Below are 56,025 nucleotides of genomic sequence, written 5' to 3' on the forward strand. Positions count from 1 at the left end.
ATTGCGATAGTTTCAGACGGGGCAATATCTTTGATTAAATTAAAAATATCATGTTGAGTTAAAGGGGTAAAAGGTAGTAGTGTGACGACAAAAAAAAGTAATGGAAATAAAGAAAGCAAAAAGAAGTAGGCCAGTTGAGCGGCCATTCCAGCGACATCATTATCCATTATTTTCCGAATCAAAACTTTCGTAAATTTTATTAGATGATTTTTTTCTTTTCTAATTTTCAATCTTGTCTTTCCCATCATAACACCTCAATATTTAGTCAGGCTTGATATATGTTTTACCTTTCTAATTAACAATAAAACATAATAAGTAAATAAAGCTTGACATACTAGTACACTTTTCAGAATAATTTAAGTTGAGAAAAGAGTTTAAGGGAGGGTAAGACTGTAATGGCAGATCATGGATCAATATCAGAAAAGATTTTGAAAGTGTTAGAAACAATTAGTGGCTATGTATGGGGAATACCGTTACTCGGCCTTATTGTCGGTACTGGAATCTATCTAACTGTTAGACTCGGATTTTTGCAATTAAGACTTCTCCCCTATTCATTGAAACTTGCATTCAGTTTTAAACAGGATAAAAAATCCGAAGGTGATATTTCTCATTTCCAAGCATTAATGACAGCACTTGCAGCAACAGTTGGTACTGGAAATATTGTAGGTGTAGCTACTGCAGTAGTGTTTGGTGGTCCTGGAGCAGTACTTTGGATGTGGCTGTCCGCCTTCTTTGGAATGGCAACCAAATATGCCGAAGCTATTTTAGCAGTAAAATATCGAGTTGTGGATGAAAAAGGTGAAATGTCGGGTGGACCGATGTATTATTTAGAACGCGGGTTGAAACAAAAATGGTTAGGAGTGTTATTTGCCGTTTTTGGGGCAATAGCTGCATTTGGTATCGGAAACCTTGTTCAATCTAATGCAGTATCAAATGTTGTTAACACAACTTTCCATGTACCGCCGGCCGTAACTGGTCTTGTATTAATGATTTTTGCTGGACTTGCCATTATTGGGGGAATAAAAAGTATTGGTAGGGTAACCTCCTTCTTTGTTCCGTTTATGGCAGTTTTTTATGTAATCGGTGGACTTATTGTTTTAGTGATGAATGTCCAATTAATTCCAGCTGCAGTCGGAATCATCTTTTCAGATGCATTTACTGGAAAAGCTGTTGCTGGTGGTGCGATTGGTGCGGTTATCCGCTACGGGGTTGCACGCGGAGTTTTTTCCAACGAGGCAGGTCTTGGTTCTGCTCCAATTGCTGCTGCAGCTGCCAAAACAGACATGCCTGGCCGCCAAGCCCTCGTTTCCATGACTCAAGTATTTATCGATACGATCATTATTTGTTCGATTACTGGAATTACCATTGTAATGGCGGGCTTATACAATGATCCAGCAATAAAACCAGGCGATTTGACTTCTGTTTCATTTGCACACTTCCTCGGAAACACCGGCTCTATCATTGTTGCTCTTGGACTATTGTTTTTTGCTTCTTCAACGATTATAGGCTGGTCATATTATGGTGAAAAATGTTTTTCCTATTTATTTAAAGCCAAAGTAGTCATCTATTATCGAATTGCTTTTGTACTTGTTGTTTTTATCGGAGCTGTTATCGAATTAAAAATTGTTTGGACGTTCTCTGATATTATGAACGGTTTAATGGCAATTCCAAACTTAATTGGTCTTCTCGGTCTCTCTGGTGTAGTCATTCATGAAACTAGAAGAGTAGTAAAAAAAATTAAAGAGGAAAAGGCGGAAATAAATAAAACTGCTTAGCCTTACATACCTTTCTTAAAATTATGAGGAAAGGTATTTTTTTTATTGACAATACACTAGCATCATGAAAGGATAAATGATATGGATGATAGAGAGGATGAGCTGCTAGTGGATTTGTCTAAGAACACACCTGAAAATATTGAATACATGGTTAATGAGATCGTAACTAAAATGAAGATGGTTAATATCGGAGCAATTAGATCAGAAAGCATGGATTCAGAAATGTATGAGGAACTTCATGAAATTTATGAAATGGTCATGAAAAAGGATCATTTTAGTCCTAGTGAAATGCAAGCATTGGCCGAGGAACTTGGTCGACTTCGAAAAGCTCAATAGACGAATGAACTGCACCCCATAATAGAGGTGCAGTTCGCATTTCTATCAAGTTATGGAAGGTTCTCTCTCCACAAGACAGAGCCCTTTAAGAATAGAAAGCATTTTTTTTATGTCTCTTTCCCCAACATCATTTATACAAGAAATTTGCATCCAGTTTCTTTCGTTTAAGTAAGAACTTTCATAGTGGAGATTAAATCCATTCAAATATAAATTATCCCCAAGTTGTTTAACAGAGATTTCTTTCGGAAGCAAAATGGTCATAATAGTATTGGCTGAATGATCTTTTTCCGATAACACCGTTAACCCTGCTTCCTCAACACCATTCCTTATTAGATGATAGCGCTGTTCTATTAATTCATATTCTACTTCAGGGAAATCATATCTTTTTAACGACTCGGCTAATGCTGTCATCAGATTGGAAGATTGAGAATAAGGTATGCCTCCAGTTGCAGAGTAAGCTCCAAGATCAAGATATCTTGGCAGATTTTTATTTGGTTTTACCTCTTCACTATGAAAAACAAACGAAAGGCCTGAATAACTCGCCAAAGCTTTTCCACTTACACCAGATGCGAAGAATACGCCTTCTAGATTTAGCGGAACTGCTCCCAATGAACTAATACAATCTAAAGAAAGCAGTACGTTATAGGACTGACAAATACTTTTCAGCATGTCGATATCATTCAATACACCTGTTGATGTTTCACAGTGAACTGCCCATAACCAGTTATATCCCCCATTCGATACAGCTTCTACGATACACTCTTTTTTAAAAGAGGTACCCCATGCAGTTTCGACAACATCGAAATCAAGATCCATCCGTTCAGCATGATTTACAAGCCTTTCTCCAAATTCTCCATTGACAAGAATTAACCCTTTTCCCGGCAATAATGATAATTGTCCCGCTACTACATCATTGGCCAAAGTCCCTGTTCCATGTAGAATTTGGACATATTTTGCATGAACAAGTGCTGTTAATTTCTTTTGGACAGCCTGAAGAAGTGTTTCAAAGCCTTTTGATCGATGTGAATATGGAGATGTCGACAGTGCATTTTTTACCGACTCGGAAATTGTCGCAGGCCCGGGCAAAAAGTTCACCTGTTCTTTTAAGATTCTACCAGCAATCCCTTCATCAAAAGTTGATTTTGTAAGATACATAGGCTGAAAGGCTGCTTTGTCGTCCCCCGTTAAATACGCAAATGGCTGGAACCCCATTTGTCCATACAGTTTTTGTTCACGAGTGGTTCCGGATATAAGTGCCGCATCATACCCCAACTTTAAGCAATAGCGGATTAACGCCTGCGCCAAACCCAAGAAAGCTCGCCCATTACGGTATACTGGGTCCACTGCCAAAAGTCTTATTTCACACGGATTTTCAACTGCAACAGGTAAATGTTGTTCTACTTCTCCAATTTTTCCGTCTAAAGAAAACGGTCGTTTACTGCGAACACAAATCATCCCTATGAGTTGATCATCTTTCATGCAAATAACATAAGTATTTTCCTCATGAAATTTATCTATTAATGTTCGTGTTTCATTTTCTTCATGTTGAGGAATTTCTTCCACAAATGTTTGATAATTTAACTTTAAAATTTGTTCAAATTCCGATCGTTTAGTAGCGATTTTATAAATAAAGCTCATCAGCTGATTTTCCTTTCACTGAAAATTTTATCTCTAATGTTTTGCCGATGTGCAAATATAACCATGGCAGAAAGTAAAATAGCAGAAAGAATAGGATATAGATCAAAATGAAAAAAATACATAATAGCTGGCAATAAAGCTACAGCAGCCATACCTGCTAATGTTAAACTTTTAATAATAAAATAAAATAATATAAAGACGCCTGCAAATGCAGAAAATAATAACGGATTAAATGCCAATAATCCACCTATAAAAGTCGACATACCTTTCCCACCTTTAAAGTGAAATAATATTGGAAAAATATGACCAAGAGTAACAGCTAATAAAATTAGTAACTGGGCCACAACACTAAATTCAAGCCACTTAGAAATCAATACTACTATAGCTCCTTTACCGGCGTCTCCAAAAAACGTCATGACAAAAGCTTTTTTGCCAAGTATACGTCCGGCATTCCGAGCCCCTACATTACCACTCCCTTCGCTTTGAATGTTTTTGTGATAAAAAAACTTTGCTAATACATAACCCGTTAACATATTTCCAATAACATAGGCAGCTATAAATAACAGAATCTCTCTCATCTTACTTCCTTTTCCCAATTGACCATTTTTTAATAATATTAACATAATTTGAAAGTTTTTGTGTCAAATTATATTAAGCTCCTTATATATCTTCTGTTCTTCACAGCATTGTGATAACTTTTACCGTACATTTTTGATAAAATAAAGTTGTTAGCATAATGAAAGAGTGAAATATGATGAAAAAAGTGATTTTAATATATACTAGCATGACTGGGAACACAGAAATATTGGTTGAAGAAGTTGTGAAAGGGATTAAACAAATAAATGTTGATGTAACTGTGAAGGAAGCCTTCGACTCACTTCCCACTGATCTACTGGACTATGATGGGTTTTTAATCGGAACTTATACATGGGAAGGTGGAGAGATCCCTGATGAATTTATGGATTTCTTCGAAGAATTAGATCATGTTAAGCTATTAGGAAAAAAAGCTGCCGTATTTGGTTCAGGCGATTCATACTATGGTTCTACCTTTGGTGCGGCAATAGGACTATTTTCTGAAAAAATAGAGGAATTAGGTGTAGAACTTCTTCTTCCTAACTTAGTGATTGATATGTTTCCAGAACAATCGGAACTAAATCAATGTCAGGAATATGGTCGGAAATTTGCAGATTTAATTCTCAGGGAGCAGTAAAACATACAAGAAGCGACGATTTTTTACAGAAAAAGGATATTTCCCAAGAAATAATGGTAAAATGATCATTCCGGTGCATCATAAATAGACGATGATAAAATTCAATAGATTTTATCATCGTCTATTTTTTTCCTAATCGTTCACGTTTTTCACTCGAGGTAAGATTAGAACCTCGACCCGTCGATTTTTTGCTCTTCCAGCTTCCGTTTTATTATCTCCGATTGGCTGGAATTCACCGTAACCTTTTGCACTAAACCACTTCGGATCAAGTTTTTCATCCTCTAGTAAAACCTTCATAAAATTAACGGCCCTCATGACACTTAGCTCCCAGTTAGATTGGAAGTGAGCATTCCCAATAGGTACATTATCTGTATGACCACTTATGATGATATTTCTCGGTGGTTCCATTTCAAGTAAAACGGCTAATTCTTTTGCTGTTTTTTTATCTGCTTCCCGAACTTCCGCTTTTCCAGATTGAAAAAGAACATTATCACGGATTGTCAGTAAAAGTCCTTCAGTCGTCAATGACGTATCAAATTTATTACTATAGTCATTTTTTTGAATATACGCATTGATTTTTGACTGTATCGCTTCAAGTTCCTTCTGCTCTTCTAAATCTAAAATCATTTCTTCTTCTTGAACAGGCTTATCCTGTTCTATTTCTTTTTCCATTTCTTCTTGTTTTTCCTCATCCAAAGGTTTTGGATTATCTTTACTATGATCGTCATTTTCAATAGGTTGCTGATAGTCAAGCGGCCCCGTTCCTCCAAGAAAAATCCCATTAAATACTTGTGATAGCGCCTGGAACCTTTGAGCGTCAACGGAACTAGTAGAAAATAGAACAATAAATAGAGCCAGAAGCAATGTCAGTAAATCAGCATAAGGAAGGAGCCAAGATTCATCAGTATGAGCTTCGTCTTTTTTCTCTCTCTTACGCCTGGACATTTTGTCTTTCACCACTTTCCTCAAATATTTCTTTTCGTTCTGAGGCAGGTAAGTAAGAAGCTAATTTTTGTTCAATCACTCGTGGTGCCTCTCCCTCTAAAATAGACAAAATTCCTTCGACCATCATTTCTTTTATGCGAACTTCCTCTTTTGACTTTTGCTTTAATTTATTTGCGAACGGGTGCCACCAAACGTAGCCAGTGAATATACCGAGCATCGTGGCAACAAATGCTGCCGAAATCGCCCTTCCTAATTCGTCGGTGTTATCCATATTACCAAGGGCAGCAATTAAACCGATAACGGCGCCAAGTACACCAAGCGTTGGCGCGTATGTTCCCGCTTGTGAAAATATGGATGCTCCAACAGCATGGCGATCTTCCATTGCATCGATTTCTTCATTCAATACTTCACGTATATAGTCTGCACTTTGGCCATCTACAGCAAGATTCAAGCCATTTTTCATAAATGGATCTTCAATATCATCAATAGTTGCTTCTAATGCAAGTAGTCCTTCTTTTCTAGCTAATTGAGCCAAGTCAGAGAACTCCACAATTAAATCTTTAGCCTTTAGATTTTTCTTTTCTTTAAAAATAATCCCGAATAACTTCGGTACTTTTTTTATTTCTGATGTCGGAAAAGCGGTAATCACACTTGCCATCGTCCCGACAATGATAATTAATATAGCTGCAGGATTAATAAGCGCAAAAAGACTTACACCTTTTAAAACCATTCCTACCCCTATAGCTACTATTCCAAGAATTAATCCAATAAGTGATGTTTTATCCATCTGCTTCACCCTAAACTAAATATGTCTTATTCTATATATCGACAGATAGGAACAATTTTCAATCACTTTTCGATTAGAAAAACTTTTTTTCAATTTTGCTTTCATACTGCTTGAAGACAGAAGAGTTTGTTTTGATTCTTTTTTTCGAAAGCAAACTATTATATTGTAAGATCTTTGCATTGAGTTCTTTTTTTAGCCCGTTTTTCTCAATTTCATCTTCTGACTTTCGAATCAAATCCTCTATCGTCATAATTTCCTTTTTTACATCCATTTCATCAGGTGAGTAGCCAGCGTTCTTCATGATCCTATAGGCCATTTTCAATTCATCGGGAATCCCCTCCAATGTATCTTTTGGAAGTGGTTTTCCCGCCCCTGGAAGATTATCAAACTCACCTTCTTCGTAAGCCTTGCGGATTCGTTCTTCTGAAAGTCCACCAAATTTATCCATCATGACGCCTCCTTTATCAATATCTTCATTATACCTTTTTGAGAAATTGCAATTACCAGCTAAAAATGACAAAGAAGTTACGATAAGACGTTACGATGTTGCTGCAATTTGCTGTGGAAATGATGTTACTGGTGATGGCCATTGCTTACTGGCCTTGATCTTGATTTTACTGGCAGTTATCTGGGATTATTAGCTGTCATCTCGGCTTTACTGGCCGTCATCACTTTTCAGCTTGAAATTTCGCAAAAAAAAAGAGAAGCATCCCCAGCTTCTCTTCACTCACTATATCGATAACGCTTTTCAAGATATGATTGTCCAAGTTCGACAATCGAACAAATTCCCCAATATATTAAGGCTACAAGTATATACATCGTCATATAATCAAATTCCCGACCGCCTACAATTTTTGCACGATTGAAAAGATCGGGAACCGTAATCATTGCTGCTAATGAAGATGCTTTAATCAAATCCAATAATACATTAGACAATGGCGGCACGGCTATTTTTGTGGCCTGTGGTAAAATGATTAGTTTCATTGTTTGCCAATAAGACAAGCCTAAAGCAGTGGAAGCTTCCCATTGACCTTTATTCACCGAAGTTAGTGCAGAGCGGTTTATCTCAGCCATATATGCGGCAGAGTGCAAACTAAACCCAATCAACGCACATGTGATGGCGCTAAATTCAATTCCTACCATTGGCAGCCCGAAATACAATAAAAATAAAAATACGAGCATCGGTGTTCCTCTCATGAAGGAAATATAAACTTGTGCTGGCCATTTTAATACCACATGCTTCGACATTCTGCCTAGGGCTAAAAAGAAACCAATCAGTAACCCGACAGCCATTCCAACAAACGAAATAAGTATCGTGTACCAAATACCTTGTAATACGTAAGGAAAGGATTTTATGGCAAGCTGAAGGTCAAAAATATATTGCCATTGAATATTGCTCATTCTTCAACCTCCCACTTACTGGAAATCAAGATCCTGTTTTACGGAAACGTCCGCTCCATTGAAAAATGTTTTTGATAGTTCGGTAATTGTTCCATCTTCATTCATTTCTTTTAATACTTCATTAATTTTTCCTAAAAGTTCATTATTATCTTTTTTCACAACTATCGCCATTTCACTAGGGCTATAGCGAATATCGGGATGAATCGTAATATTTAAATCCGGAAATGCCGCAAGAGCTAAAGTTTGTAAATAATAATCATTTAAAATGACATCTGTTCTTCCAACTGCAACATCACGTAAATATACTTCGTTCGTTGCATTCTCATAAATTACTTCTTCGGCACCATATTCACGCGAAATATCCATATAGATAGAAGTAGCTGCTCCAGCAGATTTTTTCCCTTTTAAATCTTCCAACGATTTGATTCCGGAAAGATCATCTTTACGGACGATCGCTGTCCCATACGAATATTTATATGGATCCGAAAAAGTCACTTTCTTTTTTCTTTCGTCCGTTATTTCAATATCATTCGCGGCAAGATCAATTACGCCGCTATTAATAGATGTTAGAAGTCCATCAAATCCCATTTCTTTAAATTCAATTTCTACATCCAATCTTTTTGCAAGTTCCTTTAAAATCTCTACTTCAAAACCAGTAAGTTCATCGGAGTCTTGTTCATGATAAGATGTAGGATAAAGTGTCCCGGAGGTACCTACAACGATTTTTCCTCTTTCCTTAATGGCCTTCCAAGAATTTTTATTTGAATTTTCTCCTGAGGAGCAAGCTGTTACGAAGAATATTGATGTAATTACTGTGAGTAAAAATAAGAAGCTTTTATTTTTTAACATTTCCATCCCCCTAATTCCTAGTATTCCTACCAATATTATTCAATCTTATAAAATATACACGGGTGACTTATATTTTGCAAATTTTTATTTCTTGAGTCAAGTTTCACTCATTTCCAATTAATATCTTGCAATCTATTTATTTTTATTATATGATACAAATCGTAATCATTCCGATTTAATACCTTATACAATCCAACATTCTAAGAGTTTTCTTTACAGAAAGGAATTTATTATATGAAAAAAAATTCAATAATCCTCGCAATCTTGTTACTTACTGCCACATTTATAAGTGGATGTAACACGATATCACCACAAAAACAAAAGCAATCAGCCAACAAAACATTAACAATATTTACAACTATTTATCCAATTGAGGATTTTACAAAGAAAATTGGTGGAAACCATGTTGAAGTGAAAAGCGTATATCCTGCTGGCGCTGATGCACATACATTTGAACCGACTATGAGAGCGATGATGGATATAGCGGATGCAGATTTATTTATTTATAATGGTGCCGGACTTGAACCTTTCATCGATAAAACAAAAAAGTCCATAACGAAAGAAAACGTAACAATCGTTGAGGCCTCAAAAGGCATTGAATTATTAAGCAGACATGATGATGACGATCACGATAGCGATCATCACCATCACGATAAGGATCCACATATTTGGTTAGATCCTATCAATTCAATAGAAATGGCCGAAAATATTAAGGATGCTCTCACTGAAGAAATGCCCTCAGCAAAAGATGACTTTGAAAAGAATTTCCAAGATGTAAAAGAGAAACTAGAACAATTAGATCAAGAATTGCAAAAAACAGTTGAATCGGCTGATCATAAAGAAATCCTTGTTTCACATGCTTCATATGGATATTGGGAACACCGTTATGGGTTGGAACAAATTAGCATATCCGGTTTAAGTCCAGAAAACGAGCCGTCTCAAAAACAGCTCCAAGCTATTATTGAAACAGCTAAGGAACATCAAATATCTTATATTATTTATGATCAAAACCCAGTAACTAAAGTGGCTGATGTCGTTAAAAAAGAAACCGGAACAACACCTGTCACCTTGCACAACTTGGAATATATTACAGAAAACGACTTAAAGAATAATGATGATTATTTTAGTATAATGAATAAAAATATTGAAACGTTAAAAACTGTTCTAGGTAAATAATCCAAAGCCAACTAAGGCTTTGGTTTTTTTGTGCATGAATGAATTGGCTTTCCTTCCATTGCTTGGTAAAATGAAAAAGAAGGTTTTGACCATAACCAAAAGGAGAATTGCCATGACCAATTTTCAGGAAACACTTGAAAAGTACGCAGAACTAGCTGTAAAAGTGGGAGTAAATGTGCAAAAAGGACAAACTCTTGCAGTTAATGCAGCGATCGATAATGCAGAATTTATTCGCTTAGTTGTAAAAAAAGCGTATGAAGCAGGGGCCAAAAACGTCGTTGTGAATTGGAATGATGATGTCGTTTCTAGACTCAAATATGACCTTGCACCAGATGAAGCGTTCACAGAATATCCGATTTGGCGTGCCCGTGAGGTGGAAGAACTAGCTGAAGCTGGCGCTGCCTTTATGTCAGTTGTTTCTTCCGGTCCGGATCTTATGAAAGGAGTCGATCCTTCGCGAATCGCTAATTTCCAAAAGGCGGCTGGCAAGGCAATGGAAAAATATCGTCAGTACATACAATCAGATAAAGTAAGCTGGACCGTCATTGCTGCACCATCTAAAGATTGGGCTGCAAAGGTTTTCCCTGATGCAGCTCCTGAAGATCAAGTTGCGAAACTATGGGATGCTATTTTTACAGCTACCCGCGCCAATTTAGATAACCCTGTTGAAGTATGGAAACAGCATGATGAAACACTTCATGAAAAGGTTGACTACTTAAATAATAAGCGTTATAAAAAGCTCCATTATACAGCGCCAGGTACAGATTTAACCATTGAATTACCTGAAGGTCATCTATGGGCTGGAGCTGGTAGTATAAATGAAAAAGGTCATGAATTTATGGCGAATATGCCAACTGAAGAAGTATTTACGGTTCCCCATAAAGATGGCGTAAATGGTTATGTTTCAAGTACAAAACCATTAAGCTATGCAGGTAACATCATTGATGAATTTACCATTACATTTGAAAATGGTCGGATTGTCGATGTAAAAGCTAAAGAAGGCGAAGAAATTTTAAAGCAGCTCGTTGAGACAGACGAAGGCTCCCACTATCTTGGAGAAGTAGCACTCGTCCCATTTAACTCACCAATTTCCCAATCAAATGTGTTATTTTATAATACATTATTCGACGAAAATGCTTCGAACCACCTTGCGATCGGAAGCGCCTATGCATTTTGCCTAGAAGGCGGCAAGAAAATGTCCCAAGAAGAACTTGCGGAAAAAGGCTTAAACTCAAGTATCACACATGTCGATTTTATGATTGGATCGGCAGAAATGGACATCGATGGAATTACGGATGAAGGCGCAGCTGAACCAATTTTCCGAAATGGTGATTGGGCATTTTAAGCACTAAAAAACAAAAAGAGTCCAGCAGGACTCTTTTTAATTTAATATTGAATATCTGTTTCCCATCCATTATTTATAAATTCCTTATAAGCAATTCGATTCGCTTCAATACCCGCAGCGGTTAAATCATTGAATGTGTCCGATTCCCCTGCCATCTCTTCAAGTAGTTCAGCGTAATATTCTTTTCTTTCCCCATCAGTTTGTTCATAACCACTCGCCGTTTCAATAATGGCATCGAATTTTCCTTTTACGACAAGAGTGTTATTCCAGCGTTTAAAAAGAATGGATCCATCAGGATTACATCTAATCCTTCTCATTCCTTTATCCATAATGTAATCACTCCTCCTCAAGAATGGTTATTTGTTGCAGTACAAACTAGGGTAGTTATAATATTGAGGAACAAAATATACTTTTTAACGTTTTTTAATATACCCTAATTTTTTCCTAATAAACCTTTCTCCAACAATATGCTATTGAAATTCTGATCAGTGGTATACTAATGGTAATCTATCGTCAAGAGGTGAATTAGATGGAGCAAGCAGATAAGAAATTGATGAAAGATACAGTAACGATTAAGACAAGTCATGTTTTTCCTCCAGATGCTAATCATCTTGGGACATTGTTTGGGGGGAAATTAATGGCTTATATCGATGATGTTGCTTCGATTTCCGCCATAAAATTCGCTCGCAATTTAGTCGTTACAGCGTCAACGGATTCCGTTGATTTTATAAAACCAATTCGAATTGGTGATGCAGTTACCTTAAAAGCGATGGTTACATGGACAGGAAGAAGTTCAATGGAAGTCTTTGTAAAAGTCACCTCTGAACACTTATTAACTGGAGAAAAATCAATTGCGGCTTTATCTTTTTTAACGTTTGTTGCTTTGGATGATAATGGTAAACCAACTTCAGTTCCACAAGTTATCCCGGAAACAGAGGAAGAACGATGGCTGAATGAAACAGCAGAATTAAGGGCTGCTCATCGAAAAGTACGTAAACAAGAGAGTAAGGATTTGGCAGCATTCTTCTCAAATAAATTAAATAATGAATAAACAGCCTAGGGTTTGGGCTGTTTTTTGTTGCGATGATTACCTTCTTTACAGGAACGTTAAGTTTCTATAACAGCGACTAACCCTCTCTTTTTCTCTTTCTATATATATCAATAGTTTTTGAGCTTTCTTTTGTAACATTTCCGCCTTTTCCATTTTCTGTTACAAGCAATCTATAAAAAAATTGTCTATACTTATGGAAAACTGTACATATTTGTATGCTTTTAAAAAAGTAAAGGTATGGTGATAACCATGTTTTCTAATTCAGAAATTGGAATCGACTTAGGTACTGCAAACGTACTTGTTTATACGAAAAACAAAGGCATTATTTTAAACGAACCATCCGTTGTAGCGGTGAATACTGATACAAAACAAGTTCTAGCTGTTGGTTCAGAGGCAAAAAGCATGATAGGAAAAACCCCCGGAAATATTGTAGCAGTAAGGCCATTACGCGATGGTGTTATTGCTGATTTTGATATTACAAGCCGGCTCTTAAAAGAAGTAATGAAAAAAGCAGGAAAAAATATTGGGTTTGCGCTAAGGAAGCCGGATGTAGTAGTTTGTACACCTTCAGGAGCGACTTCTGTTGAAAGAAGGGCCATTCACGATGCAGTAAAAACATGTGGAGCGAAACATGTTCATCTTATTGAAGAACCCGTTGCAGCTGCAATTGGTGCAGACCTTCCTGTAGAAGAGCCTGTTGCAAACGTGATTGTGGATATTGGGGGCGGGACTACGGAAGTTGCCATTATTTCTTACGGTGGTGTTGTCACGTGCAATACCGTTCGAATCGGTGGAGATTTGTTTGATGAAAATATTATCCAACATGTTCGAAAAAATTATAATTTATTAATTGGAGAATCTACAGCTGAACAAATAAAAATAGAAATAGGCTATGCATTAATCAACCATCCCGAGCGGACTATGGATGTAAGAGGTAGGGATCTTGTCACTGGTTTGCCGAAAACCGTCACCCTCAGTTCTTTCGAAATCCAGAATGCTTTAAGAGAATCATTGCTTCATATTTTAGAAGCAATTCGTGCTACTTTAGAAAATTCACCTGCCGAACTTAGTGGTGATATTGTTGATCGCGGCGTCGTTCTGACGGGTGGAGGCTCTCTCTTGAATGGCCTACAAGATTGGTTAAGCGACGAAATTATCGTCCCCGTCCATATTGCACCAAACCCTTTGGAATCGGTCGCGATTGGAACAGGACGTTCTCTAAGATTTATTAATAAATTACAGAAAGCTACTAAATAATATGATATGGTAAAAAACCCCTGGGTCGATACTTCGATCCAGAGGCTATATTTTGGCACTATGGATTCATCTTGATTTAAGAGCAGTGGGGACGGAAACCTGGATATCATTGCTTTACCGGTGCGATTCAAGTCCGATCAACTCGGTAACTTGCTATTCAATGCTTTACCGGTGCGATCCAAGCGCAATCAACACGGTAACTTGCTATTCATTGCTTTTTCGGTGCGATTCAGGTCCAATCAACACGGTAACTTGCTGTTCATTGCTTTACCGGTGCGATCCAAGCGCAATCAACACGGTAACTTGCTATTCATTGATTTATCGGTGCGATTCAGGCGCAATCAACACGGTAACGTACAGTTCATTGCTTTATCGGTGCGATTCAAGCGCTATCAACACGGTAACGTACAGTTCATTGCTTTACCGGTGCGATTCAACCGCAATCAACACGGTAACGTACAGTTCATTGCTTTACCGGTGCGATCCAAGCGCAATCAACACGGTAACTTGCTATTCATTGCTTTATCGGTGCGATTTTTAGGCGCAATCATCACGGTAACTTGCTATTCATTGCTTTTTCGGTGCGATTCAGGTCCAATCAACACGGTAACGTACAGTTCATTGCTTTACCGGTGCGATTCAAGCGCTATCAACACGGTAACGTACAGTTCATTGCTTTACCGGTGCGATCCAAGCGCAATCAACACGGTAACTTGCTATTCATTGCTTTACTGTGCGATTCAGGCGCAATCAACACGGTAACGTACAGTTCATTGCTTTATCGGTGCGATTCAAGCGCTATCAACACGGTAACGTACAGTTCATTGCTTTACCGGTGCGATTTAGGCGCAATCAACACGGTAACTTGCTATTCATTGCTTTATCGGTGCGATTCAGGTCCAATCAACACGGTAACGTACAGTTCATTGCTTTACCGGTGCGATTCAAGCGTAATTAGGATTAAAATCAATATCCAATCCTACAAATAACAAAAAAATTGTCCCGATTAAAATTAATCGGGACAGTATTTTTATATTGTTATAGCTACTCCTTAAACAGGTTCGCTTTCCTTCTCTACTTCCTTTTTACCTTCACGCATTTCGTATGCTAATGCATCAATGCTTCCACGAACATTATGTTTGCCGGATAAGTTTTCAAGCAATTCTCTTACATCAATTCCGGAAGATGCTTTCAGTGATTCTTGCATCGTCGCCATTAAATTCGTGGCATACCCAGTCACTTTATTTGCGCCGCCTTCACCATTGCTGCCAGTATCCACAACCGTGATACTATCAATATTGCCAAGTGGAGCCGCAACTTGCTTCGCGTATTCAGGAAGCATTTTTAAAACCATATCGAGAACAGCTGCTTGACCGAACTTTTCGAAGGCTTCCGCTACCTTTTGCTTCGCTTCTGCTTCCGCAAGACCTTTTAAGCGAATAACTTCTGCTTCAGATACCCCTTGTGCGCGCTGTGCTTCTGCTTTTGCGACCCCATCAAGACGTACTCGCTCTGCATCTGCTTTAGCCGTTGCTTCCACGCGATACTGGTGGGCATCTGCCTCAGCCATTTGTTTCATTTTTTCAGCATTAGCTGCCTGTTCAACAGAGTAACGATCCGCATCTGCTTTTTTCTTTACTTCTGCATCGTATTGTAACTCACGGCGCTTTATTTCTCTTTCTTCAAGCTCAATTTGCTTTTGACGTTCAATGATTTTAATCTGCATTTCGTGTTCCGTAACTTCCTGTTTAGCACGTGCAGTTTCAAGATCATACGCTTGGTCAGCGCTCGCACGGGCAATATCTTGCTCTCGGCGATATTCTGCCATTTTCAATTGATTTACTTTTTCAGCTTCTGCGATTTCTGTTGCACGCTCTAGCTCAGCTTTTTTAGCATCCTTTGCAGCTTCCGCACGCTTGATACGAGTCTCCTTATCTGCTTCAGCTGTGGCAATATCCGCATCACGTTTTACTTGCGCTATACGCGGTTTACCTAGAGAGTCCAGATAACCGTTTTTGTCTCGAACTTCTTTAATTGTAAACGACACAATCACCAAGCCCATTTTTGCAAGATCCTGTGACGCAACTCTTTGAACCTCTTGAGAAAACTTATCACGGTTTTTATAAATTTCTTCGACCGTCATAGAACCTAGGATAGAACGCAAATGTCCTTCCAATACTTCCTTCGCCTCATTTTCGCGATCTTCCTTCGTTTTACCAAGGAATTGCTCTGCAGCAGTTGCAATCTCGCCGATTGATCCGCCAATTTTAATGATTGCCGTTCCGTCAGCCATGACTGGAACGCCTTGTTCAGTATAAACTTCGGGTGTTGTGACTTCTAGCTTGCTAGATAATAAGCTAAGTGGCTGTGCTTGTTGGAAAACAGGCAATACAAACGTACCACCGCCACGGATGATTTTTATTTTATTTCCTGCTTCATCAACGTGAACATTTTTCCCACCCAAATAACTACCAGTAACAATCAATGCTTCGTCTGGCCCTGCAGTTCTATATTTTGTTACAAATACCCCAAGTAAAGCGATAAGAATAAAAACAGCAATACCTATTACAATCATTATTTCAGTTTGCATACATTTTCCCCCTTATTTAAAATTTTGTTTATATGGTACTACATATAAAACTCCATTTTTCACTTCAATGACAAGTACCTCAGATCCTTCCGAAATAGGGGTATCTTCAAAACTTGCCGCGGGTTTTGATATCATCCCGCTATAACTTTCGATTACGACTTCACCAAACCCCTGCTGAGGTATGGAGATAATCGCCTTTCCCACTCGCCCTTCAAGTGATTTCTCTGTATAGCTTAGCGATTGTTCCGCGGATTTCATCGGAACGAGCACAAATACGTTCAAAAGAATATCAAGTAGAACAGACACAATAGCTGCGATAGCGATAATGAGAATGCTATTAAGTTCAGTTGCTTTTTCTAAAATAAATCCCCCTGCAGAAAAAAAAGTTATAAAGGCCAATATAAGTACAGGGTTTAAAAAGTCAGTTGCTTCCCCCAGTCCTTCCAGAACATCTCCAAAGAATAAATACAAAATGGTCAAACTCCCGGAAACAATGAGTAAAATAAGATAAATTGTCTCAATCGGCATACCAAACAATGTCATCGCCATCATCCTTTACATTGTTTTATTTATTCCAACAATGCGAGTAAGCTGTCACCTGCCTCCCTACATCATCTAATACGATTTTCATGAACGTAAAGTTTCATGATTTCTGAAACTTTTCAGAAGTTATTACTTTTTTGTTTTAATATATTTAGGTAAAATATAAAAAAGGAGCTGAGAAAATGACATTATTATCAGAAATTCTTGATTATAATAAAACATTTATCGACGAAAAACTATACGAGGCGTATACGACTACTAAATTCCCCGATAAAAAACTCGTAATTTTAACGTGTATGGACACACGTCTTATTGAGCTTTTACATAAAGCAATGAATATGAAAAATGGCGATGTAAAAGTAGTTAAAAACGCAGGAGCGATTCTAACACATCCATTCGGAAGTATTATGAGGAGCTTGCTTATAGCGGTTTATGAATTGCAGGCTGATGAAGTGTATGTGATTGGCCATCATGACTGTGGAATGAGTTTGCTAGATGGTGAACAAATGTTGGATAAAATGACGAAACGCGGAATACCAAACGAAACATTGGACATTATTAAGAATTCGGGAATCGACCTAAATCAATGGCTACAAGGCTTTGACAGTGTCGAGGAAAGTGTTGCTCATAGTGTAGAAATGATCCGCAATCACCCGCTCATGGCTGACGAGGTACCCGTGCATGGGCTAGTTATAAATCCTGAGACTGGTAAGCTAGATCTTGTCATTGATGGATATAAGCGTTAAATTATTAAAGGTGGAGCCCTCATTCGGCTTCACCTTTTTGGTTTTCATGTTCCTTTTTCTTATGCTTATTATCTTTGCTTCCCGCTTGAAGTTCATAAAATTTAACTGCATTTATATCCCCTAACTCCATACCAAATTCTTCATTATTATTTTTTTGTTGTTTTTTATTCATTTCCTTTTCCTTTTCTGCCAATTTTCGAGTTGCGATTGGCGCCTTTCATCGGATCTTCACCAGCAGCGAATTCAGCAGAATAATCCGATTCCTCAATGTTTTTCTTTGGAGTTTTAGCATATTTTTCAACAGCATTTCTTGCCGCTTTGCGCTTCACCATCATTCATCACTCCCCATTATTGTTAAATCAGCAATAGTTTCTTCTCAATTTACGATTTTATCCATATTAAAATTGAACATTTAACCACTTTTTCATTTCAAAAAAGGAAAATCAATTTATAATAGAACAAGCGAAAAGTTTAGGGAGGAAAAACATTGAAACGTAGAATTGGGATATTAGGAGTAGTAGCGGCATTATTTATTTCTTTGTTTTTTGTTCAAAATATGGCAGTTGCTGCTTCAAAGGATTTAGTCGTTCATTTCATTGATGTTGGACAGGGTGATTCAATATTTATTAAAACACCCCAAGGAGAAAACATTCTCATTGATGCTGGAAACCGCGCAAAAGGCCACGATGTTGTTGCCTATTTAAAAAAGCAAAAAGTTAAGACCATTAATGTCTTGATCGCTACTCATCCTGATGCAGATCATATTGGCGGCTTGGATGAAGTCATAAATGCCTTTAAAGTCAATCATATATACGCTCCAAAAGTTTCTCATACAACACAAGCGTATAAAGATTTCTTATATGCCGTTAAGAAAAAGAAGTACAAAATAAAAACGGCAGCTTCTGGTGTAAAATTACCTTTAAAAGATAAAGCTGTGACAGCATCCTTTCTCGCTCCAGTGAAAAGTTACGCGAAAAGTGATTTAAATAATTGGAGTGCTGTTCTACACCTGAAATACAATAAAAATACATTCTTATTTACAGGAGATATCGAATCAAAAGGCGAAAAAGATTTGATTTCCAAGAAACGATTATCTAAAGTAGATGTATTGAAAGTAAGTCATCACGGTGCAAAGCAAGCTACGACAAGTGAATTTTTAAAAATCGTAAAACCTAAATATGCTGTGATTAGTGTTGGAAAGGGAAATAGATATAAACACCCTACTTCTGAAACTTTAAAAAGGCTTGCGGCTGTAAAAGCAAAAATTTATCGTACGGATTTATCAGGTACCATTACAGCCACATCGAATGGAAATACTATAAAAATCAATGCTAAACCAAGCCAAGTAAAAGCGCCTGAAACAAATCCAAGCTACAAATTATCGGCAAATCTAGATAATAAAACACCGAAACAATATTCTACAATCAATTTAACTGTTAACGGACTTCCGAAAGGTACAAAGTATAAAGCTATATTTAATTATAAAAGTACACAAACTCCTTATTACGGAAAAGTGGGCGAAAAGCTTCCTGTATATATAAGCGGGGCTTCAATAGGTTACACTGTTAAGGTGGATATTTCCGTATCATATAAAGGAAAAACGTATAAAACGCAAACTTCATTTACTCCAATAAGGAAGTGAAAACATGCGCGGAATCATTGATCGATTTGAAGGAGATTGGGTTGTAGTGGAAATAGATGGTGACACAGTCGATTTTGAAAAATCACTTTTCCCAAAGGAAGCTCTTGCAGGTGATGTAGTGGAAATCAATGGTGATAAAGTTAAAATTCTTAAAGCTGAGACAGATAAACTCCGAAAAGAAATTGAGGAGCTCATGGATGACGTTTGGGAAGATTAACAGAATGGGTTAAAAGGAGATAGTAAAATGCCTCAGATTATAAGCGTCAACACAGAAAATAATGATTTTCAAAGATTCGAGGTTTTAAAGAAAAACCGGAATAAACGACATAAATATAAAGAGTTTTTTGTTGAAGGTGTAAGGAATATTAACGAAGCGATTAGCAATGAATGGGATATAAAGGCCTATATATATTCTCCTCAAAAACCATTATCCCATTGGGGAAAAGGGATATTAGCTAAATCCACTGCAAATATACATTATGAGTTGCAAGCACATTTAATGGAGAAAATCAGTGATAAAGAAGACACTTCAGAATTGATTGCAATTGTCACAATGCCTGAAGATGATTTTTCCCGGATTCCTGTGAATGAAAAAATGTTGATCGTTGTTTTTGATCGTCCTTCAAATAGAGGTAATCTTGGTTCCATTATTCGTTCCTGTGATGCACTTGGATGCCAAGGCTTGATTATGACGGGACATGCCGTCGATTTATATGACCCGGAGACGATACGTGCCACAATGGGATCATTTTTTAATCTGCCAACTATTCGAATTTCATCACCTAGCGAAGTGAAAAATTGGGCCGAAACATTAAGGCAAACATATCCCGATTTACAAATTGTTGGAACGAGTGCAACCGGCAGTGAAGAAATATATTATTGCGATTTTTCAAAGCCCACCATTCTTCTAGTTGGAAATGAGACACAAGGACTTAGCCATTTTTACAAAGAAATGTGCGATCATATGATTAACATTCCTATGTACGGTTCGGCTTCGTCGTTTAATGTTGCTTGTGCTGCTTCGATTATGCTTTATGAGGTCAGCAGGCAGAGACATCTGGGGTATTAGTTCAAAAAAGGCAAGGGCATGAAGAAGCAGCCCTTGCCTTTTAACTTTGTAAAAAAAGCGGTTCCTGCAAGATTGGAAACCGTCAAAGGGCTTTAGTCACCTTAATAAAGAAGGCGGGCCATCAGGTATTGTATTTGCTAGAATTATATAAATTAATAGATTGGCAGGTAAACATAAAAAGATGAGTCTCACTCCAAGAGAAGATATACCAAAGTATTCTGCAATACCTCCACAAACTCCAGATATTGCTTTATCCGTTGAGGATTTTCTTAATTTGTTGTTCATTCCAACCCCTCCTCTTATTTCTAATTATATGTAGTTAGTTGACTACTAATTTACATTTAGGGTGTATTATCATTTCTATCCTGAAGCAATAACGGCGATAACAGCCAAGGTGATACTAATAATTATGTACAAGATGGAGCCAATCAAATTCGGTCGAACATTAAGCTAATACAATTTTTTTCCTGTATTCTTATATTTCATTTTATCACGATATTCATCCTATTTTATTTATTCACTCTACTAATTCACCGTGACTCCACAACTAGTTCAAAAAAAAAGCAGAACATTTTATAATTTGAATTTTTCCACTATCGGAATAGTCAATTATAGACTATTATATAAAAGAACGATACATATTATTTCTGTTGGGAGGTATACATAATGAAAATGGAACATGTAGGAATTATGGTCAATGACATGGACAAGTCTTTAGCGTTTTATCAAAACATCCTAGGTCTAAAATTAAGAAATAGAGAGTGGTTAAATGACACTGTTGAGCTTGCCTTTTTATATTTTCCAGAGCAGCCAAGTGTAGAGATTGAACTTGTTTTTGGCGTTCAGGTTGAAAACGAAGGAATCGTGAATCACTTGGCATTTACTGTTGAAGACATTGAAGCTGAACTCGTACGCTTAAGGGAAGCAGGCATCAAATTAGTGGATGAAGAACCTCGAAGTATTTTAAAGGATAATGTTAAAATTGCCTTTTTTGATGGTCCGAATGGTGAGAAGCTAGAATTGGTAGAAAGATAAGTTTGCTTTGTCATTTTTACTTATTCCAAATAGAAATGGGGCCCATCCTCAGGATTTGGCCCCATTTTGCCGCCATTCATTAGGCAAATCGATAGTAAATTAAAACAAATGTGGACAGGACAAAGATAAAATTCAGAAAAACAAAGATGAATTGGTCGATCCTAGTTTTATGCATTTTGATAGGCGGGTTGTAAAATGATACACCTTCGACTATAAAAATGATTAACACAATATGAATCATAAAATGCCCGATAATTTCTGTCATTCCAAAAACAAGAGTAGTCAAAATAAAAATTACAGTCACGACAACCCCTAATACCCTGTTCAAAATCCCAACAACTAATAAATAGCCGACAATAAATTCAATAAAGGCAGCCATCACAATAAATGTTGTGGGAGCAAAACCGAATGTAGGTACATGATGGTTAATGACAATATCTAATGACATTGTTGGATATACCCATTTTTCAATCGCAACCCAGCATAGAGATAAACCTGTTCCTAAATATAAAAATGGAAAGCCAATTTTCTCAAACTTAGTATTTCCTACTAATAAGACACCAATGATTGCAACATAAAAGCCGTAATCTAACATATGGAAAATTCCATTATCCAAAGTAACATGAATAAATAATCCTAATAACAAAACGGAACCTATTTTTGTAAACAAATGATGTGGAACAAGTAAAAGCCCTATTGTGATCCAAACGAGAACTATTACAAAAGTCGACCCTATATGGAACTCCGGTGCAAACAATGTGCCACTAAATACCTGAATTATTAACGAAACAGCAGTACCATACTTTAAAATATCCCTGCTGTATTTTCTGAAGCTTGAAAGCCAATGATCTGCTTTTTTAATTGGAGCCCATTCTGTTGTTTTTGGGATAATAAGCGTTAAAATTGCTAAAACGATAGCAGCAATGATAGATAAAGAAATGAATAATGGCGATAAAATATTTTCAATTGTTTCTTTTTGAGGCGCCACTTCTGTGAACCATTTTACATGAGCCTGTACAAAAAATGGAGAAACAATCAAACCAAGTACTATTATAAATTGAAAAATCCTTTTCATATTATGCCCTTCTCTCATTAACATTATGGAATACGATAAGTATACTCCATTCTCTTCGTTTGCTACCTAATCAAAATTGACATTTATGCGAAATGATTCACATACAGTAAAAGAAACCACACTATATGACATGTGCAGTTTCTAATTTATAAGGTCTTATATGTTTAGTGAATTTGTTTTTCAAATAACACATACCTATCATTATTTTTTGAAATTATGCTCCATAACACCAGATTCACAATTAATAGTCCTATTGAAATCAGGATGATTAACTGAACTCCCAGTAAAAACAGTCCACTAACCTGGCCAATCATCATTGCTATTACAGGTAGAACGATAATGCCGCCAAGGTTCTGGGCTTCCTGATACGTCTTCACCCTTGCTGATATTAAGATATTCAGCAGCACTGAAAGCAAGATAACCATTGGTGAAAGACAGGTTATTAACGCCACCCAGTTACCTGATGGGAAGATCAGCTCGCCAAACAAAGGATACCCTAAAGAATTGATAATGACTCCACAAGCTACAAAACTAATGACAGAAACTAATAATGGCGGTATTAAAGATGCTATTATCTTGCTCAGAAATAACGTTTTGATGGAAATTGGTGAAAACAATAAACTTTCCAACGTTCGGTTTTCCTTCTCTCCAACAAAGCTATTACCGGCCACTGTCATGGCTGTAATAATCGGAACGAGCAAAAATAAGGTTGGTAGTATAAAATTAATGAACATATATATAATTTGCTGCTGAAGTGTATAAGAAGAAATCTCATCACCCGCTGCACTAGTAAGCAAAGTATCAAGTAGTTTCTGTACATCATCTCCCGCAACCTTTTCGGCATCAAAAATTAAGGCGCCTCCCAACACAACCAAAGGGAAAATAACAGAAAATACAATTGGGATGATAATCATGGTTACGAGCAATGTTTTACTTCTAAAAATATCTTTAAGGTCTTTTTTAATCAAAGCTTTACTAATATATGTATCCATTATTTATAACCCCTTACTTTGAAATAAATCGATTGTAAATCATTGTTCATGATCGTAACCGAATAAACAGGATCCGTCTTCAGCAAGCCATTTAGCAAATGAGGGATGTCATTTTTAGTAGGCAGATCAAAAACCACCATGGATTCTTCTAGCACTCTGCAAGGAAACCCTAAATAATGCTTTTCTTTTGGCTTAAATGTTGTATTCACTTTCACGGCGACTTGTTTAACATACTTATCCTCTAACTCTATTAAAGTTCCTTGTTCAGCTATCGTCCCATTTTCGATGAAAGCAAAGGAATGGCAGATTGTCTCCAATTGATGCAGGACATGTGAACAAATAATAACTGTAGTCCCTGTTTCCCGATTATAGTTTTTCAAATAGGATAAGACCATCTGAATTCCATCAGGGTCCAAACCATTTGTCGGTTCATCCAAAAACAGAATATCCGGTTTATGCAACAGAGCTTTAGCCAATGCCAACCGCTTCTTCATTCCGGTACTATACTTTCCTACCGGTTTATCTTGATGCTCCTTCAAATCAAACAAATCAAGAAGCTCTGCCACTCTTTTCTCATCTGTTACTCCATATAATACAGCGAATAATTCCAAGTTCTCTTTTCCACTCATCTGGTGGTACAACCCCGCACTCTCCGTCACAATTCCAGATATTTTTCTAATTGCATCTCCCCCTGATGCAGGATCCATTCCGTTTAATAAGATTGACCCTTTTTCCGGTTTAATAACGCCATTTAATATACGGATAAAGGTGGTTTTCCCTGCCCCATTTGGGCCCAATAACCCAACTATTTCACCTTTTTTCACCTTGAAGTTTACATTTTCTAGTACCTTTTGCTGACCAAATGATTTATACAAACCTTCTACTTCAATAAAACTAGTCATTTTTCACGATCCCTCTTAAATTTTTTAAAACCAAACTTGTGCAAAAATGGATGTTGCAAATTGTTGCTGGTATGTACATCTGGCCCTTTTTCCGAAAAAAACAACACCTACTCCCGATACTACTAAAAACTTATATTGGATTTGATTTATCAATTAAAAAGCTATTCTCCTTAATTCTCTTTCCATATTAAAATTACCTTCTTTTTTTGACTCAACTAAAATATTTTTAAAAAATAAAAAAGCCACCATATATTTGGCAGCTATAGCCTCAGATTTGGATATAACAAAACAATTATTCTAAGACTTTCCATTCTTCATATATCTCAGCATCCCCTTTTCTGTTTATTCTTTAATCTTCAAGAACATACCATCTTTGGAATTATTTTAGAGATAAAAAGAACAAAAGTGATGGGTTAAGATGTTTAGAATGTAATTTCTTTTGTTTTCATTACACAAGCAAACCATTGGTCATGTATTTGGTTATGGTGATTAATAATTTGATCGGCTTTTAAAATATCCATATCATATGTACTATTGGCATCTTTTGCAAGAATCACTTCATATCCCAAGCTGAAGGCGCGCCTGCAGGTAGCATCTACACATACATCTAATTGAATCCCTGTAATAACGATTCGTTAATATCCCTTGCCATTAATAGTTGATGAAGGTTTGTTCGTTGAAAGGAATCAGAATGATCTTTTTCAATGATAATATCTTCTTTGGATGGTGTCACTGATGGATGGATTTCCCACCCCAGGTCCCCCTTTTGGTAAAAGGTTCCATATTTTCCGTTATGCTTCGTGAAAAAAACAGGTTCCCCCGACCTATGTGCTTTTGCAATCAGGAATTGAGTATTGTTTAATAACTCGTCACCCTTGTACACAGATTTTTTCTGCCAAAATTCACTTTTTAACTATAAGTAATGCGGTATTCTTTCTCTTCATTAGTATCCCCTTTTCATTGCGATGTTTTCTTTGCAACTATATGCATGAGAAAGAGTTTAAAAATTAATAACAATGCCTGCCTTATCATCGGATTTTTTAAATCTAGGATATTTTATACATTCTGGATCTGTTTCTTCTAATTGAATTAAATTTCTTGAATACTTTTCAATACCTTTTTCTAAAATACATTTAGCCACATAACTCCAATAATTTTCCTTTGGAGGGACCATTTCATCTGGTAAAACATACCATCTGATATTAGGATAAGATGTTTTAATCCAGTCTGTTAATCCTTCCATATTCAATATAATCTAATGCTTGATATTCGCCATTCAAAACTCCATATCCATTAAATGTGTTACTTTTCGTTCGATTAGATAGTAAAATCTCTCTTACATTTTCCATTAAATCGTCCCTAGTTTCTATACCTTGCCGTATCAACTCTTTCCATTTAACTATTGCTGTATTTTCCAAATGGGCAACCTGTAATCTTGTTAATGGCCTGACCTCGTTATCTTGATATACTGCGAGTATCATACAATCTCCTGTTTGTACAAAATCCACCCCAGTATCGGAAACCTTAATTACCGCTAAAGCAGTTCCCCAAAATTGTTCTTTTTTCAAAAAATCGATATTATACGCTTTCATTTTATTACGGATACCTTCGTTGATTTTTAATAAATCATCCATTAGACCGTTAGACGCCTCAAGAGATTCGAAATATCTTCTCGCTTCATTTGAAGCAATATAGCCACCTGTATGGCCTTCTTTATTCTTAAAAGGGATTAGTGAAGAGACCCCATCTGCAACACCATAAACTGAAATGTCATTATTTATTATTATTGAATCCTCATTTAATTCGCCTACGCCTTTTAAGGTTATCTGATCTACATTCAAGCTAATCCCACTTCCTTTGGAAAATTCGTCTTAATCGGAATACTAAAATTTTTGCATTTATAATTCATATTGATTTAGCCGCATATAATTTACTGGAATAAATTGATTAGCCATATTCTTCATACATCTTTTTTATTATAGTATCCTCTTTGATATTTCCATTATATGACTAGCCTTATTAATCCCTTCCACTTTAGAAAAGCCACATTTGATATACAAATTTTCGGCAACAGTATTATCAGTTGATGATAACCTTAGTACCCGAAAATGCTTCCTTGCTTCATCGATTATTGTGTTTAGAAGTTTTTCCCCCACACCACTCCCCCTATTTTTTCGTAAAACATATAGATGCCTCACTCGTCCTACATCTGGTAGGTTAAGATATGGGTCAACATTAAGTCCACCAACTCCAATAACCTCTCCGTCTATTTTGGCAACAAAGAGTGATTCACCACTTTTATCAAATTTGTTACTCCATTTTGCATATTCATCTACTAATTTCCTGATAAATTTATATCCCTCAGATACGCTATCGGCTATGAGTAAATCAAGATCATACTGTTCTAGCGATGTAACTCTTTCAATTTTCAATGTATTTCCTCCCTGTCAATATAGGGTTGCCAATCTTTTACTTTTAATTTTCCTTCTGTTCCTATTACTTTCTTCATTCATCCATTAATAATATATTAGAAATTCAAGCTCCTCTTCAGTTCATTTAAAATCAATTTCAACACATCATTCTGTGACATATCATTAGTCAATATTGTTTCTCCATCCACGCTTAGATAATCGTTCGGGCTCCACCCGGCGCGTAAAGAATCTATCCCGAATTCCATCTTTTTCGGACTAGAGTTATGACTAATGACTGTTTGCTCAAAGGATAAATCAAAATAATAAGTATATGCCTTTTGCTTGAAGAACTGGATTAAGTTATTTAGCATTTCCCCATAGCGATGTTTATACAATATTCCTTCAACAATAACAAATTCACATTTATCTTTACCGTATTCTGCAATTTGGCGTATCAAATCAATTGAAAGGTTCCCATCTCTATCATGAACCTTCAATATATCACGGCGAACAACATCCTGAGAAACCAAAAGCGTACCACGCCCCAAGTGATTTTAAAGATTTTTAGCAGTCGTTATTTTTGTTTCCCCGTAGAATAATTAGCTTAGAATCCATACTATCTTCCCATGTATCCTAATCTCTTTCTCTTTTTATAATCTTTTTTACGATAACCAAAAACCTTAGATTTGGACATATAACAAACCAATTATTCCAAGATCCTCCATTCTTTATATATCTCAGCATCTATACCTAAATCCCTTGTTTTTAACCAGTCAAAAGCTTTTAAAACTAATGGTGAAGCATTATCCAAGGAAACATCTTTTTCGGACACCCACACGGCTCCAAGTGAGTCTTGTCCCTCAAATTGTTCAGGTATGTTTATTTCCCCTCCAATTTTTCTAACAGAATAATAGACCGCAATGTGATGAACATCGGTAAACTCTTTCCATAACCAGGGCAGTTTAAAATCCATAACTCCTATGTTTTCATCTATTTCAATTTCAAGGCCTGTTTCTTCAGTGAATTCTCGTTTCATTGCTTTTGATAAAGTTTCACCTTCTTCTAAACTACCTCCAGGCAAATCAAAGCGATTCTTATATGGTCCACCATTTTTATTGATGACCAAGAGTTTTCCATCTTCTACATAAATGCCATAAACACCAAAAGCTCTATGATATTTGTTATTAGACATTGTTGTGTTATATCTCCCTTAAGATTATTCTTTTTTCAACTATTTTACTCTAGACTATATTTGATTTCCGTGAAATGCCTTTAGAATAAATTCGCGATCCGGTACTTTTAATTTATGGTACGATTCCAAGAAAGTAATATTTTCATAGTTTGCTTCCTCAAGTTCGATTTCAATCATTCCATCTAATAAGGTAACAACTGCATAAGGAGCTGTAGCCTTGTTGTTGCAACCAAGGGAGCCAGGATTCAGGAAAGTTCTGTTTTTCCCCTTAAAACATTGAATGGGATGATGATGTCCATAAAAGATTACATCTTCATTTCTATCATTAAATAAAGAATTGAGATTGGCAAGAGATGGCTCAACGATTGAACTAAACGGGTCCTTACTAATGGGCTGGCTCAATTTCCCCTTACCAATATGATAATGCATAAAAAGAATTGAAGTGCCTTCTATGTTTTTCTCGATCAAGCGTGGTAATTGAGCTAACTTTGTCAAAAAATCCTTATCCATTCTGTCCAAAATCCATTGATGATGCTCTCTGACGTGTGAATGACTTTTTGGATATTTTTGACCAGTGGCTAATGCTAATATTGCTTCATCGTGGTTGCCAGTAATCATTGAAATATCATTTCGTGAAAACAACATATCCAAAACTTCATTTGAATTGGGGCCGATACCAATCATATCTCCTAGGCTGTATATATGATCAACCCGGTTCCTATTATCAAGTTCGTCAAGTACGGCTTTGAGTGCAGCTGCATTACCGTGAATATCCGTTATTATACCAATTCGCATTTTAATCTCCCCTAAAAATGAAAGCCTCTTTACCTAATAACAAAATAGCTGGATAAGGTTAGGGCGATTATCCTTGTTAAGGATAAGTGACAGAATGTTTTGAATATACTTAATGTAAAAAATCACTTATTTTTCGGACGTTGCTTTAGTGTAAATAAGTTAAAGTAAAATTGATATTTTTAATTCTGTTATTCAAGTAAGGGCTTTATTTTTAATAATCCCACGTCAACAGAAGTCTCTATATAGCCAATTATCTGATTAAACGTAAAAACATTAAGTTCTTCGTTTAAAAAGTCTTTATTGTAATCCATATCCCCCAATACATAAGGAACGTAATTTTCAACATCTTTGGACTTAACCTCTTCCAAGTCTAAAGTTGCGGGCAAATGATTAAAGATTTTTCTCAATTCATTTGTAAAACCATAGTGTTCCAGTAATTTTCCATTTAATAATCGGAAATCGTTATGGGATAGCTTATATAATCCTTGGTCTGCATCCATTCTGTTCCTTAACCAAGAAAGATTGAAACCTCTTAACCATATATCATCTGCAAGTAAATGGGCCCAATAGCCAAAAATATAATCATTTTTACTTTCTATTTCCGACCTATATTTATGTAAAAAACCTTTAAAATCAACTCTCCTTGAATAATCTTTTACTTCACCAATAAAGAAATGTGATACGTTTTTTTCTTCATGTGAAAAAACAGCGTCTGGAGCAATGCTTCCGAGTAAAAATGATGACTTCTCTTTAATCAATAACGACTCTGCAATTTTATTACCAATAATCGAATGCATTATTCTCGAACCCATATATCCCCCGCCCTTGAATTATTTTTAACCAATCCTACCTTCTTTACTTCAATAACTAAGGCGCGATTTCCTTCCCAGGGAAACGCACCCTGTGTATCTCAATTCAGATTAAAACTACAAATAAACCTTGAATTGCACACTATTTCTTAAAGTTCCCTTATCTAGAAACAAGTTTAATATTTATTGTTTCAATACAGAATAACCAATCCATCCAATTAATAAAATATTTGGCGAAATTAACACTACAGATAGCCACTTTATATTTTTCCTTAAGGATAAAGCGGCTCCAAGATAAAAGAATGGAAAAACTAAACCCCACCATTTAAAACGCGGGGTTGCAGATAAATAGAGTGAAATTGGAATAATAAGTAAACAGGAAATCACAAGAAATATAGGCTTTTTCATATATATAGCAATAGCCGAAGATATAACAGAAGCAATCATTAGTGGCCAAAAGAAAATTCCCATAAATGCCCTCCTTAACATTTTTGGTGAAAATAAACGGTTGGGACAATTAAGTAGCTTTTACATTGGAAATTGGATACCTTTTTTCTACAATTCAATTCAATTACCAGCTAAATCTTTTACAGTTTCCCAAGAGGATTCCGATTCATCTGGTTTTTTAAAGACTTGTCCATTCGTCTTATCGTAGAGATAAAGCCACCCATCATTAACAATTAGTTCATACTGACCAATGCTTGACTGATAAACATCGATTGTACTTGGAATATTAGTACTTGAATTGGTAATGGCATTTGATAATAGCCATACTGAAATAAGTAAACAGACTCCTAGAAAAGCTATTGAAGCTGATAGCGCCTTCACAAAGTTCCCCCCTTATTCCCTTTCTTTTTTGGATGTATCTTTAATAGTTCTGCATCGTTACTTCACTAACTATCTTAATAAATTCACTTTCAATGAGTTTAAAGAGGTTTTACGGCATCAACAATCAGTGAAACAAAGCCAAGTTCTTCATTTTTATTTCTATGGTCAAATCGTTTTGAACGATAAATAAACCCTTGTTTCTCATCCCAATCATTATAATGAAATTTCCCAGCTTCATCGCAATATTCTAAAAGGGCAACATTAAAACCAGCTTCTTCAAACATTGAAGTAACCGTCTTATAATTGTGAACAATTTTATGGCTTGCCGCAGGATGGTCTTCAGGACCCGGACCTCCAACTTGTACTCCTAATTGATAATCTTCATCGGGAAAAAAGCCATCGGGTACAGCACAGCGAACATAGCCACCATTCTTTAAAAATTCAAAACATATTCCAGCAGCTTTAACCCCTTCTTCATAAGTTAAATGTTCCCATACGTGTTCGGCTAAAATAGCTTCTAAAGAATTTTTTGTGAATTTATCCTCCCAATCTCCCTTTTTTAATAAATTCAATTCTGTTTCTTGGGTTTGAAGCCAAGTAGAATTGTTATTATATTCTCCTGCACCAATCACAATTTTTAATTTTTCTTGTGTAATCATTCAAAACTCTCTCCATTCATTAATAATAAAATTACCTTCTATTCCCACTAGTGGCGCGCTCGTTTGCTAGAATCATTTTTTGCATTCTTAAGTTATGAAGAAAGCAGCACTAGACTGTTAATTAAACGGTAAAGTTTCTAATCTTTCAAAATTGCATCTCCAATCTGAAACCCATCCTGGGAAATACCCCGATCGTTGAGCCACCCTTTGTGAAGCCAAGTTACTTGCGATTACGTCATAACTTGGTATATCACCCAGTTCCACTATTTTAAATGTTAACTTGTTTACAAGATAACTCGCTAATCCCAAATTACGATCTTTCTCGATGAGTTCAAATGAAAAATTTTCTGGTGGAAAAATGGGCTTTATCCTTTCCAGGTCGGGTAGATAATGCACGTACAGACCTCTGATAAATGGCAAGGAAAATATGGCATCCCTGTCTTTACCTTGCATCTGCGTTTTTGCAATTAACAACCGTTCCGGAGTAGCCGACACAACAATCGATTTCCCCATAGACACAATTTCAAAATAACGTGCTTTCCTCCTAAATGGCCTGCATCCGGTATTTACTTTAGCTTCCACAAAAATAATGCTGTCATTTTCACCATTCAAGTCATCAATCGTACAATTCAGATCAATTGCAAGTTGCGATTGTACAATATGCAACATTTCTTTTGTTGTCATAACCATTGTTTCCCAATCCTTTCAATCTTTCCATCGATTGCAATCCTTTCGATACTCCAGAAGTATTGAATTATCCTTTAATATTAATGCAGCAACTCCACTATGATTCGGTTTGTTCGATTAGGAGCTTTAAGATTTCGATAATGGAATTTAGAGGTTTCCATTTGTTATTCCTCCTAAGACAATTTCACTGATTCAATAAATATTCGGTATCTCATTAGGAAAGTCCTTCCATACTTAGTAAGAGCAGTTTTTTTGTATTATTCATTATGATTTACCCTTATAATTAGGGATTCGCAAAACATCTACAATAAAATATTTGGCTTTTAACACAAAAAACTTGCCACATAAATCTAAGGACTTGAGGTACACACAACACCTTAGAAAAAAAATGACAAGTTTAAATATTACTATTAACTTTTTTACTCGACTTATATTGTCAAAAAGACTTATACAATTGCTTAATTTTTAAAAATGCCTTTTCAGCTGACTGAAGTGCACCTTCAAGATGTCCTCCAAATTGTGAATTTATCTCTGTTCCTGCAAAAATAATTTTTTCTTCCCAAATCCCTGCCTTTGGAGGTTGACCGTAACTAGGAAATTCTCTAAGCGGATCCAAGTCTTCCTCAACAGCCGTTTCGAAATCTTTGGCCCAATCCTTGTAAAGGGTAGCACTTACTTTATGAGCCTCGGGGCCAAAGAGTCTCACCAGTTGGTCCATAACCGCTTTTAAGGTTTCTTCCTCACTAAGTTGTTGACGTATCTTTGCTGGGATTCCAAAGAAACCAAATAATGCACCAGAGCCTGTATCTGGAGAAGCATCATGGATTTCTTGCAACGGGCCCACCCAGCTTGATACAAATCCAGAGAGCCCTGACTCCCTCCAAAAGGGACGATCATAGATGGCAACAAGCTTGGCCTGTCCTGCCATCCACGTAGGCTTGTTTACAAGGTCGTTCATAAGATTTGCCGAGAGAGAAGGAGAGAATTCAATATTATTTGCCACAATCCGAGGCGGCAACGCAAGAATAACAACACTTGCGGGAATTTCCTTTTTATTTCCATTCGTACAGACTGCTTCAACCGTGATAGCACCGGCTTCATCTTGTCGAATTGTCTTAACACTCGTATCTAATTCGACTATACCTGAAGGAATCGTAGCTACTATAGCATCAATGAGAGTCTGCACACCTCCTATGAATCGAATTGATTTCGCATTGGAATTTTCCGGTAGTATATAGCGTTGAGGGGCTTCGTTTTGGGATCTCTCAGCGAGCATTGCCCCTTTAGTGTACTGAGAAAAAGTTTCTAAATTCAATTCTTTAACAAGATTAGCAATCGTGCTCTCATACTGAGGCCAGAACCATGTTGGTCCTAGATCAAATTTTCCTAGGTCGGGCCTGTCTGGAATAGATGTGGTTAAGATCCTACCGCCAATTCTATCTCTAGCTTCCAGTACTCTACAATCGATACCATTTGCAATAAGTAGAGACGCGGCCCGCAGACCACTTAAACCAGCACCAACAATGACTACAGGTTTGTTCACATTTTTACCTCTTTCTAAGTATGCTGAATAAATGCATTGGTAAAAGAGCTGTTCCTTTTATATGGGTTGGCACTCTTTCAATTTTCATTAATTTATTTTAGTCCGTATTACTAATTTTTAAAGCGTTATAGCTGCTTTTACCTTTATCGAATCTTTAATTTTCAGCATTTATTTAACTATCATTACCTTACTTTGCTTGTTGATACTTGCCCAAATAACGATTGGAATAAGCAGTAATGCGAGTACACCACCTACAATTGAAAGGGCAGCATAACTAGAATGTGCAACAACTATTCCAGATAATCCTCCGCCTAATGCTCCTGACAAAGCAACCCAAACATCTATTGAACCTTGCGTCTTAGCCCGAGTAGAAGCATGAGTTGAATCTACTAGAATTGCTGTGCCACTAATTAAACCAAAGTTCCAGCCAAGCCCTAGTAAAATAAGGGCTGTAACGAGTACTGTCATCGAGTCAGCAGGCCCCATAGCAGCTAGAATACCAGAAGCAAGAAGAGTAATGGCAGAAGCCACAGCCATAAATGGGCGGCCAATTTTATCAACAAGATAACCAGTTACTAACGAGGGCAAGAACATAGCCCCAATATGAAATCCAATCACGATGCCTACTTCATTCAAACTATGTCCATGATGTCCCATATGTATGGGTGTCATTGTCATAATTGCAGTCATAACAAATTGAGTTAGAATCATAACTGCAGCTCCAGCAAAAACTCCTCGCCTGTTTAGCAGTGATGAATCGGAGCTTTCCTCCAAACGCCCATTACCAACAGATCTTTTGGCATCTGATATTGCTTTTGCCACAATATAGGGATCAGGACGAAGTAATATTAAGAAGACCAAACCAGCCATTAAATAAGCTGCGGCGGCTAATATAAATGGACCGGCTAAAGCAGGGATTCCTATGATTATCGCAAACTCACCCATTATATCCACCAGGTTTGGGCCCGCAACTGCGCCGAATGTAGTAGATACCAAGGCTATACTAATAGCTTTAGCTCTTTGTGTTGGGCTTGCCAAGTCAGTTCCTGCGTAACGTGCTTGTAAGTTTGTCGCTGATCCCGCACCATAGATTAGCAGTGAAGCAAATAAAAGTAGAATACTATTCGTTAATGCGGAAATGACTACTCCAATAGCGCCAATTCCTCCTGCCAAAAAACCTACTGCGAGTCCGGGACGACGTCCAAAGCTCTGAGAAAGTCGACCTACTAGTAGTGCAGCTCCCGCTGACCCTAAAGTAAATAACATCGTTGGAATCCCCGTTACACTATCTGCACCTAACATATCCTGGGCTATTAATGCTCCCACTGTTACTCCTGCTGCAAGTCCTGCTCCTCCAAAAATTTGGGATAGGACAACAACAATTAATGTTCTTTTATATAATTGTTGTTGTTTTTCTGAAGATTGAATGTAGCTTTGTAACGAAGCAGCTTGAACTTCTAATTCTTTAGGTAACATAAGCTAACCTGCCTTTCTAGAAACCTAATTCTATTTCCTATTAAACCTCCAATTAGATTTGAATCATCATAACACGAACAAAAAAACCACACGATTATAATATTGTATGGCAAACAATATTATATAAGATCGTTTAGTAAACGTTTAAGAATCACCAATCCACGTTCGAGCTCTTCAATCGTTTCTGATGCACAGACAGCAATCCTTACAGCCCTCTCTGGACAACTATTCCCAACTACAAAGCGTTCAGCTGCATATACTTGTACCCCTTGCTTTGCAGCTAATGTTTCAAATTCAGCGCCTGTCGTCTTTCCCGGCAATAGCAGCCAGCGAAAAATCCCTATATCAACACCTAAACACGTATAGTCTGCAAAATATCGATTGACTACTTGGTTTCTGCGAATATTTTGTTCTCGATGACTCTCAATTAAGACTTCAAATTGATTCGACACAATTATACGTGCTGCTAGTTCTGCTAGTAGTGGAGAAACAGATACATTTAAATTATAAAGTGCCTTTGAGATAAGCTCTTTGAACTGACTTGGCACCGATAAATAGGCTAGCCGTAAACCCGGTGCGATTGATTTTGATAAACTGGCAATGTAGATAACCTGTTTTGGTGCAAACGATGCGACTGCTGGAAGTGGCTTTTCATCGAGGAGATGATACGACGCATCTTCAATAATGAACTGATTATATTTTTTGGCTATTTCCGCAATCATTTTTCTGTTATTGACAGACATAACGGAAGCTGTCGGATTATGATAATCTGGAATCAGGTAAATGCCTTTAATATTGTCATTTTTACACGCATCTTCAAAGGCGGTTGGACTCATTTCATAGTTCTCTGATTTTATCGGTACTAGTTGCACACTAAGCATTGCCGCAACCGTTTTTAAGCCAGGATATGTATGCTGGTCAACGCCAATTCGATCCCCCGGCTGACAAAGACTTGCCAGTATGGCAGCAATGGCGTTTTGACCCCCATTTGCAAATAAAATATGATCAACTGTTGTTTCAAAACCGCCTCTTCGGATTAGCTTAATCGCTGCATCCTTTTGCCAGAGGCTTTCACCTGCTTAAATCCAAATAATCAGCCAGTTCCCGCTGTGGAGGAAGTTTTGTTCCAGGTAGTAAAACTCCGTTTAGAATATCCTGTTCCAATTGCCTCGCAAGTGCTTGATAAATAGGCTTTTCAGTTTTATCAATTGATGGCCGCCAGCTCATCGGATAATTATCAAAAGAATTAATAGGCATAATACGCATCCTTTTTCATTCAATTTCTTAATAAATCAATATCCTAAATAATGTTTATTTCCAATAGCTCCATTAATTTAGCTTTAACATTAATGAGTAAAAGTCTTTTATTATGTTTCGACCTAATGTATAATATAAAAGTCGTTGAGAAATGATCGTTATAGTTACTTTACATGGCTCCGTAGCTCAGAGGATAGAGCGTCGGTTTCCTAAACCGTGCGTCACAGGTTCGATTCCTGTCGGGGCCGCTTTCAAAGGCTTGTTTGTTGCAGGTCTTTTTATTTTGCAATAAGATTCTCTGCTGGAACATTGTGGACCTATTCTAACTCTCATATTTCCCGCTCATTATTTTGTATAACATCTTGAAGAGAAATATGAATAGAATTCTTCATAGTCATATTTTCGACACAAAAATGGACGGGGGAATTATTATTCCACAAAATTCTTTTGATTATGTACCAAAACTACTCTATACTATTAATAGTGTATTAGATTATTAAATAAAGAATTTACTATATGTTTTAATAAAAGATTTAAGGGGGGAGTTCACATGCAACTTTGGACCTTTATGGGAATAATGGCGATTTTGGGTGTAATTGCATATTTTCTAATGTACTTTATAAGCTCTGCTATGGATTCTAGTGATTCAGAACAGATTGATGAAGTGCCTCAAAATACCTTCAACCAAAACTAATATATATGATCAAACCTTCCGCCTTTTTTATGGCCGGAAGGTTTTTTTAGTATTTTCCCCTGCCTCGCGCATATATTTCAGTAATAACGAGGAGGGGGATGGGATGGAACTATTGATTACACTAGGACTGTTAGGTGTCATAGGGGCTGTTTCCTATTTTTTTATGTATTCTTTAAGATCGGCAATGGATATGGACTCTATCACTAGGATAGAGAAGGTGCCGCCAAATCATATGAAAGATAAACGATAAGTGCAGTTGTCCCAACCGCAACGGCGGCGGGACAACTTTTTTCTTTACTTAAAATTAATACTAATCATCTTCATCCGTGTCATTTCTCTTATTGCATATTTCACACCTTCATGTCCGTAGCCTGATGATTTAATTCCTCCGTATGGCATATTGTCAAAACGTAATGTGGGGACATCATTAATTAGTACCTGCCCCACTTCTAGTTCATGTGCAAAATGAAAGGCCTGTTTCAGATTATTTGTAAAAACGCCTGCATTTAAGCCATATTGACTGTCATTCATTTGTTTTAATGCTTCATTTTCATTCGCAACCTTGTTAACCATCACGACTGGACCAAATATTTCTTCACATGCGACTTTTTCGGTTGGTTTCACATCTGTAAGAACAGTGGGAAGAATACCATTATCCTTCCTTTCTCCTCCGCAAAGAAGTTTCGCTCCCCCGTCGATTGCTTCCTTCACCCACTCAAGTACACGTGATTGTGATTTTTTATCAATCATCCCCGTGACCACTGTATCTTCATCCATTGGGTCGCCGAATGTAAGCCTGTTTGTCTTTTCAACAAATCTTTCTAAAAACTTTTCGGCTAATCTTTCATGGACATAAATTCTTTGTGTATGGATGCACACTTGACCGTTATAACTAAATGCCCCAGTAACTGCCTTATCCACTATTTCCTCAAGGCTTTCCTCGACTGATTTGTCTACATAAAGTGCAGAATTACTGCCTAATTCTAACGTTATTCTTTTAAGTCCGGCCTTATTTTTAATTTCCTTTCCAACTTTCGGGCTTCCTGTGAATGAAATTTTTTGAACACGCTCATCTTCTAGCATCACTCCTACAAGGGTTGCACCATCACCAGGGATCACATTCAATACCCCATCAGGCAAACCAACCTTTGTAAATAATTCCGCTAACTTCAACGCAGTAAGCGGCGTTTTTTCAGCTGGTTTTACAACAATTGTATTGCCTGATGCAATGGCAGGTCCTACCTTGTGAACAACGAGATTTAACGGAAAATTAAAAGGTGTAACAGCACCGATGACGCCGATCGGCTCGAAAATGGTATAAGCATCCCGCCCCGCACCTCCAACTGCCGCATCAAGCGGGATAAATTCACCGGCAATTTTTTTAGCTTCTTCCCCGGAAAATTGTAATGTTTGTACGGAACGATCCACTTCAACACGTGATGCTGTAATGGGTTTTCCAGATTCTGCTGTTATCAACTTTGCAAACTCTTCCTTCTTTTCAGCAAGCAACCGCGCAGCAGCAAATAGTAGGTTGGCGCGTTCTACTGCCGCCTTTTTTTTCATCGTTTGAAAAGCTTCATGAGCAGAGGCAATCGCCTTTTCCATATCCGAGATTTGTCCTTCTCCAACTACCGCAATCACTTCATCATTGTAAGGATTAGTCAGTTCATACGATTTCTCTACTTCCTCGAACTTTCCATCGATGAATAGTCCTATCTTCATTTCATTCACCTCATCTGCAAGTCGTTTCTTTTACTATAACAAAACAAAATAAAAAACTCACAGTTGACAAATCTGTTCATACTGTATATATTCATTAATAACAGTTATAACAGGCAGGTGATGAAATGAATGTCATTATTTCAAATAGCAGTGAACAGCCCATTTACAATCAAATCAAGGAACAAATTAAGGAGCAGATTTTGCGGGGTGATCTAGTAGAAAAGTCTGCCCTGCCTTCTATTCGAAAGCTTGCTAAAGACTTGCAAATCAGTGTCATTACAACGAAGCGGGCTTACGATGAATTGGAATTAGAAGGCTTTATTGAAACCTTCCCGGGAAAAGGGTCATTTGTCGCTGCTCAAAATCACGAACTATTAAAAGAAAAACAATTAAAGATGATTGAAGAAAAACTAAACGAGGTTATCAATGACAGCAAAGCATTTGATATAAGCCTAGATGAAATTATTCAAATTTTAACTGTGCTGTATGAGGAGTGAGTATTTTGGAAAATATCATTGAGTTAAAAAACGCGAGTAAAAAAATTAAGGATTTCCAATTAAAAAATATTTCGTTTGAATGTAAAAAAGGATACATTATGGGTTTAATTGGTCCAAATGGCGCCGGAAAAAGTACTTTAATCAGTTGTTTGATGGACTTAATGAAGATTGATGCTGGTGAGGTAAAATTATTTGGAATGACTCATCAGGAAAACACAAAAGAAATTAAACAAAGAATTGGGTTTGTTTACGATAAAAGTCATTTTTATGAAGATCTTACTTTAGAAAAAAACAAAAAGATCATTGCTCCTTTTTACAATAATTGGGATGATCAAACTTTTTACAGCTATATCGAAAAATTTAATTTACCTATAAAGAAAAAAGTAAAAACTTTATCAAAAGGTATGAAAATGAAGTTTGCTATTGCGATGGCTCTATCGCATCATCCCGATCTCATTATTTTAGATGAACCAACAGCAGGTCTTGACCCTGTTTTTAGACGTGAAATGCTAGATATTTTATATGATATTATTCAAGACGAAAATAAATCCGTGTTCTTTTCCACTCACATTACAACGGATTTAGATCAAGTAGCAGATTATATTACGTTTATCAATAATGGTGAAATTGTGTTTAGCAAGGAAAAGGATATGATTTTTGAGGAATATTTTTTATTGAAAGGTCCTAATACAGTGGCTGAAGACGCACAAAAATTGAATCTTGTCGGCGGAAGAAAAACAGGAGTTGGTTTTGAAGCACTTGTTAAAGGATTAGATCAAATTGATCAACAGCTCCTCAGTCAATTTCATGTAGAACGTCCAACTCTTGAAACCATTATGTACTATACAATTAGGGGAAATTCACTATGAAACCATTAATCCTAAAAGACTTATATACTCAAAAGTTATTTGCTTACCTTTTTCCAATTTTTTTATTACTTCCTTTTTATTATAATGCCACCCATGCATTTAATGAGTTAGACTTTGTTTCATTTTATGTTGCTTTTGCCGCTATCTGGATGTCTGTTTATTCAAATTTCGGAACAAAAACAGTAAATATGCAAGAGCAAAAACTATTCTCAAGTTTACCAGTTACAAGACAAAAGATAGTTCTGGCCAAATATTGTGCGGCACTCATGTGGTGGGGGATCGCATTCGTCGTTTACGGAACACTAGCTTTTTTAATATCTGTATGGTCGACCAATTCAGTAAGCTTTAATGGAGTTTTCGATTTAATTTTATCTCCCTTTGTTACTTTAGCGATTGTCTCTATTTTTTATCCGCTTTATTTTTTAGTCGGATATCAAATTGCGGTATTTATATCGATTTCCATACCAATGATCTGGTTCTTCTTATTAACGTTTACCACGATTGATTCTGATGGAACTATGCAAGTTTCCCCAATTTCAACTGGGAGCCCATTAGTCTTTTTTTCTATAATAGTCGCAAGTATGATCATTACCTTTTTTTCTTTCAAATTGTCAGTTAAGGTTTTCGAAAAGAAAGACTTGTAAAGGGGGATAGCCATGATTAATCTTTTAAAGGCAGATTTGAAAAGTATTAAATCCCATGAATATATCATATTAGTTCTGTTTGTATTCATACTCGCTTTTCTAGTCAACCCTGGTTTTATATATCCTTACTATATGTGGATTTTCTATTTTACGTTTGCTCTTTGCGCTAGTTCGATGGATCAAAAAAGAAAAGACAAGGTTCTTCCCGTAATAATCAGCTTGCCTATTAATCGCAAAGAATATATAGGCGCAAAGTATTTTCTTGCTATTGTAGGGTTTTTATTCTCCACCATTGTTGCAACGATTATTGGATTATTTTTTGATTGGAAATTGGAATTTTTTCGTTTAGACCTGTTGGTAACAGCATTTCTATTACTTTTATTATTGATGTCTATTTTTATACCCTTGGCATTGTTTTACAAGTCAGCCGGTTTTGTTATTCCATTTATCTTTATTTTCTGCTTGACCATCTGGGAAACATCTTCGGGAATTCCCTTGATTCGATTCCATCCATCTTTTTTATTTTCGATTATTATTTTCTATCTATCTTACCTTCTATCTGTAAGAATGTTCGAAAGGAAAAGGATCAATTGAGGCTAGTATTTTGCCTCAATTTTTTTATTATATGGCAATCCAAATTTGTAAAATTTGTGATATTATAATCTTTTGGAGTTCTTATAGAAGGGAATCATTTCATGAAAAAAACGAACTTATTTGCTGATTCCAGTCTTCTTCTCATTGCGTTTGTTTGGGGAGCGACTTTTGTACTTGTTCAAAATGCCATTGCTTTTTTAGAACCATTTTCTTTTAATGGAATCCGGTTTTTGATTGCCGCTTTACTTCTTGGATTTTGGTTTTTTCTTTTTGAAAAAAGGCAATTGCAATATTTAGATAAAAAGCTTGTCATCTCAGGCTTCGTCCTTGGAATTTGGCTGTTTTTAGGGTATGCATTCCAAACAATGGGTCTGCTATACACATCTTCTTCAAAAGCAGGGTTCATTACTGGTTTAAGCGTTGTATTAGTCCCACTTTTTTCTTTGTTTATACTTAAACTAAAGCCGGGAATGAATGCTGTTATTGGCGTTTCAGTTGCAACAGGTGGATTATACTTGTTGACGATGACGGATACGGTTTCTTTAAATATTGGAGATGGTCTCGTATTCTTTTGTGCGATCGCATTTGCTTTACATATTATTTTCACAGGAAAATATAGCAAAAAATATCCTTCCCTCCTTTTGACGCTTGTTCAAATATCGACTGTCTCAATTTTATCAATTATTTTTGCTTTTTTAACAGAAGACTGGCGACTTGCCATTCAACCTGCAGTGTTATTTAAAGGCAATGTATTGGCAGCATTGATCATTACTTCGGTATTTGCAACAGCTCTAGCTTTTTTAGCTCAAACAAGTGTTCAAAAATATACAACTCCAACAAGAGTTGCTTTAATTTTTGCGACAGAGCCCGTTTTCGCTGCCGCAACAGGGTATTTCTGGGCAGACGAACGTCTTTCTTATAGTGCGCTTTTTGGTTGTTTACTTATTTTTGTAGGAATGATCTTTGCCGAATTGCCTTCAATCGGAAAACACCGTATTGCAAAAATCGAAAAGTTGAAAAAAGGTGCATAGTCAATGCTAGTTTTACTCATCATATATAAGAAATAGATTCTTAATGAGGTGAGTTAGATGAGTAAAACGAAGCTAAACAGAAATGCAAAAGATGGTGGAAATACGAGAGGAACACAGGCGAATAGCGTAAATCCTCAAGGTTATGGGCAGGATACAGAATTTGCTCAAGAGCCGAAAACAAAACTTGAAAATACAGCTAAGAAGAAAAATACGAAATGAAACACAAAGGTTTATGTTTTCTGAAAATTAGGGTATAATATAAATGATTAACATAAACTAAAAAACCGCTTCGATGCGTGAACATCGAAGCGGCCATACGATAGCAGGCTTCCTAATAGGAAGTCGGCACAGGACGTTATTAAAACCGCCAGAGGTCCGAAACTCGAAGGCGGTTTTAGTCTTTTTTGTGGAATGACAGTATAGCTACGACCAATAGTGAAAATGAAATCATGATCGTTATTGCTTCAAATACTGTCATACGGCATCACCTCTCTCCTGATTGAAGGAGCATGTGCCGACCGTTCCTTAAGAAACCTTGTCTATCGCTTCGTTCATTATATCCATATTTTTCTGATTATTTGTAAATCTTCCTTTTATATAACTGACTTAGCTTATTAAAATATTCACCACTTTTACCGGGAAAGTGTTTTTCCTCCATTTTCATAACTGGAACTATTTCTTGAATAGAATTGGTAAAGAAGATTTCATCTGCCTCTTCTAATACGTATCTTTTATATAATCCTTCCTCTACCTCCATTCTAGCTTTTTCAGCCAATTTCATTACAAATTGGCGAGTGATGCCATTTAAAATTCCCGTTTGCAATGCAGGTGTATATAATACTCCATTTTTGACCCAAAATACATTCGAGGTGACCCCTTCAGCTACAAATCCTTTATCCGTTAGAAAGATTCCTTCCTTAGTAGAATCTGAGCCAACTTCCCGTTTAGCTGCCACATTATTTAAAAAATGATGCGATTTTAAACGGTAAGTTGTTTCCGGTGTATTGCGAGTGAGTTGTAAAATAACGGCTTCTTTTTCTACTACTTTACTTATAGAAGGAAGTTGTTTTTGAAACATAATGACAGTTGGCTCGTCATAGGCTTCCGTTTGCAAACCAATATCGCCAACGCCTGCTGAAACATTGAATCGAATATAAGAACTTTTTAAGCCATTTAACTTAGAAAGTTTTTCAATAATCTCCAAAACCTCTTCATATTCAAATGCACGAGTGATCAGTAATTCCTTTAACCCAGCATTTAGCCTTCCTAAATGTTCCTCCAATAAAAATGGATAACCGTCGTATGTCCTAAATGTTTCAAATACACCTAGTCCATACATATATCCGTGATCAAACGGAGAAATCATCGCTTTTTCTTTTTCTAAAAATTGCCCGTTCAAATATATAAACATATCATGAAACTTCCATTCGATAGCAATTAAGAAAATTTTGCAGGAGCTGTTTCCCTGCTTCTGTCATAATGGATTCAGGATGGAATTGTACGCCTTCAATAGGCAGCTCTTTATGTCTCACTCCCATAATTTCCCCTTTATCTGTCCAAGCAGATACTTCTAAACATTCAGGCAAGCTCATCTTTTTGACAATTAACGAATGATAGCGAGTTGCTCGAAATGGATGATTCACATTTAAAAAAATAGTTTTGCCATCATGAAATATTTCAGATGTTTTCCCATGGAGAAGACGCTCCGCCTTCACAACCTCGCCACCGAACACTTGCCCAATCGCTTGATGACCGAGGCATACTCCAAGTATTGGGATTTTTCCGGCAAAATACGAAATTGCACTCAGTGAAATTCCAGCTTCATTCGGTGTGCAAGGCCCCGGGGAAATGACTAAATAACTTGGCTTTAGCCTCTCAATTTCTTCAATTGAAATGTCATCATTTCTTCTGACAACGATTTTTTCACCAAGCTCTCCTAAATATTGGACAAGATTGTAGGTGAAAGAATCGTAGTTATCAATCATCAATATCATAATCCCAGTCCCCTCGTTTCTGCTGCTTCTTTTGCTTTCCAAAGTGCTTTCGCTTTTTTTAACGATTCCTCATATTCTGCTTTTGGATCAGAATCAATGACGATGCCAGCACCTGCTTGCACATGGCACATGCCTTCTTTTACTAACATCGTACGGATGACAATATTTAAATTTACATCATTATTAAAGCCAATCCAACCAAGTGATCCTGTGTACACACCACGTTTTACAGGCTCTAATTCTTCAATGATTTCAAGTGTCCGAACTTTTGGAGCACCGGTTATCGTTCCTCCTGGAAAAACAGCCTCTATTAAATCATAAGCACTTTTATCGGGTAACAATTCACCACTTACAAGTGACACGATGTGCATAACATGGGAATATTTTTCTACCGTCATCAGTTCATCGACTTTAACAGACCCGTATTCACACACTCGCCCTAGATCATTTCGTTCCAGATCTACAAGCATAATATGCTCGGCATTTTCTTTTTCATTTTCAATTAATTCGTTAGCTAAACGAGTATCATCTTCATCATCTATACCACGTGGCCTCGTCCCTGCGATTGGGCGCGTACTTACCAAATTCCCATCTTTTTTTATTAATAGTTCCGGAGACCCTGATACAATTTGAAATTCAGGAGTGTGCATATACCCCATATAAGGAGATGGGTTTAATATCCGTAATTCCTTATATATTTCAATTGGAGGGATTGTTAATTCCATCGATTGTCGGACCGTTAAGTTTGCTTGAAAAATATCCCCTTCCGAAATATAATGTTGGATTTTTTCAACGGCGTTTACAAATTCAGCTTCCGATAATGAAACTTGCAATTCTTGATTTCCGACTTTTTCATCGACTGAAATTTGCATAATGGCTGGAGTTTCCTGCCACTTTGCTATTAAGTTTTCCAGTTTTCCCTTGGCATTATTACGATTCAATACCATAACCCATAAACATTCTTCCTCATGGTCAAAAACAGCCCATTCATCAAAAACTAAAAAGTGGATAAGTGGAAATTGCAAATCATCTTTTGCTATATTGGGCAGCTTTTCGATGCACCATGCGTAGTCATAACTGATATATCCAATCGCTCCTCCTTGAAAATCTGGGATGTCTGCAATTGGAGGGAATTCGAACTGTTTCATCCACGATTCTAGTACAAGAAGAGGGTTTCCAGGAAGAACAGATTTCTCTCCCCTTTGGTCGATTACAACTTCACTCTTATTTCCCGTTACTACGGCGAATGGCGAAATACCAGCGATGCTATATCTTCCGACACGACCACTTTCGAGTAACACATGGTGATTAGCATTTGTGGTTAAATGTACATATGTATCAAAAAATTTTTCTTTTGTAAAAGGTATTTTTTCAAATAAAATGGCTTCCAAAGCTAAACCTCGCTTTCAATCTTGGTTATCAGCTTAATTTTAAAGGTATATACAGAGATTGCAATATGATTATAAAAATATCCGGTAAAACGGTTTTCATCTTATCAATTACATCTTATAATTAAAGGTGAAGGGATGGGTGAGCATTGAATATTTTAAAATGGTCATATACGAGACATTATAATATTAAAGCTCGATTCGATGAATTTCCCAACTCAGATGTGATTTTTAGGCAAATAAAAGATTACTATTTTATCTATAAAGTTGCTTGGTCTAAAGGAGATCCCGTAGTTGAAAGAAGACATTTAGAGGAAATGGAGTTTCTTTTAAACAGTGAACTTGGTACGATAGATTACTATAAAAAAAGATTGGCTTATATAAAAGCGTGAGGGAAATCGATTTAGTTCGATTTCCCTCATTTTTTTACTGAAGACTTAATTTTATTGAATTTGCAAGAAGAGAGGTCATCATCTGATGCAACAACCCTTCTTCCAAATGTGCAGGCGTTAAACAAACGACACATCCTTTCCCATACTCATGTGTCCAACCAGCAATTGATGAACCATCCACAGATTCGGAAGTAAGAAATACGTTTGTGTTTTCTTCATCACAAAAAACAAAATAATGCTCGTCAAGGAATTCAAATTCGCTATTTTTGGTTATGGCGGTTCCTTCAACCGTCTTATATGTAACAATTTGATGCTTATCTGGATGATATTCAAAATAACCTTTTAACATAGACGTATACGGTTCAATATTTTCATAGGATGCTAGACCTGAATGCCAGGCAACCCACCCGCCGCCTTCTTGAACGTATTCGCTAATGGCAGATGCAACTTCATCATCCATCCATGTTTGAATATCTTCATCCTGTGGATTTAAACGGTTTTCCTTAAATAAAACGACAGCATCCGGTTTACTTTGTACATGTTCGATTATATTTTCTGTAGAAGCATATTCAACTGTTACTTGCGGTAATTCTTCCAAAGCTTTGTTGAGTGAAGCAACTGCCCATTCTTCTTTATGATAAAAATCTCCCACCATTGCAATAATTCGCTTAGTCATTTTCTCACCTACTTGTCGTTTTCTAATAGCTCAATCATCACTTTTAAATCTTGTACGGAGTCAATATATGCATATCGACCACCTTCATATTCACCTTTTTGAACAAGTGGCATTTGTGCTTGCTCCAAAACTTGAATCTTTTCCTTCATCCCTTCTATTTGAAACGCGATATGATGTACTCCCTCACCATGCTCATCAAGATGCTCTCTCCATGTACTTGGATTCTCGTCCGGCTCGATTAATTCAACCTGCAATGATCCCATGTTAAAAAATGCTAGTTTTGCTCTTGCAACGGACGGCTCCCCCTTATACTCCGTTTGCGCCTTTTCTATCGTATCCGTGATGATCGCTTCAGGCTTTTCTACACCAAAGAAATCAGCATACACTTGAGATGTTTTTTCGATGTCATGCACAAGAATTCCGATTTGGGTAATAAAGTTTGTTCCTAGTAAATTTTTCATTTCGTTCTCTCCCTATCATTATATGTATTTTTAAGCGCTTTCATATATTATAACCGATAAACAATCGGACAGGAATGAACACTGCCCGATTATTTGAAGTTTTATTTTTTCGAAATAATATCAACAAATTGTCCCTTGAATATTCTTTTTTGATAAATGGGAAGGTTTAACTGCTTACCATATTTTCTTAGTTCCCGCTCATCCCTCGGAGTCGCGAATGAAACGACGGTACCGGCAGCTCCCATTCTTCCCGTTCTCCCTGATCGATGTATATACTGCTCAATATCTTTCGGAAGATCGTAATGAATGACATGGGTTAACCCTTCGATATCAAGTCCCCTTGCTGCAACATCTGTCGCAAGCAATAACTTTACATCTCCATTTCGAATCGATTTAATCGCTTTTTCGCGTTGACTTTTTCCTAGTTCACTATGAAGAGTTGCTATAGAAACTTTTTCAAACATAAGTTTTTCCACAAGTACGTTCATATTTCCAACATCCTTAACAAAAACGAGTCCCTTCATGCCTTTCATTGCAGCCATTTTTTGAAGAAGTTTAGCCCTTTCCCTTGGCTCGCAAAGCAAGTAAAAATGATCTACCTTTGAAGAGCTTTCTGTTCTGTTAACCTTTATAAATTCTGGCTTTCTTCCTATCATAGCTATTACCTGTTCGGGTTCTTCCATTGAAGTCGCTGAAAACAATAAAAGCTGTCGATCATTCATTGTAGATTTTACAATTGTTCTAACTGAATCTACATGTTCCTTATTTAACAATTGATCTCCTTCATCAAGGATGACTGTTTTCACTTCATGCATTTTTAACTTTTTCATTTTAATTAATTCTAATATTCTTCCCGGTGTTCCTACAACGATTTGCGGTCTTTCTTTTAATTTATCTAGTTGCCTTTTAATGTTGGCTCCACCTACTAGAGAGGTCTTCCTAATACTAGTCCCTTCCGTCCACTTTTGAATTTCTTGATAAATTTGCATGACCAGTTCTCGGGAAGGCGCTAAAATAACAGCTTGCAAATCATTTTGTTCCTCATTGATTTTTTCTAAAATAGGAAGTAAATACGCAACCGTTTTCCCTGTTCCGGTTGGAGATTCCGCGATTAAATCTTTACCTTCTAATATGAAAGGAATGGCTTCCTCTTGAATTTGTGTAGGTTTCTCAAATTGTGAATTTTGCCAGTTCTTTTGTAAAGATGGTTTTAAGTTTGTTAAAATATTCATTACTTTTCCTCACTTTATGGCAATGTCTTTGCTTATCATACTATAATCTATTCTAAGAACAAAAACCATTTTCTTGTGAGGTTTAATCATGAATAGTAAACGCTATGAAAATTTAGACCATGTTTCTACAGCAAAAACTTTTAAAGATTTACGAAATTGGCGGAAAGAAAGAAAAGGCAAGAGGAAAGATTTGTCTTTTCAAGTTCCGACTGTAAAACCAGAAGTAAGCTTTTTACAAACAAACAAATCAGAAGCTACAATTACATGGGTTGGACACTCAACTTTTCTTATTCAATTAAACGGGAAAAATATTTTGACAGACCCAGTTTGGGCGAATCAACTTGGGATGGATAAGCGGCTTACACCCCCTGGTCTTCTTATTTCTGATTTGCCGCCGATTGACATAGTACTTATCTCACATAGCCACCATGACCATTTGCATTATTCTTCTATTAAAAAATTAAAAGGAAATCCTACTTTTCTAGTACCAGTGGGACTCGGGCAATGGTTTATAAAAAGAAAGTTTTCTAAAGTAATCGAATTTAGTTGGTGGGAAGAGCAAAAAGTCGTGGACTTACATTTTACTTTCACCCCTGCACAGCATTGGACAAAACGAACATTGACCGATACAAATAAATCACATTGGGGTGGTTGGATTATGGCCTTCGGTAATCTTTGTATTTACTTTGCAGGTGATAGTGGTTATTTTAGAGGCTTTAAGGAAATTAGGGAACGCTACTCCATCGATTACTGTTTAATGCCAATTGGCGCATATGAACCCGAGTGGTTTATGTCAAGCCAGCACGTAAACCCAGAAGAAGCTGTTCAAGCCTTCGCCGATACGGGGGCCCGTTTTATGATCCCAATGCACTTTGGTGCCTACCGACTAGCAGATGATACTCCTAAGGAAGCATTGGATCGAATGAATGCCGAATGGGACAGTCGTGATTTAGACAGTGAGCGATTAAAAGTGATGAAAATTGGAGAGACGATTAGGCTAGAACCTTGAATGGAAAATTTTTTTTACTAAAACAATAATACTGAAAAAAGGTCGCTCTCGTTTACAAGAGTCGGCCTTTTTGCAGATTAAAATTGAAGTTTTGCCATGGAAGAGGATTCTATTAGACGTTTCAGGATTCTATTAGACGTTTCAGGATTCTATTAGACGTTTCAGGATTCTATTAGACGTTTCGCTCGGTAGCCTCGCGAAACTTATTCCAATGGCGAGCATTATTTCCTGCTTTCTTCTTTTAAAACTGGAGCCTTTCTATGTTTTGTCGCTTGTTCAAAGGCGTAGGCTATTTTTAACAAAGTTTCTTCGCTAAATGCCGTACCCGTAAAGGATACCCCAAACGGTTCTCCATTAGGAATGTAACCGGCTGGTACGATGACTGTTGGGTAACCTGCTTTTGCTGCAATCTCGGAACCCCTATCCCCACCGAAGAAGATAGCATCCAGATTATGCTGTTTTAAGGCAAAGTCAATTCCCTGTTCTCGTGTCAAGTATTGGTCCTTTTCTAAAGCATTAATATATTCTTTTTCTAGTAAAGTACCACTAGTTTCTTCCGAATCTACTAGCAATTTTTGCCCGTATTTTAGCATTGCCTTTGGATTCTTATAGTTGAAAGCAATGACATCAGAAAGTGAACGATTCTTATTCGAAGGGGATGTTGACCGCAAATACGCATTTAAATCTGGCTTAAACTCGTAAACTAAAACTTCATAGCCCCATTTCTCTTCGGCGGACGGAATGACAATGTCCTCTACGATTTCAGCCCCAAGTTCACGTAAACACTCAATTGCGTCTTCTATCATCTTTATTTTGTGCTTATTTAATCGATTGGAAAAAGGTTTTCCGGCAATACCGATTCGATATCCTTTCAAGCTTGTTTCCTTTAACAAGGAAGCATAATTAATGCCGCTTCTCGGATTGGATAAAGTAGCAGAATCCGTATTATCCCAACCGGCAATCGCAGTCAATACATGTGCCGCATCTTTCACTGTCCTCGCCATTGGTCCTGGAGTGTCTTGAGTATGGGCAATCGGAATGACTCCACTTCTGCTTACGAGTCCAACAGTCGGCTTAATCCCAACGAGTGAATTTTTCAATGATGGATTCAAAATCGATCCAGATGTCTCTGTTCCAATGGAAGCAGCCGCAAAATTTGCAGCAATTGCTGCTCCTGATCCCGAACTGGAACCTCCGACATCAAATTCTCCATATGGATTTAATGTCTGGCCACCTCTTGAGCTGTAACCGCTCGGCATTCCAATCGTCATAAAATTTGCCCATTCAGTCATATTTGTCTTTCCGAGTAAAATCGCCCCTGCTTCTCTCAGCTTAGCTGCCACAAATGAATCTTTCATAGCGACGTGACCATCTAGAGCTAGTGAACCCGCAGTTGTATGCGTTTTATCACCAGTATCAATATTATCCTTCAATAAAATGGGGATTCCGTGAAGTCCACTTCTTGACCCTTTTTGAGCTCGCTCCAAATCCAATGCTGCTGCGATATGCAATGCGTCAGGATTCACCTCTAATACCGAACGAATCTCCCCATCGAAATGTGATATTCGATACAAATACATATGTACAAGATCAACCGATGTAATTTCCTTTGAACTCAACTTTTCCTGCATTTCATCTATCGTTGCTTCCATTAACCATTTATCATGCAATTGCTTTAATTTAGGATTTTGCATTTTCAATTCTCCGTTTCCTCTATTTTTAAAACAAAAAAGCCGCCAATAAATAAAATAAGTGAGCTTATATAAAAAATAATGTCCAATGTAAACAAATCGATTATTAATCCGCCAAGCATGACGGCAAGCCCAGTAAAAATCGATGTCCAAAAATGGTATTTTCCAATAGTAACTCCGCGATTTCCACGTTCCGTAAAATCTGCCAGCATGGCTTTTTCACTCGTCTTTTGTGCAGCTCCTATAATACCTAGGATAATTTGTAATGCGTACACTTGCCATACGTCCGTTACAAGAGGGAAAAATAATAATAGAAACGCCATCCCCCAACTTCCAATTAGCAAAAATAGTTTTCTTCCTAATTTGTCTGACCATTTGCCTACAATAATATGGACTAGAGATGAACTAATTGTAAATAAACCATAGGAAATGCCGTACTGTAGAAAACCTCCCCCTACCTCTTTTATAAAAATTAAATAAAACGGAAAAACGAGACTGCTTCCTAGTATAGCGATGCTTTGTGATATGATGACCCATCTCATGTTCCATACTCCTCGTAAAACTGGTTCATGAATCTTTCATCCGGATCGTATTCCCTTTTCTTTTGAAAAAATTCGTCGGTCTTTGGATAAGCTTCTCTCATTTGTTCCTTCGTTGGGTAATGATAATAAGGCAAATAATAGGACCCATTCATTTCAAGTGTCAAATCAATTATTTTTCTTACAACCTCCCCTGTCTTTTCAATTTCTTTCTCTGAAATCCCTTGGTTGATCAAAAAAACAAGCGCAAACATATCCTCCTTCGCGTAGGAAAGAAAAGCTTCTTCGTTTTTCGGTACATGTCTAACCGTAATATTTAAAACGTTTAAATCGTTTTCCGTTAAAAGATTTCTTAATCTATCAATATAATCTGGAAAATCATCTACCGGGATAAAGTATTCCTGAAGTATGTCCGTATCATTTTTTCCTTCATATTGTAAAAACTCTACTTCTGGACGCATGACATTATTTCTAGAGATGAATTCTTCCTGTCCTTCTTTAAATGCATGCTTTTGAACGAACCAAACAAAGTTTTTTCCCCAATCAGAATGGCGCGAAAGACCAAATGCAAATTTATTTCTTCGAATATATTTTTCATTTGCTAAATCAGTGTAATCTTCAAATTTTTTCTCAACAGTTTTGTAATAATTCGTCACGTACATTTCTGTTAAAAGGTTTTTTGGAGCAATAGAAATTCTCGAATTATGCATTTCTATCTCGGGGTTATCCAAAACTTTTTCCTTAAAATAGTCGGGATAATCGTGATAGTCGATCCATTCATTTCTCGACTTATATAATACGTCGTCGGTCAACTCAATATCGACATCCAAAATAATACCGAATAACCCATAGCCTCCATTTACAAGTCGAAATAATTCTTCGTTCTCAGTCCTGCTGACATCCAATATGTCACCATTTGCATTCATTAATCGAAAGGAACGGATGCTTTCTATTAAAGGACCAAAACGAATATCCCTTCCGTGGACATTTACACTCATCGACCCACCAATGGTAAAAATATTTGGCGCCTGCATTGTTTTAATAGAGAGACCGTATGGATTAATCGCTTCTTGAACATCTGCCCAAGTAGCACCACTTTGTACAGTAATCAGTTTTTCATCATGGTCTACCTTAATGACCTTATTATATGTAGTCATATTAAGAACAATTGCATCCTTAAAATATGTATGTCCGCCTTGGCTATGCTGTTTTCCAGCGATTGATATTTTTAAGTTTTTCTTTTTTGCATCAAGTAGCAGCTGTTTGAATTGTTCTATTTCCTGACCCTTTACTACTTCTTTTACTTTAATAGGTACTAATCGTCCTACATCATTCATAAGGAGGTTATTCTGATCTTTTTCTAGATAAGAAAGTACAAAAAAGCTGCAGTAAAACAATATAAAAATAATTATTAAAATGCCAATTCGCTTTTTGTGAAAAATTTTATTCACCATACCCCTCTGTTACAAATCTTTAATTCTATTTTATATGATAAGAGGAGTTTATTCTTCATTATTTTTCATAGTTTAATCTATTGTGGAAAAGGAAATGTACTAGTATCAACTAAAAGGAGATGCATAAGATGGATTCATCACATTCTCAAGAAAAAGTTGAACAACAGCTACAACAAATCGACGAGGAAAAAAAGGAAAATATTTTAACGAGATTCGATTCTTTTAAATCCTATTTAGCTGAACAGGTTGAAAAAGGGGAAAAACTTGGACTAAGTGAAGAAGCTCTTGCTAAAGCTGCTGAAAAAGTAGGAAATTATTTAGCAGCCCACGAGGAACCCCGAAATCGAGAAGAACATTTACTCAAAGAAATGTGGAAAGTTGCCGAGAAAGATCAGCAACATCAACTTGCTCATATATTAATTAATATGGTGAAATGATAATCCACCATCATTATTTGTAAAAAAGAACCCACGATGGGTTCTTTTTTACACTTCAACTGCTTTTAATTTTTCAATTTCTCGAGCCTTCAATTCCCTGCGTAGTATTTTTCCGCTTATTTTTGTTTTCGGTAATTCCTCTATCACTTCAATTTCGCGTGGGGCTGCGTGTGCCGCTAGTCGATTGCGGACGAATAGGCGAATGTTTGCTAATAATTCAGGGGTGGATGTATACCCTTTTTTCAATACGATGAAGGCTTTTACGATTTCTCCGCGGATGAAATCCGGTTTTCCGACCACTCCCGCTTCAGCAACGGCTGGGTGTTCGATCAGTTTGCTCTCTACCTCAAACGGTCCTATTCGTTCCCCGGAAGAATTAATCATATCATCGCTTCTCCCTTGGAAAAAGATATAACCTTCCTCATCTTTCAATGCAAGATCTCCCGACAAATACCAGTTGGGTCCAAAAGGAAAATACGATTGATATTTTTTTTCATTTCTCCATACTTCCTTCATAATCGATGGCCATGGTCCTTTTATCGCCAAATGTCCGACTTCTCCTACTGGCAACGGATTTCCGTCATCATCTAAAATAGCTGTTTCAATTGTCGGAAGTGGCTTTCCCATCGATCCCGGCTTGATTGGTTCTGTAGGCAAGTTCACAATTAATTGTGCCCCTGTCTCCGTCATCCACCACGTATCGTGGATTCGTAAGTTTAAATGCCCGACACTCCAATAAATGATTTCAGGATTCAGCGGTTCACCAACACTTAAAATATGTCGGAGTGAACTGACATTATAGCGTTTTAATGTCTCAACTCCCTCTGCCATAAGCATCCTGAACGCTGTTGGGGCGCTATACCAAACCGTCACACCTGTTTTTTCTATTGTTTCATACCAACTATCTGCATTGAAGCGACCACCATGTAAAACGATTGTTGCCCGGTTCAATAAAGGGGCAAATATGCCATACACACAACCTGTCACCCAGCCTGGATGGGCAGTGCACCAATACACATCATCTTCTTTTAAATCAAGCACCCATCGCCCTGTAGTATATTGTTGAATCATCGCTCGATGTGCATGAATGATTCCTTTCGGTTTCCCTGTTGAGCCGCTTGTATAATGGATATTCAATCCATCCTCAAGGTCCACCCATTCAATGACATTCTCATCTATCTCTGTTTGGGTAAGCTCTTTTGGAATTGAAATAGCGTGATTTGTTGTAATCTGTTCATCCGTTAAAAAAATCGTTTCTAAGCTTGGTAAATCTTGCAGCGGGACACGCTGTAAATATTCTTCATTCGTAATCAAATATTTTCCTTCACAATCAGAGATTCTATCGCGAATCGCTTCTTCCATAAACGCCTCAAATAGCGGGCCGACAACCGCCCCTAATTTAATCGCCGCTAAAATAGCGATATGGCATTCGGGATGTTTTGGCAAAAATACGAATAAAAAATCGCCCTTTTTTACTCCATGCTTTTTTAAGATAGTTGCCCAACGATCTGTCGCTTCTTTCAGTTCGCGGTAAGTTAATGTCGATTCACTATTTTCCGAGATATAATGAAGGGCAACTTTTTCGCCAAAACCAGCCGCCACATGGCGATCTACACATTCAAAGGCCATATTAACTTTTCCCGTTTTATGCCAGCTAAAATATTTCTTTACATTGTCCCAGTTAAACACCTTGTGTTTATCCAAATCCGTCTTTACATTAAAGGAACCATCATATGGAGGGATAATCTTTTGTCTTGTCATAGTAAGTCCTCCTTCGATTTATGATTTAAATCAAGCAGATTTAAAATTTCCGCTTTTTTCTCGGCTAATGCCACATCCCCTCGTGAACGTGGTTTTGCTTGCTCAATATTTATTTCGGCATATAGCTCTCCCGGCTGCCCACGCAAAATAAAAATTCGATCACATAAATACAGAGCTTCGTCTATATCGTGTGTGACGAGGATCATCGTTGTTTGTCTTTTTTGCCAAATGGATAACAACAAATCTTGGAGCTGCATTTTTGTAAAAGCATCTAAAGCACTGAATGGTTCGTCTAAAAGCAACACATCTGGCTCAGTTATAAGCGATCTTGCAATCGCAGTTCTCTGCGCCATTCCTCCGGATAAATCTTTTGGATAATGACCCGCAAATTCATCTAGACCAACCAATTGTAATAAATCCTTAGCTAAATCTTTTTTCTGCCCCTTCTGTACACCAAAGCATATATTTTCATGAACGGTTAGCCATGGCATTAAACGAGGCTCTTGGAACATCATTCCTACCGTTCTTTCAGAAAAAGAAATTTGCCCTTCATACTGGTCATCCAATCCAGAAAGGACTCGCAATAATGTGCTTTTTCCACATCCACTCGTACCAAGAATACCGATTATTTCACCCTCCTCGATAGAAAACGTTACATTTCGAAAACCAGCTTTTCCAGCGTTAAATGTTCTCGTTATATTTTGTACGGTAAGCATCGAAGTCCCCCTTTATCGCTGATTAGAAAAGCTATCCTGCCAGCTAAGCGATTTTTTCTCGATATTTTTTAATAATGAGTCGGACATTTTCCCAATAACAGCAAATAATAAAATACTTGCAATGACTAAATGAGGGGAATACGTATTTTGACCGACAACTAATAAATAGCCAAGTCCTTTACTTGCACCCATAATTTCAGCAG

At 36.9% G+C, this 56,025-nt stretch carries 67 protein-coding genes, 1 tRNA gene and 4 pseudogenes (2 of these 72 only partly in view); 24 read left to right on the top strand and 48 right to left on the bottom strand.

Annotated elements, in window-relative coordinates; genetic code table 11:
- On the bottom strand, positions 1-245 hold the 5' portion of the coding sequence (locus tag NQ185_RS10575; protein ID WP_257581709.1) for a YihY/virulence factor BrkB family protein. 607 nt of this gene lie to the left of the window's left edge; 245 of the gene's 852 nt are visible here — the first part of the coding sequence; the start codon lies at positions 243-245; its stop codon lies off the left edge, out of view.
- Between the two features lie 150 nt (positions 246-395).
- On the opposite strand from NQ185_RS10575, the gene NQ185_RS10580 reads away from it, so the two are divergent.
- Both NQ185_RS10580 and NQ185_RS10585 read left to right on the top strand, forming a co-directional pair.
- Positions 396-1,775 carry an alanine/glycine:cation symporter family protein gene (locus NQ185_RS10580; RefSeq protein ID WP_257581711.1) on the top strand — a complete coding sequence of 460 codons (1,380 nt, stop codon included), beginning with the start codon at positions 396-398 and terminating at the stop codon, positions 1,773-1,775.
- A 108-nt stretch (positions 1,776-1,883) separates the two neighbouring features.
- Positions 1,884-2,111: a DUF1128 domain-containing protein gene (locus NQ185_RS10585; RefSeq protein WP_257581838.1), complete on the top strand. Its 228-nt coding sequence runs from the start codon at positions 1,884-1,886 to the stop codon at positions 2,109-2,111.
- 45 nt (positions 2,112-2,156) lie between these two features.
- Here the strand turns inward: NQ185_RS10585 and NQ185_RS10590 are convergent, their stop codons facing one another.
- The gene (locus tag NQ185_RS10590; protein ID WP_257581712.1) at positions 2,157-3,749 is read right to left on the bottom strand and encodes a GNAT family N-acetyltransferase; all 1,593 of its coding nucleotides are present in this window, start codon (positions 3,747-3,749) and stop codon (positions 2,157-2,159) included.
- The gene (locus NQ185_RS10595; RefSeq protein WP_257581714.1) at positions 3,749-4,372 is read right to left on the bottom strand and encodes a glycerol-3-phosphate acyltransferase; all 624 of its coding nucleotides are present in this window, start codon (positions 4,370-4,372) and stop codon (positions 3,749-3,751) included. Before NQ185_RS10595 ends, NQ185_RS10590 begins: the two co-directional genes overlap by 1 nt.
- Before the next feature lie 131 nt (positions 4,373-4,503).
- On the opposite strand from NQ185_RS10595, the gene NQ185_RS10600 reads away from it, so the two are divergent.
- A complete protein-coding gene (locus NQ185_RS10600) occupies positions 4,504-4,959 on the top strand; it encodes a flavodoxin (protein WP_257581715.1) in 456 nt (151 codons plus the stop codon).
- A gap of 132 nt (positions 4,960-5,091) precedes the next feature.
- Here NQ185_RS10600 and motB read toward each other — a convergent pair whose 3' ends face one another.
- The 5 genes from motB to NQ185_RS10625 form a co-directional block, all read right to left on the bottom strand.
- Complete coding sequence (gene motB / locus NQ185_RS10605; RefSeq protein ID WP_257581716.1) at positions 5,092-5,904, bottom strand: flagellar motor protein MotB; 813 nt, start codon at positions 5,902-5,904, stop codon at positions 5,092-5,094.
- Positions 5,891-6,691 carry a flagellar motor stator protein MotA gene (gene motA, locus NQ185_RS10610; protein ID WP_257581718.1) on the bottom strand — a complete coding sequence of 267 codons (801 nt, stop codon included), beginning with the start codon at positions 6,689-6,691 and terminating at the stop codon, positions 5,891-5,893. Before motA ends, motB begins: the two co-directional genes overlap by 14 nt.
- Before the next feature lie 73 nt (positions 6,692-6,764).
- Positions 6,765-7,139 carry a DnaJ family domain-containing protein gene (locus tag NQ185_RS10615; protein ID WP_257581719.1) on the bottom strand — a complete coding sequence of 125 codons (375 nt, stop codon included), beginning with the start codon at positions 7,137-7,139 and terminating at the stop codon, positions 6,765-6,767.
- Positions 7,140-7,414: 275 nt separating this feature from the next.
- On the bottom strand, positions 7,415-8,092 hold the full coding sequence (locus NQ185_RS10620) for an amino acid ABC transporter permease (RefSeq protein WP_257581720.1): 678 nt from the start codon (positions 8,090-8,092) through the stop codon (positions 7,415-7,417).
- 15 nt (positions 8,093-8,107) lie between these two features.
- Positions 8,108-8,941 (bottom strand): transporter substrate-binding domain-containing protein, encoded by an 834-nt coding sequence (locus tag NQ185_RS10625; RefSeq protein WP_257581721.1) that lies wholly within the window; start codon positions 8,939-8,941, stop codon positions 8,108-8,110.
- Between the two features lie 234 nt (positions 8,942-9,175).
- Here NQ185_RS10625 and NQ185_RS10630 point away from each other — a divergent pair, with 234 nt between their 5' ends.
- Together NQ185_RS10630 and NQ185_RS10635 are read left to right on the top strand one after the other, a co-directional pair.
- Complete coding sequence (locus NQ185_RS10630) at positions 9,176-10,117, top strand: metal ABC transporter solute-binding protein, Zn/Mn family (RefSeq protein WP_257581722.1); 942 nt, start codon at positions 9,176-9,178, stop codon at positions 10,115-10,117.
- Positions 10,118-10,229: 112 nt separating this feature from the next.
- Positions 10,230-11,462, top strand: coding sequence for an aminopeptidase (locus NQ185_RS10635; RefSeq protein WP_257581723.1), 1,233 nt, complete (start codon positions 10,230-10,232; stop codon positions 11,460-11,462).
- A 41-nt stretch (positions 11,463-11,503) separates the two neighbouring features.
- Here NQ185_RS10635 and NQ185_RS10640 read toward each other — a convergent pair whose 3' ends face one another.
- Complete coding sequence (locus NQ185_RS10640) at positions 11,504-11,791, bottom strand: hypothetical protein (protein ID WP_257581724.1); 288 nt, start codon at positions 11,789-11,791, stop codon at positions 11,504-11,506.
- Between the two features lie 200 nt (positions 11,792-11,991).
- Here NQ185_RS10640 and NQ185_RS10645 point away from each other — a divergent pair, with 200 nt between their 5' ends.
- Both NQ185_RS10645 and mreBH read left to right on the top strand, forming a co-directional pair.
- Positions 11,992-12,513 (top strand): acyl-CoA thioesterase, encoded by a 522-nt coding sequence (locus tag NQ185_RS10645; RefSeq protein WP_257581725.1) that lies wholly within the window; start codon positions 11,992-11,994, stop codon positions 12,511-12,513.
- Between the two features lie 249 nt (positions 12,514-12,762).
- The gene (gene mreBH / locus NQ185_RS10650) at positions 12,763-13,770 is read left to right on the top strand and encodes a rod-share determining protein MreBH (protein WP_257581726.1); all 1,008 of its coding nucleotides are present in this window, start codon (positions 12,763-12,765) and stop codon (positions 13,768-13,770) included.
- 1,051 nt (positions 13,771-14,821) lie between these two features.
- On the opposite strand, the gene floT is transcribed toward mreBH, so the two are convergent.
- Positions 14,822-16,360: a flotillin lipid rafts scaffold protein FloT gene (gene floT, locus NQ185_RS10655; RefSeq protein WP_257581727.1), complete on the bottom strand. Its 1,539-nt coding sequence runs from the start codon at positions 16,358-16,360 to the stop codon at positions 14,822-14,824.
- 12 nt (positions 16,361-16,372) lie between these two features.
- Positions 16,373-16,903, bottom strand: a complete 531-nt coding sequence (locus NQ185_RS10660; RefSeq protein WP_257581728.1) for an NfeD family membrane protein — start codon at positions 16,901-16,903, stop codon at positions 16,373-16,375.
- Between the two features lie 182 nt (positions 16,904-17,085).
- On the opposite strand from NQ185_RS10660, the gene NQ185_RS10665 reads away from it, so the two are divergent.
- The gene (locus NQ185_RS10665) at positions 17,086-17,649 is read left to right on the top strand and encodes a beta-class carbonic anhydrase (protein ID WP_257581730.1); all 564 of its coding nucleotides are present in this window, start codon (positions 17,086-17,088) and stop codon (positions 17,647-17,649) included.
- A gap of 19 nt (positions 17,650-17,668) precedes the next feature.
- Here NQ185_RS10665 and ykzE read toward each other — a convergent pair whose 3' ends face one another.
- Both ykzE and ykzP read right to left on the bottom strand, forming a co-directional pair.
- Positions 17,669-17,821 (bottom strand): protein YkzE, encoded by a 153-nt coding sequence (gene ykzE / locus NQ185_RS10670; protein ID WP_257581731.1) that lies wholly within the window; start codon positions 17,819-17,821, stop codon positions 17,669-17,671.
- Entirely contained in the window at positions 17,814-17,981 is a 168-nt protein-coding gene (ykzP, locus tag NQ185_RS10675) for a protein YkzP (protein ID WP_257581732.1), read from the bottom strand. The genes ykzE and ykzP overlap by 8 nt, the downstream gene beginning before the upstream one ends.
- Positions 17,982-18,136: 155 nt before the next feature.
- On the opposite strand from ykzP, the pseudogene NQ185_RS10680 reads away from it, so the two are divergent.
- The 3 genes and pseudogenes from NQ185_RS10680 to NQ185_RS10690 form a co-directional block, all read left to right on the top strand.
- Positions 18,137-18,976, top strand: a pseudogene (locus NQ185_RS10680) (ComEC/Rec2 family competence protein); the annotation flags it as partial.
- Between the two features lie 319 nt (positions 18,977-19,295).
- Positions 19,296-19,508 carry a DUF3006 domain-containing protein gene (locus NQ185_RS10685; protein WP_257581738.1) on the top strand — a complete coding sequence of 71 codons (213 nt, stop codon included), beginning with the start codon at positions 19,296-19,298 and terminating at the stop codon, positions 19,506-19,508.
- 27 nt (positions 19,509-19,535) lie between these two features.
- A complete protein-coding gene (locus NQ185_RS10690; RefSeq protein WP_257581739.1) occupies positions 19,536-20,360 on the top strand; it encodes a TrmH family RNA methyltransferase in 825 nt (274 codons plus the stop codon).
- Positions 20,361-20,456: 96 nt separating this feature from the next.
- Here the strand turns inward: NQ185_RS10690 and NQ185_RS10695 are convergent, their stop codons facing one another.
- On the bottom strand, positions 20,457-20,645 hold the full coding sequence (locus NQ185_RS10695; RefSeq protein ID WP_257581740.1) for a PspC domain-containing protein: 189 nt from the start codon (positions 20,643-20,645) through the stop codon (positions 20,457-20,459).
- 381 nt (positions 20,646-21,026) lie between these two features.
- Here NQ185_RS10695 and NQ185_RS10700 point away from each other — a divergent pair, with 381 nt between their 5' ends.
- On the top strand, positions 21,027-21,395 hold the full coding sequence (locus tag NQ185_RS10700) for a VOC family protein (protein WP_257581744.1): 369 nt from the start codon (positions 21,027-21,029) through the stop codon (positions 21,393-21,395).
- 79 nt (positions 21,396-21,474) lie between these two features.
- Here the strand turns inward: NQ185_RS10700 and NQ185_RS10705 are convergent, their stop codons facing one another.
- The 20 genes and pseudogenes from NQ185_RS10705 to NQ185_RS10805 all read right to left on the bottom strand — a co-directional run bounded on the left by NQ185_RS10705 (position 21,475) and on the right by NQ185_RS10805 (position 36,021).
- Positions 21,475-22,470: a hypothetical protein gene (locus NQ185_RS10705; protein WP_257581745.1), complete on the bottom strand. Its 996-nt coding sequence runs from the start codon at positions 22,468-22,470 to the stop codon at positions 21,475-21,477.
- Positions 22,471-22,634: 164 nt separating this feature from the next.
- Positions 22,635-23,462, bottom strand: a complete 828-nt coding sequence (locus tag NQ185_RS10710) for an ABC transporter permease subunit (protein WP_257581746.1) — start codon at positions 23,460-23,462, stop codon at positions 22,635-22,637.
- Entirely contained in the window at positions 23,462-24,364 is a 903-nt protein-coding gene (locus NQ185_RS10715) for an ABC transporter ATP-binding protein (protein WP_257581747.1), read from the bottom strand. Before NQ185_RS10715 ends, NQ185_RS10710 begins: the two co-directional genes overlap by 1 nt.
- A 24-nt stretch (positions 24,365-24,388) precedes the next feature.
- The gene (locus tag NQ185_RS10720) at positions 24,389-24,517 is read right to left on the bottom strand and encodes a hypothetical protein (protein ID WP_257581748.1); all 129 of its coding nucleotides are present in this window, start codon (positions 24,515-24,517) and stop codon (positions 24,389-24,391) included.
- 269 nt (positions 24,518-24,786) lie between these two features.
- On the bottom strand, positions 24,787-24,933 hold the full coding sequence (locus tag NQ185_RS10725; protein ID WP_257581749.1) for an isochorismatase: 147 nt from the start codon (positions 24,931-24,933) through the stop codon (positions 24,787-24,789).
- A gap of 6 nt (positions 24,934-24,939) precedes the next feature.
- Positions 24,940-25,247 (bottom strand): annotated as a pseudogene (locus NQ185_RS10735) (isochorismatase family protein); the annotation flags it as partial.
- A gap of 117 nt (positions 25,248-25,364) precedes the next feature.
- A complete protein-coding gene (locus NQ185_RS10740) occupies positions 25,365-25,607 on the bottom strand; it encodes a hypothetical protein (protein ID WP_257581751.1) in 243 nt (80 codons plus the stop codon).
- The gene (locus NQ185_RS10745) at positions 25,582-26,205 is read right to left on the bottom strand and encodes a protein phosphatase 2C domain-containing protein (RefSeq protein WP_257581753.1); all 624 of its coding nucleotides are present in this window, start codon (positions 26,203-26,205) and stop codon (positions 25,582-25,584) included. The genes NQ185_RS10740 and NQ185_RS10745 overlap by 26 nt, the downstream gene beginning before the upstream one ends.
- Before the next feature lie 135 nt (positions 26,206-26,340).
- Positions 26,341-26,796, bottom strand: a complete 456-nt coding sequence (locus NQ185_RS10750; protein WP_257581754.1) for a GNAT family N-acetyltransferase — start codon at positions 26,794-26,796, stop codon at positions 26,341-26,343.
- A gap of 95 nt (positions 26,797-26,891) precedes the next feature.
- Positions 26,892-27,390, bottom strand: a pseudogene (locus NQ185_RS10755) (P-loop NTPase family protein).
- Positions 27,391-27,481: 91 nt separating this feature from the next.
- A complete protein-coding gene (locus NQ185_RS10760) occupies positions 27,482-27,967 on the bottom strand; it encodes an NUDIX hydrolase (RefSeq protein WP_257581755.1) in 486 nt (161 codons plus the stop codon).
- A 54-nt stretch (positions 27,968-28,021) separates the two neighbouring features.
- Positions 28,022-28,762 (bottom strand): metallophosphoesterase family protein, encoded by a 741-nt coding sequence (locus NQ185_RS10765; RefSeq protein ID WP_257581756.1) that lies wholly within the window; start codon positions 28,760-28,762, stop codon positions 28,022-28,024.
- 188 nt (positions 28,763-28,950) lie between these two features.
- Positions 28,951-29,574, bottom strand: a complete 624-nt coding sequence (locus NQ185_RS10770; RefSeq protein WP_257581759.1) for a zinc dependent phospholipase C family protein — start codon at positions 29,572-29,574, stop codon at positions 28,951-28,953.
- Between the two features lie 180 nt (positions 29,575-29,754).
- A complete protein-coding gene (locus tag NQ185_RS10775) occupies positions 29,755-30,042 on the bottom strand; it encodes a hypothetical protein (RefSeq protein ID WP_257581761.1) in 288 nt (95 codons plus the stop codon).
- A 96-nt stretch (positions 30,043-30,138) separates the two neighbouring features.
- Positions 30,139-30,399 (bottom strand): hypothetical protein, encoded by a 261-nt coding sequence (locus NQ185_RS10780; protein ID WP_257581762.1) that lies wholly within the window; start codon positions 30,397-30,399, stop codon positions 30,139-30,141.
- A 98-nt stretch (positions 30,400-30,497) separates the two neighbouring features.
- Positions 30,498-31,058, bottom strand: a complete 561-nt coding sequence (locus tag NQ185_RS10785; protein WP_257581763.1) for a class I SAM-dependent methyltransferase — start codon at positions 31,056-31,058, stop codon at positions 30,498-30,500.
- A gap of 117 nt (positions 31,059-31,175) precedes the next feature.
- Entirely contained in the window at positions 31,176-31,742 is a 567-nt protein-coding gene (locus NQ185_RS10790; RefSeq protein WP_257581764.1) for a GNAT family protein, read from the bottom strand.
- A 439-nt stretch (positions 31,743-32,181) separates the two neighbouring features.
- A complete protein-coding gene (locus tag NQ185_RS10795) occupies positions 32,182-33,288 on the bottom strand; it encodes a flavin monoamine oxidase family protein (protein ID WP_257581765.1) in 1,107 nt (368 codons plus the stop codon).
- A 168-nt stretch (positions 33,289-33,456) separates the two neighbouring features.
- Positions 33,457-34,764, bottom strand: a complete 1,308-nt coding sequence (locus NQ185_RS10800) for an MFS transporter (protein WP_257581767.1) — start codon at positions 34,762-34,764, stop codon at positions 33,457-33,459.
- A 119-nt stretch (positions 34,765-34,883) separates the two neighbouring features.
- Positions 34,884-36,021 (bottom strand): annotated as a pseudogene (locus NQ185_RS10805) (aminotransferase-like domain-containing protein).
- A gap of 175 nt (positions 36,022-36,196) precedes the next feature.
- On the opposite strand from NQ185_RS10805, the gene NQ185_RS10810 reads away from it, so the two are divergent.
- From NQ185_RS10810 to NQ185_RS10820, 3 genes are all read left to right on the top strand, one after another.
- Positions 36,197-36,269 (top strand) — tRNA-Arg (locus NQ185_RS10810).
- A 302-nt stretch (positions 36,270-36,571) separates the two neighbouring features.
- Positions 36,572-36,715 carry a hypothetical protein gene (locus tag NQ185_RS10815; RefSeq protein WP_257581770.1) on the top strand — a complete coding sequence of 48 codons (144 nt, stop codon included), beginning with the start codon at positions 36,572-36,574 and terminating at the stop codon, positions 36,713-36,715.
- A gap of 103 nt (positions 36,716-36,818) precedes the next feature.
- Positions 36,819-36,965 carry a hypothetical protein gene (locus NQ185_RS10820; protein ID WP_257581771.1) on the top strand — a complete coding sequence of 49 codons (147 nt, stop codon included), beginning with the start codon at positions 36,819-36,821 and terminating at the stop codon, positions 36,963-36,965.
- Positions 36,966-37,009: 44 nt separating this feature from the next.
- On the opposite strand, the gene NQ185_RS10825 is transcribed toward NQ185_RS10820, so the two are convergent.
- Positions 37,010-38,437, bottom strand: coding sequence for an aldehyde dehydrogenase family protein (locus NQ185_RS10825; RefSeq protein ID WP_257581772.1), 1,428 nt, complete (start codon positions 38,435-38,437; stop codon positions 37,010-37,012).
- A gap of 125 nt (positions 38,438-38,562) precedes the next feature.
- Here NQ185_RS10825 and NQ185_RS10830 point away from each other — a divergent pair, with 125 nt between their 5' ends.
- The 6 genes from NQ185_RS10830 to sspL all read left to right on the top strand — a co-directional run bounded on the left by NQ185_RS10830 (position 38,563) and on the right by sspL (position 42,291).
- On the top strand, positions 38,563-38,934 hold the full coding sequence (locus NQ185_RS10830) for a GntR family transcriptional regulator (RefSeq protein WP_257581773.1): 372 nt from the start codon (positions 38,563-38,565) through the stop codon (positions 38,932-38,934).
- Between the two features lie 5 nt (positions 38,935-38,939).
- On the top strand, positions 38,940-39,803 hold the full coding sequence (locus tag NQ185_RS10835; protein WP_257581774.1) for an ABC transporter ATP-binding protein: 864 nt from the start codon (positions 38,940-38,942) through the stop codon (positions 39,801-39,803).
- The gene (locus NQ185_RS10840; protein WP_257581775.1) at positions 39,800-40,447 is read left to right on the top strand and encodes an ABC-2 transporter permease; all 648 of its coding nucleotides are present in this window, start codon (positions 39,800-39,802) and stop codon (positions 40,445-40,447) included. Before NQ185_RS10835 ends, NQ185_RS10840 begins: the two co-directional genes overlap by 4 nt.
- Positions 40,448-40,459: 12 nt before the next feature.
- On the top strand, positions 40,460-41,041 hold the full coding sequence (locus tag NQ185_RS10845; protein ID WP_257581776.1) for an ABC-2 transporter permease: 582 nt from the start codon (positions 40,460-40,462) through the stop codon (positions 41,039-41,041).
- A gap of 101 nt (positions 41,042-41,142) precedes the next feature.
- Positions 41,143-42,072, top strand: a complete 930-nt coding sequence (locus NQ185_RS10850) for a DMT family transporter (protein ID WP_257581777.1) — start codon at positions 41,143-41,145, stop codon at positions 42,070-42,072.
- A 57-nt stretch (positions 42,073-42,129) separates the two neighbouring features.
- Entirely contained in the window at positions 42,130-42,291 is a 162-nt protein-coding gene (gene sspL / locus NQ185_RS10855) for a small, acid-soluble spore protein L (RefSeq protein ID WP_257581778.1), read from the top strand.
- 175 nt (positions 42,292-42,466) lie between these two features.
- Here sspL and NQ185_RS20345 read toward each other — a convergent pair whose 3' ends face one another.
- The 4 genes from NQ185_RS20345 to NQ185_RS10870 all read right to left on the bottom strand — a co-directional run bounded on the left by NQ185_RS20345 (position 42,467) and on the right by NQ185_RS10870 (position 45,457).
- Entirely contained in the window at positions 42,467-42,550 is an 84-nt protein-coding gene (locus tag NQ185_RS20345; RefSeq protein ID WP_373370800.1) for a putative holin-like toxin, read from the bottom strand.
- Positions 42,551-42,646: 96 nt separating this feature from the next.
- Positions 42,647-43,483 (bottom strand): aminodeoxychorismate lyase, encoded by an 837-nt coding sequence (pabC, locus tag NQ185_RS10860; RefSeq protein ID WP_257581779.1) that lies wholly within the window; start codon positions 43,481-43,483, stop codon positions 42,647-42,649.
- A 1-nt stretch (position 43,484) separates the two neighbouring features.
- The gene (pabA, locus tag NQ185_RS10865; RefSeq protein ID WP_257581780.1) at positions 43,485-44,066 is read right to left on the bottom strand and encodes an aminodeoxychorismate/anthranilate synthase component II; all 582 of its coding nucleotides are present in this window, start codon (positions 44,064-44,066) and stop codon (positions 43,485-43,487) included.
- The gene (locus tag NQ185_RS10870) at positions 44,063-45,457 is read right to left on the bottom strand and encodes an anthranilate synthase component I family protein (protein WP_257581781.1); all 1,395 of its coding nucleotides are present in this window, start codon (positions 45,455-45,457) and stop codon (positions 44,063-44,065) included. The genes pabA and NQ185_RS10870 overlap by 4 nt, the downstream gene beginning before the upstream one ends.
- Before the next feature lie 146 nt (positions 45,458-45,603).
- Here NQ185_RS10870 and NQ185_RS10875 point away from each other — a divergent pair, with 146 nt between their 5' ends.
- Entirely contained in the window at positions 45,604-45,846 is a 243-nt protein-coding gene (locus NQ185_RS10875; protein ID WP_257581782.1) for a protein YuzH, read from the top strand.
- 34 nt (positions 45,847-45,880) lie between these two features.
- Here NQ185_RS10875 and NQ185_RS10880 read toward each other — a convergent pair whose 3' ends face one another.
- From NQ185_RS10880 to NQ185_RS10890, 3 genes are all read right to left on the bottom strand, one after another.
- The gene (locus NQ185_RS10880; RefSeq protein ID WP_257581783.1) at positions 45,881-46,522 is read right to left on the bottom strand and encodes a ThuA domain-containing protein; all 642 of its coding nucleotides are present in this window, start codon (positions 46,520-46,522) and stop codon (positions 45,881-45,883) included.
- A gap of 8 nt (positions 46,523-46,530) precedes the next feature.
- Positions 46,531-46,983: a VOC family protein gene (locus NQ185_RS10885; RefSeq protein ID WP_257581785.1), complete on the bottom strand. Its 453-nt coding sequence runs from the start codon at positions 46,981-46,983 to the stop codon at positions 46,531-46,533.
- Between the two features lie 101 nt (positions 46,984-47,084).
- Positions 47,085-48,215 carry a DEAD/DEAH box helicase gene (locus NQ185_RS10890; protein ID WP_257581786.1) on the bottom strand — a complete coding sequence of 377 codons (1,131 nt, stop codon included), beginning with the start codon at positions 48,213-48,215 and terminating at the stop codon, positions 47,085-47,087.
- 88 nt (positions 48,216-48,303) lie between these two features.
- Between NQ185_RS10890 and NQ185_RS10895 the strand changes: the two genes are divergently transcribed.
- Positions 48,304-49,224, top strand: a complete 921-nt coding sequence (locus NQ185_RS10895; RefSeq protein ID WP_257581787.1) for an MBL fold metallo-hydrolase — start codon at positions 48,304-48,306, stop codon at positions 49,222-49,224.
- 221 nt (positions 49,225-49,445) lie between these two features.
- Here NQ185_RS10895 and NQ185_RS10900 read toward each other — a convergent pair whose 3' ends face one another.
- The 3 genes from NQ185_RS10900 to NQ185_RS10910 are packed head-to-tail and all read right to left on the bottom strand — an operon-like array spanning position 49,446 to position 52,791.
- Positions 49,446-50,918: an amidase family protein gene (locus NQ185_RS10900; RefSeq protein WP_257581788.1), complete on the bottom strand. Its 1,473-nt coding sequence runs from the start codon at positions 50,916-50,918 to the stop codon at positions 49,446-49,448.
- Positions 50,919-50,920: 2 nt separating this feature from the next.
- Positions 50,921-51,457 (bottom strand): MFS transporter, encoded by a 537-nt coding sequence (locus NQ185_RS10905; protein WP_257581789.1) that lies wholly within the window; start codon positions 51,455-51,457, stop codon positions 50,921-50,923.
- On the bottom strand, positions 51,454-52,791 hold the full coding sequence (locus tag NQ185_RS10910; RefSeq protein WP_307000771.1) for an FAD-binding oxidoreductase: 1,338 nt from the start codon (positions 52,789-52,791) through the stop codon (positions 51,454-51,456). The genes NQ185_RS10905 and NQ185_RS10910 overlap by 4 nt, the downstream gene beginning before the upstream one ends.
- A gap of 245 nt (positions 52,792-53,036) precedes the next feature.
- On the opposite strand from NQ185_RS10910, the gene NQ185_RS10915 reads away from it, so the two are divergent.
- Complete coding sequence (locus tag NQ185_RS10915; RefSeq protein WP_257581792.1) at positions 53,037-53,345, top strand: DUF3243 domain-containing protein; 309 nt, start codon at positions 53,037-53,039, stop codon at positions 53,343-53,345.
- Positions 53,346-53,393: 48 nt separating this feature from the next.
- Here the strand turns inward: NQ185_RS10915 and acsA are convergent, their stop codons facing one another.
- The 3 genes in view from acsA to NQ185_RS10930 are tightly spaced (at most 12 nt apart) and all read right to left on the bottom strand, a layout consistent with a single transcriptional unit that may run on beyond the window.
- Positions 53,394-55,106 carry an acetate--CoA ligase gene (gene acsA / locus NQ185_RS10920; RefSeq protein WP_257581793.1) on the bottom strand — a complete coding sequence of 571 codons (1,713 nt, stop codon included), beginning with the start codon at positions 55,104-55,106 and terminating at the stop codon, positions 53,394-53,396.
- Positions 55,103-55,822, bottom strand: coding sequence for an ABC transporter ATP-binding protein (locus NQ185_RS10925; protein WP_257581794.1), 720 nt, complete (start codon positions 55,820-55,822; stop codon positions 55,103-55,105). Before NQ185_RS10925 ends, acsA begins: the two co-directional genes overlap by 4 nt.
- A 12-nt stretch (positions 55,823-55,834) precedes the next feature.
- Positions 55,835-56,025: the end of an ABC transporter permease gene (locus NQ185_RS10930; RefSeq protein ID WP_257581795.1), read on the bottom strand. It continues 652 nt past the right edge of the window; only the last 191 of its 843 coding nucleotides appear in the window; the start codon falls outside the window, past its right edge; the stop codon is at positions 55,835-55,837.

It is taken from the genome of Lederbergia panacisoli (genome assembly GCF_024626525.1).
Taxonomy (GTDB): domain Bacteria; phylum Bacillota; class Bacilli; order Bacillales; family Bacillaceae_C; genus Lederbergia; species Lederbergia panacisoli.

Bases quoted from the DNA above. Each gene is read 5' to 3' on its own strand.
- NQ185_RS10580 (WP_257581711.1), top strand. From the start codon at position 396: ATGGCAGATCATGGATCAATATCAGAAAAGATTTTGAAAGTGTTAGAA.
- NQ185_RS10590 (WP_257581712.1), bottom strand. From the start codon at position 3,749: ATGAGCTTTATTTATAAAATCGCTACTAAACGATCGGAATTTGAACAA.
- NQ185_RS10595 (WP_257581714.1), bottom strand. From the start codon at position 4,372: ATGTTAATATTATTAAAAAATGGTCAATTGGGAAAAGGAAGTAAGATG.
- NQ185_RS10600 (WP_257581715.1), top strand. From the start codon at position 4,504: ATGAAAAAAGTGATTTTAATATATACTAGCATGACTGGGAACACAGAA.
- motB (WP_257581716.1), bottom strand. From the start codon at position 5,904: ATGTCCAGGCGTAAGAGAGAGAAAAAAGACGAAGCTCATACTGATGAA.
- motA (WP_257581718.1), bottom strand. From the start codon at position 6,691: ATGGATAAAACATCACTTATTGGATTAATTCTTGGAATAGTAGCTATA.
- NQ185_RS10615 (WP_257581719.1), bottom strand. From the start codon at position 7,139: ATGGATAAATTTGGTGGACTTTCAGAAGAACGAATCCGCAAGGCTTAC.
- NQ185_RS10620 (WP_257581720.1), bottom strand. From the start codon at position 8,092: ATGAGCAATATTCAATGGCAATATATTTTTGACCTTCAGCTTGCCATA.
- NQ185_RS10625 (WP_257581721.1), bottom strand. From the start codon at position 8,941: ATGTTAAAAAATAAAAGCTTCTTATTTTTACTCACAGTAATTACATCA.
- NQ185_RS10630 (WP_257581722.1), top strand. From the start codon at position 9,176: ATGAAAAAAAATTCAATAATCCTCGCAATCTTGTTACTTACTGCCACA.
- NQ185_RS10635 (WP_257581723.1), top strand. From the start codon at position 10,230: ATGACCAATTTTCAGGAAACACTTGAAAAGTACGCAGAACTAGCTGTA.
- NQ185_RS10640 (WP_257581724.1), bottom strand. From the start codon at position 11,791: ATGGATAAAGGAATGAGAAGGATTAGATGTAATCCTGATGGATCCATT.
- NQ185_RS10645 (WP_257581725.1), top strand. From the start codon at position 11,992: ATGGAGCAAGCAGATAAGAAATTGATGAAAGATACAGTAACGATTAAG.
- mreBH (WP_257581726.1), top strand. From the start codon at position 12,763: ATGTTTTCTAATTCAGAAATTGGAATCGACTTAGGTACTGCAAACGTA.
- floT (WP_257581727.1), bottom strand. From the start codon at position 16,360: ATGCAAACTGAAATAATGATTGTAATAGGTATTGCTGTTTTTATTCTT.
- NQ185_RS10660 (WP_257581728.1), bottom strand. From the start codon at position 16,903: ATGACATTGTTTGGTATGCCGATTGAGACAATTTATCTTATTTTACTC.
- NQ185_RS10665 (WP_257581730.1), top strand. From the start codon at position 17,086: ATGACATTATTATCAGAAATTCTTGATTATAATAAAACATTTATCGAC.
- ykzE (WP_257581731.1), bottom strand. From the start codon at position 17,821: ATGAATAAAAAACAACAAAAAAATAATAATGAAGAATTTGGTATGGAG.
- ykzP (WP_257581732.1), bottom strand. From the start codon at position 17,981: ATGGTGAAGCGCAAAGCGGCAAGAAATGCTGTTGAAAAATATGCTAAA.
- NQ185_RS10685 (WP_257581738.1), top strand. From the start codon at position 19,296: ATGCGCGGAATCATTGATCGATTTGAAGGAGATTGGGTTGTAGTGGAA.
- NQ185_RS10690 (WP_257581739.1), top strand. From the start codon at position 19,536: ATGCCTCAGATTATAAGCGTCAACACAGAAAATAATGATTTTCAAAGA.
- NQ185_RS10695 (WP_257581740.1), bottom strand. From the start codon at position 20,645: ATGAACAACAAATTAAGAAAATCCTCAACGGATAAAGCAATATCTGGA.
- NQ185_RS10700 (WP_257581744.1), top strand. From the start codon at position 21,027: ATGAAAATGGAACATGTAGGAATTATGGTCAATGACATGGACAAGTCT.
- NQ185_RS10705 (WP_257581745.1), bottom strand. From the start codon at position 22,470: ATGAAAAGGATTTTTCAATTTATAATAGTACTTGGTTTGATTGTTTCT.
- NQ185_RS10710 (WP_257581746.1), bottom strand. From the start codon at position 23,462: ATGGATACATATATTAGTAAAGCTTTGATTAAAAAAGACCTTAAAGAT.
- NQ185_RS10715 (WP_257581747.1), bottom strand. From the start codon at position 24,364: ATGACTAGTTTTATTGAAGTAGAAGGTTTGTATAAATCATTTGGTCAG.
- NQ185_RS10740 (WP_257581751.1), bottom strand. From the start codon at position 25,607: ATGGAAGGATTAACAGACTGGATTAAAACATCTTATCCTAATATCAGA.
- NQ185_RS10760 (WP_257581755.1), bottom strand. From the start codon at position 27,967: ATGTCTAATAACAAATATCATAGAGCTTTTGGTGTTTATGGCATTTAT.
- NQ185_RS10765 (WP_257581756.1), bottom strand. From the start codon at position 28,762: ATGCGAATTGGTATAATAACGGATATTCACGGTAATGCAGCTGCACTC.
- NQ185_RS10770 (WP_257581759.1), bottom strand. From the start codon at position 29,574: ATGGGTTCGAGAATAATGCATTCGATTATTGGTAATAAAATTGCAGAG.
- NQ185_RS10775 (WP_257581761.1), bottom strand. From the start codon at position 30,042: ATGGGAATTTTCTTTTGGCCACTAATGATTGCTTCTGTTATATCTTCG.
- NQ185_RS10785 (WP_257581763.1), bottom strand. From the start codon at position 31,058: ATGATTACACAAGAAAAATTAAAAATTGTGATTGGTGCAGGAGAATAT.
- NQ185_RS10790 (WP_257581764.1), bottom strand. From the start codon at position 31,742: ATGACAACAAAAGAAATGTTGCATATTGTACAATCGCAACTTGCAATT.
- NQ185_RS10800 (WP_257581767.1), bottom strand. From the start codon at position 34,764: ATGTTACCTAAAGAATTAGAAGTTCAAGCTGCTTCGTTACAAAGCTAC.
- NQ185_RS10815 (WP_257581770.1), top strand. From the start codon at position 36,572: ATGCAACTTTGGACCTTTATGGGAATAATGGCGATTTTGGGTGTAATT.
- NQ185_RS10820 (WP_257581771.1), top strand. From the start codon at position 36,819: ATGGAACTATTGATTACACTAGGACTGTTAGGTGTCATAGGGGCTGTT.
- NQ185_RS10825 (WP_257581772.1), bottom strand. From the start codon at position 38,437: ATGAAGATAGGACTATTCATCGATGGAAAGTTCGAGGAAGTAGAGAAA.
- NQ185_RS10830 (WP_257581773.1), top strand. From the start codon at position 38,563: ATGAATGTCATTATTTCAAATAGCAGTGAACAGCCCATTTACAATCAA.
- NQ185_RS10840 (WP_257581775.1), top strand. From the start codon at position 39,800: ATGAAACCATTAATCCTAAAAGACTTATATACTCAAAAGTTATTTGCT.
- NQ185_RS10845 (WP_257581776.1), top strand. From the start codon at position 40,460: ATGATTAATCTTTTAAAGGCAGATTTGAAAAGTATTAAATCCCATGAA.
- NQ185_RS10850 (WP_257581777.1), top strand. From the start codon at position 41,143: ATGAAAAAAACGAACTTATTTGCTGATTCCAGTCTTCTTCTCATTGCG.
- sspL (WP_257581778.1), top strand. From the start codon at position 42,130: ATGAGTAAAACGAAGCTAAACAGAAATGCAAAAGATGGTGGAAATACG.
- NQ185_RS20345 (WP_373370800.1), bottom strand. From the start codon at position 42,550: ATGACAGTATTTGAAGCAATAACGATCATGATTTCATTTTCACTATTG.
- pabC (WP_257581779.1), bottom strand. From the start codon at position 43,483: ATGTTTATATATTTGAACGGGCAATTTTTAGAAAAAGAAAAAGCGATG.
- pabA (WP_257581780.1), bottom strand. From the start codon at position 44,066: ATGATATTGATGATTGATAACTACGATTCTTTCACCTACAATCTTGTC.
- NQ185_RS10880 (WP_257581783.1), bottom strand. From the start codon at position 46,522: ATGACTAAGCGAATTATTGCAATGGTGGGAGATTTTTATCATAAAGAA.
- NQ185_RS10885 (WP_257581785.1), bottom strand. From the start codon at position 46,983: ATGAAAAATTTACTAGGAACAAACTTTATTACCCAAATCGGAATTCTT.
- NQ185_RS10890 (WP_257581786.1), bottom strand. From the start codon at position 48,215: ATGAATATTTTAACAAACTTAAAACCATCTTTACAAAAGAACTGGCAA.
- NQ185_RS10895 (WP_257581787.1), top strand. From the start codon at position 48,304: ATGAATAGTAAACGCTATGAAAATTTAGACCATGTTTCTACAGCAAAA.
- NQ185_RS10900 (WP_257581788.1), bottom strand. From the start codon at position 50,918: ATGCAAAATCCTAAATTAAAGCAATTGCATGATAAATGGTTAATGGAA.
- NQ185_RS10905 (WP_257581789.1), bottom strand. From the start codon at position 51,457: ATGAGATGGGTCATCATATCACAAAGCATCGCTATACTAGGAAGCAGT.
- NQ185_RS10910 (WP_307000771.1), bottom strand. From the start codon at position 52,791: ATGAATGATGTAGGACGATTAGTACCTATTAAAGTAAAAGAAGTAGTA.
- NQ185_RS10915 (WP_257581792.1), top strand. From the start codon at position 53,037: ATGGATTCATCACATTCTCAAGAAAAAGTTGAACAACAGCTACAACAA.
- acsA (WP_257581793.1), bottom strand. From the start codon at position 55,106: ATGACAAGACAAAAGATTATCCCTCCATATGATGGTTCCTTTAATGTA.
- NQ185_RS10925 (WP_257581794.1), bottom strand. From the start codon at position 55,822: ATGCTTACCGTACAAAATATAACGAGAACATTTAACGCTGGAAAAGCT.